The 54,191-nt window shown below is 61.6% G+C and carries 52 protein-coding genes and 1 other RNA gene; 14 read left to right on the top strand and 39 right to left on the bottom strand.

Annotated features, from left to right (window positions below):
• Positions 1 to 173 precede the first annotated feature (173 nt).
• From groL to ACQZ2L_RS23905, 5 genes are all read right to left on the bottom strand, one after another.
• Complete coding sequence (groL, locus tag ACQZ2L_RS23925) at positions 174 to 1,817, bottom strand: chaperonin GroEL (protein ID WP_430328133.1); 1,644 nt, start codon at positions 1,815 to 1,817, stop codon at positions 174 to 176.
• A 48-nt stretch (positions 1,818 to 1,865) separates the two neighbouring features.
• Positions 1,866 to 2,159, bottom strand: coding sequence for a co-chaperone GroES (locus tag ACQZ2L_RS23920; protein ID WP_053280666.1), 294 nt, complete (start codon positions 2,157 to 2,159; stop codon positions 1,866 to 1,868).
• Between the two features lie 263 nt (positions 2,160 to 2,422).
• The gene (locus ACQZ2L_RS23915) at positions 2,423 to 2,884 is read right to left on the bottom strand and encodes an FxsA family protein (RefSeq protein ID WP_430328132.1); all 462 of its coding nucleotides are present in this window, start codon (positions 2,882 to 2,884) and stop codon (positions 2,423 to 2,425) included.
• 65 nt (positions 2,885 to 2,949) lie between these two features.
• Positions 2,950 to 3,693, bottom strand: coding sequence for a HugZ family protein (locus ACQZ2L_RS23910; RefSeq protein ID WP_430328131.1), 744 nt, complete (start codon positions 3,691 to 3,693; stop codon positions 2,950 to 2,952).
• 89 nt (positions 3,694 to 3,782) lie between these two features.
• Positions 3,783 to 4,790: a DUF481 domain-containing protein gene (locus ACQZ2L_RS23905; protein WP_150570625.1), complete on the bottom strand. Its 1,008-nt coding sequence runs from the start codon at positions 4,788 to 4,790 to the stop codon at positions 3,783 to 3,785.
• Between the two features lie 153 nt (positions 4,791 to 4,943).
• Here ACQZ2L_RS23905 and ACQZ2L_RS23900 point away from each other — a divergent pair, with 153 nt between their 5' ends.
• Together ACQZ2L_RS23900 and ACQZ2L_RS23895 are read left to right on the top strand one after the other, a co-directional pair.
• Positions 4,944 to 5,297 (top strand): MGMT family protein, encoded by a 354-nt coding sequence (locus ACQZ2L_RS23900; RefSeq protein WP_430328130.1) that lies wholly within the window; start codon positions 4,944 to 4,946, stop codon positions 5,295 to 5,297.
• Positions 5,298 to 5,340: 43 nt separating this feature from the next.
• Positions 5,341 to 6,888: an AmpG family muropeptide MFS transporter gene (locus ACQZ2L_RS23895; RefSeq protein WP_430328129.1), complete on the top strand. Its 1,548-nt coding sequence runs from the start codon at positions 5,341 to 5,343 to the stop codon at positions 6,886 to 6,888.
• A 47-nt stretch (positions 6,889 to 6,935) separates the two neighbouring features.
• On the opposite strand, the gene ACQZ2L_RS23890 is transcribed toward ACQZ2L_RS23895, so the two are convergent.
• The 3 genes from ACQZ2L_RS23890 to ACQZ2L_RS23880 form a co-directional block, all read right to left on the bottom strand.
• Positions 6,936 to 8,180 (bottom strand): MFS transporter, encoded by a 1,245-nt coding sequence (locus ACQZ2L_RS23890; protein WP_430328128.1) that lies wholly within the window; start codon positions 8,178 to 8,180, stop codon positions 6,936 to 6,938.
• A 182-nt stretch (positions 8,181 to 8,362) separates the two neighbouring features.
• Entirely contained in the window at positions 8,363 to 9,205 is an 843-nt protein-coding gene (locus tag ACQZ2L_RS23885; protein WP_430328127.1) for a mechanosensitive ion channel family protein, read from the bottom strand.
• Between the two features lie 109 nt (positions 9,206 to 9,314).
• Positions 9,315 to 9,800 carry a YajQ family cyclic di-GMP-binding protein gene (locus tag ACQZ2L_RS23880; RefSeq protein WP_314876573.1) on the bottom strand — a complete coding sequence of 162 codons (486 nt, stop codon included), beginning with the start codon at positions 9,798 to 9,800 and terminating at the stop codon, positions 9,315 to 9,317.
• A 103-nt stretch (positions 9,801 to 9,903) separates the two neighbouring features.
• Between ACQZ2L_RS23880 and ACQZ2L_RS23875 the strand changes: the two genes are divergently transcribed.
• From ACQZ2L_RS23875 to ACQZ2L_RS23865, 3 genes are read left to right on the top strand one after another with little or no spacing between them, the layout of a single operon-like run.
• Positions 9,904 to 10,821, top strand: a complete 918-nt coding sequence (locus tag ACQZ2L_RS23875) for a putative 2-dehydropantoate 2-reductase (protein WP_430328126.1) — start codon at positions 9,904 to 9,906, stop codon at positions 10,819 to 10,821.
• A 39-nt stretch (positions 10,822 to 10,860) separates the two neighbouring features.
• On the top strand, positions 10,861 to 12,891 hold the full coding sequence (locus tag ACQZ2L_RS23870; RefSeq protein WP_430328125.1) for an ATP-binding protein: 2,031 nt from the start codon (positions 10,861 to 10,863) through the stop codon (positions 12,889 to 12,891).
• A 1-nt stretch (position 12,892) separates the two neighbouring features.
• Positions 12,893 to 13,459, top strand: a complete 567-nt coding sequence (locus ACQZ2L_RS23865) for a cob(I)yrinic acid a,c-diamide adenosyltransferase (RefSeq protein WP_430328124.1) — start codon at positions 12,893 to 12,895, stop codon at positions 13,457 to 13,459.
• A 50-nt stretch (positions 13,460 to 13,509) separates the two neighbouring features.
• Here ACQZ2L_RS23865 and ACQZ2L_RS23860 read toward each other — a convergent pair whose 3' ends face one another.
• The 3 genes from ACQZ2L_RS23860 to secA form a co-directional block, all read right to left on the bottom strand.
• Positions 13,510 to 14,454 carry a Nudix family hydrolase gene (locus ACQZ2L_RS23860; RefSeq protein ID WP_430328123.1) on the bottom strand — a complete coding sequence of 315 codons (945 nt, stop codon included), beginning with the start codon at positions 14,452 to 14,454 and terminating at the stop codon, positions 13,510 to 13,512.
• A gap of 65 nt (positions 14,455 to 14,519) precedes the next feature.
• Entirely contained in the window at positions 14,520 to 15,737 is a 1,218-nt protein-coding gene (gene argJ, locus ACQZ2L_RS23855) for a bifunctional glutamate N-acetyltransferase/amino-acid acetyltransferase ArgJ (protein ID WP_101321981.1), read from the bottom strand.
• Between the two features lie 148 nt (positions 15,738 to 15,885).
• Positions 15,886 to 18,621: a preprotein translocase subunit SecA gene (gene secA / locus ACQZ2L_RS23850; RefSeq protein WP_430328122.1), complete on the bottom strand. Its 2,736-nt coding sequence runs from the start codon at positions 18,619 to 18,621 to the stop codon at positions 15,886 to 15,888.
• Positions 18,622 to 18,982: 361 nt separating this feature from the next.
• Here secA and ACQZ2L_RS23845 point away from each other — a divergent pair, with 361 nt between their 5' ends.
• Positions 18,983 to 19,444, top strand: a complete 462-nt coding sequence (locus ACQZ2L_RS23845) for a DUF721 domain-containing protein (protein ID WP_430328121.1) — start codon at positions 18,983 to 18,985, stop codon at positions 19,442 to 19,444.
• A gap of 60 nt (positions 19,445 to 19,504) precedes the next feature.
• Here ACQZ2L_RS23845 and lpxC read toward each other — a convergent pair whose 3' ends face one another.
• The 18 genes from lpxC to rsmI form a co-directional block, all read right to left on the bottom strand.
• Entirely contained in the window at positions 19,505 to 20,416 is a 912-nt protein-coding gene (gene lpxC, locus ACQZ2L_RS23840; RefSeq protein WP_101321984.1) for a UDP-3-O-acyl-N-acetylglucosamine deacetylase, read from the bottom strand.
• 112 nt (positions 20,417 to 20,528) lie between these two features.
• The gene (gene ftsZ, locus ACQZ2L_RS23835) at positions 20,529 to 21,725 is read right to left on the bottom strand and encodes a cell division protein FtsZ (protein ID WP_101321985.1); all 1,197 of its coding nucleotides are present in this window, start codon (positions 21,723 to 21,725) and stop codon (positions 20,529 to 20,531) included.
• A 55-nt stretch (positions 21,726 to 21,780) separates the two neighbouring features.
• Complete coding sequence (gene ftsA, locus ACQZ2L_RS23830) at positions 21,781 to 23,040, bottom strand: cell division protein FtsA (protein WP_314876582.1); 1,260 nt, start codon at positions 23,038 to 23,040, stop codon at positions 21,781 to 21,783.
• Between the two features lie 14 nt (positions 23,041 to 23,054).
• Entirely contained in the window at positions 23,055 to 23,924 is an 870-nt protein-coding gene (locus tag ACQZ2L_RS23825; RefSeq protein WP_430328120.1) for a cell division protein FtsQ/DivIB, read from the bottom strand.
• A gap of 5 nt (positions 23,925 to 23,929) precedes the next feature.
• Complete coding sequence (locus tag ACQZ2L_RS23820) at positions 23,930 to 24,886, bottom strand: D-alanine--D-alanine ligase (RefSeq protein WP_430328119.1); 957 nt, start codon at positions 24,884 to 24,886, stop codon at positions 23,930 to 23,932.
• Positions 24,883 to 26,337 (bottom strand): UDP-N-acetylmuramate--L-alanine ligase, encoded by a 1,455-nt coding sequence (murC, locus tag ACQZ2L_RS23815; RefSeq protein WP_430328118.1) that lies wholly within the window; start codon positions 26,335 to 26,337, stop codon positions 24,883 to 24,885. Before murC ends, ACQZ2L_RS23820 begins: the two co-directional genes overlap by 4 nt.
• Positions 26,330 to 27,409 (bottom strand): undecaprenyldiphospho-muramoylpentapeptide beta-N-acetylglucosaminyltransferase, encoded by a 1,080-nt coding sequence (murG, locus tag ACQZ2L_RS23810; RefSeq protein WP_430328117.1) that lies wholly within the window; start codon positions 27,407 to 27,409, stop codon positions 26,330 to 26,332. The genes murC and murG overlap by 8 nt, the downstream gene beginning before the upstream one ends.
• Positions 27,399 to 28,616 (bottom strand): putative lipid II flippase FtsW, encoded by a 1,218-nt coding sequence (ftsW, locus tag ACQZ2L_RS23805; RefSeq protein WP_101321991.1) that lies wholly within the window; start codon positions 28,614 to 28,616, stop codon positions 27,399 to 27,401. The genes murG and ftsW overlap by 11 nt, the downstream gene beginning before the upstream one ends.
• Entirely contained in the window at positions 28,613 to 29,959 is a 1,347-nt protein-coding gene (gene murD / locus ACQZ2L_RS23800) for a UDP-N-acetylmuramoyl-L-alanine--D-glutamate ligase (protein WP_430328135.1), read from the bottom strand. Before murD ends, ftsW begins: the two co-directional genes overlap by 4 nt.
• A 6-nt stretch (positions 29,960 to 29,965) precedes the next feature.
• Positions 29,966 to 31,048 (bottom strand): phospho-N-acetylmuramoyl-pentapeptide-transferase, encoded by a 1,083-nt coding sequence (gene mraY, locus ACQZ2L_RS23795; protein WP_103438476.1) that lies wholly within the window; start codon positions 31,046 to 31,048, stop codon positions 29,966 to 29,968.
• A complete protein-coding gene (locus ACQZ2L_RS23790; protein ID WP_430328116.1) occupies positions 31,048 to 32,415 on the bottom strand; it encodes a UDP-N-acetylmuramoyl-tripeptide--D-alanyl-D-alanine ligase in 1,368 nt (455 codons plus the stop codon). The genes mraY and ACQZ2L_RS23790 overlap by 1 nt, the downstream gene beginning before the upstream one ends.
• Positions 32,408 to 33,895 carry a UDP-N-acetylmuramoyl-L-alanyl-D-glutamate--2,6-diaminopimelate ligase gene (locus ACQZ2L_RS23785; protein WP_430328115.1) on the bottom strand — a complete coding sequence of 496 codons (1,488 nt, stop codon included), beginning with the start codon at positions 33,893 to 33,895 and terminating at the stop codon, positions 32,408 to 32,410. The genes ACQZ2L_RS23790 and ACQZ2L_RS23785 overlap by 8 nt, the downstream gene beginning before the upstream one ends.
• The gene (locus tag ACQZ2L_RS23780; protein WP_181003854.1) at positions 33,895 to 35,643 is read right to left on the bottom strand and encodes a peptidoglycan D,D-transpeptidase FtsI family protein; all 1,749 of its coding nucleotides are present in this window, start codon (positions 35,641 to 35,643) and stop codon (positions 33,895 to 33,897) included. Before ACQZ2L_RS23780 ends, ACQZ2L_RS23785 begins: the two co-directional genes overlap by 1 nt.
• A complete protein-coding gene (gene ftsL, locus ACQZ2L_RS23775) occupies positions 35,643 to 35,936 on the bottom strand; it encodes a cell division protein FtsL (RefSeq protein WP_101321996.1) in 294 nt (97 codons plus the stop codon). Before ftsL ends, ACQZ2L_RS23780 begins: the two co-directional genes overlap by 1 nt.
• Positions 35,933 to 36,880, bottom strand: a complete 948-nt coding sequence (rsmH, locus tag ACQZ2L_RS23770; protein ID WP_101321997.1) for a 16S rRNA (cytosine(1402)-N(4))-methyltransferase RsmH — start codon at positions 36,878 to 36,880, stop codon at positions 35,933 to 35,935. Before rsmH ends, ftsL begins: the two co-directional genes overlap by 4 nt.
• Positions 36,877 to 37,332 carry a division/cell wall cluster transcriptional repressor MraZ gene (mraZ, locus tag ACQZ2L_RS23765; RefSeq protein ID WP_101321998.1) on the bottom strand — a complete coding sequence of 152 codons (456 nt, stop codon included), beginning with the start codon at positions 37,330 to 37,332 and terminating at the stop codon, positions 36,877 to 36,879. The genes rsmH and mraZ overlap by 4 nt, the downstream gene beginning before the upstream one ends.
• Before the next feature lie 309 nt (positions 37,333 to 37,641).
• Positions 37,642 to 38,001: RNase P RNA component class A (gene rnpB / locus ACQZ2L_RS23760), an RNA gene on the bottom strand.
• A gap of 67 nt (positions 38,002 to 38,068) precedes the next feature.
• Positions 38,069 to 38,944, bottom strand: coding sequence for a 16S rRNA (cytidine(1402)-2'-O)-methyltransferase (gene rsmI, locus ACQZ2L_RS23755; protein WP_430328114.1), 876 nt, complete (start codon positions 38,942 to 38,944; stop codon positions 38,069 to 38,071).
• A 187-nt stretch (positions 38,945 to 39,131) separates the two neighbouring features.
• Between rsmI and ACQZ2L_RS23750 the strand changes: the two genes are divergently transcribed.
• The 5 genes from ACQZ2L_RS23750 (at position 39,132) to ACQZ2L_RS23730 (ending at position 42,854) form a co-directional block, all read left to right on the top strand.
• A complete protein-coding gene (locus ACQZ2L_RS23750) occupies positions 39,132 to 40,946 on the top strand; it encodes a penicillin-binding protein activator (protein ID WP_430328113.1) in 1,815 nt (604 codons plus the stop codon).
• Positions 40,946 to 41,317 carry a YraN family protein gene (locus ACQZ2L_RS23745; RefSeq protein ID WP_430328112.1) on the top strand — a complete coding sequence of 124 codons (372 nt, stop codon included), beginning with the start codon at positions 40,946 to 40,948 and terminating at the stop codon, positions 41,315 to 41,317. The genes ACQZ2L_RS23750 and ACQZ2L_RS23745 overlap by 1 nt, the downstream gene beginning before the upstream one ends.
• 88 nt (positions 41,318 to 41,405) lie before the next feature.
• The gene (locus ACQZ2L_RS23740; protein WP_101322002.1) at positions 41,406 to 41,999 is read left to right on the top strand and encodes a phosphoheptose isomerase; all 594 of its coding nucleotides are present in this window, start codon (positions 41,406 to 41,408) and stop codon (positions 41,997 to 41,999) included.
• Complete coding sequence (locus tag ACQZ2L_RS23735) at positions 41,996 to 42,574, top strand: BON domain-containing protein (RefSeq protein WP_101322003.1); 579 nt, start codon at positions 41,996 to 41,998, stop codon at positions 42,572 to 42,574. The genes ACQZ2L_RS23740 and ACQZ2L_RS23735 overlap by 4 nt, the downstream gene beginning before the upstream one ends.
• A 61-nt stretch (positions 42,575 to 42,635) precedes the next feature.
• Positions 42,636 to 42,854 carry a YgdI/YgdR family lipoprotein gene (locus ACQZ2L_RS23730; RefSeq protein ID WP_101322004.1) on the top strand — a complete coding sequence of 73 codons (219 nt, stop codon included), beginning with the start codon at positions 42,636 to 42,638 and terminating at the stop codon, positions 42,852 to 42,854.
• A 52-nt stretch (positions 42,855 to 42,906) separates the two neighbouring features.
• On the opposite strand, the gene ACQZ2L_RS23725 is transcribed toward ACQZ2L_RS23730, so the two are convergent.
• The 7 genes from ACQZ2L_RS23725 to rplM form a co-directional block, all read right to left on the bottom strand.
• Positions 42,907 to 43,338: a ClpXP protease specificity-enhancing factor gene (locus ACQZ2L_RS23725; protein WP_181107751.1), complete on the bottom strand. Its 432-nt coding sequence runs from the start codon at positions 43,336 to 43,338 to the stop codon at positions 42,907 to 42,909.
• Positions 43,339 to 43,348: 10 nt separating this feature from the next.
• Positions 43,349 to 43,972 carry a glutathione S-transferase N-terminal domain-containing protein gene (locus ACQZ2L_RS23720; protein ID WP_430328111.1) on the bottom strand — a complete coding sequence of 208 codons (624 nt, stop codon included), beginning with the start codon at positions 43,970 to 43,972 and terminating at the stop codon, positions 43,349 to 43,351.
• Between the two features lie 118 nt (positions 43,973 to 44,090).
• Positions 44,091 to 44,870 (bottom strand): cytochrome c1, encoded by a 780-nt coding sequence (locus tag ACQZ2L_RS23715; RefSeq protein ID WP_101322007.1) that lies wholly within the window; start codon positions 44,868 to 44,870, stop codon positions 44,091 to 44,093.
• The gene (locus ACQZ2L_RS23710; protein ID WP_101322008.1) at positions 44,870 to 46,081 is read right to left on the bottom strand and encodes a cytochrome b; all 1,212 of its coding nucleotides are present in this window, start codon (positions 46,079 to 46,081) and stop codon (positions 44,870 to 44,872) included. The genes ACQZ2L_RS23715 and ACQZ2L_RS23710 overlap by 1 nt, the downstream gene beginning before the upstream one ends.
• Positions 46,081 to 46,674, bottom strand: coding sequence for a ubiquinol-cytochrome c reductase iron-sulfur subunit (gene petA / locus ACQZ2L_RS23705; protein ID WP_314876599.1), 594 nt, complete (start codon positions 46,672 to 46,674; stop codon positions 46,081 to 46,083). Before petA ends, ACQZ2L_RS23710 begins: the two co-directional genes overlap by 1 nt.
• A gap of 262 nt (positions 46,675 to 46,936) precedes the next feature.
• Positions 46,937 to 47,329, bottom strand: a complete 393-nt coding sequence (gene rpsI / locus ACQZ2L_RS23700) for a 30S ribosomal protein S9 (RefSeq protein ID WP_101322010.1) — start codon at positions 47,327 to 47,329, stop codon at positions 46,937 to 46,939.
• Positions 47,330 to 47,343: 14 nt separating this feature from the next.
• Entirely contained in the window at positions 47,344 to 47,772 is a 429-nt protein-coding gene (gene rplM / locus ACQZ2L_RS23695; protein ID WP_101322011.1) for a 50S ribosomal protein L13, read from the bottom strand.
• A gap of 261 nt (positions 47,773 to 48,033) precedes the next feature.
• Here rplM and ACQZ2L_RS23690 point away from each other — a divergent pair, with 261 nt between their 5' ends.
• Positions 48,034 to 49,074: an NADP(H)-dependent aldo-keto reductase gene (locus ACQZ2L_RS23690; RefSeq protein WP_430328110.1), complete on the top strand. Its 1,041-nt coding sequence runs from the start codon at positions 48,034 to 48,036 to the stop codon at positions 49,072 to 49,074.
• Positions 49,075 to 49,310: 236 nt separating this feature from the next.
• Positions 49,311 to 50,207 (top strand): GlxA family transcriptional regulator, encoded by an 897-nt coding sequence (locus tag ACQZ2L_RS23685; protein WP_430328134.1) that lies wholly within the window; start codon positions 49,311 to 49,313, stop codon positions 50,205 to 50,207.
• A gap of 140 nt (positions 50,208 to 50,347) precedes the next feature.
• Here ACQZ2L_RS23685 and zapE read toward each other — a convergent pair whose 3' ends face one another.
• From zapE to ACQZ2L_RS23670, 3 genes are all read right to left on the bottom strand, one after another.
• The gene (zapE, locus tag ACQZ2L_RS23680; protein WP_430328109.1) at positions 50,348 to 51,442 is read right to left on the bottom strand and encodes a cell division protein ZapE; all 1,095 of its coding nucleotides are present in this window, start codon (positions 51,440 to 51,442) and stop codon (positions 50,348 to 50,350) included.
• 83 nt (positions 51,443 to 51,525) lie between these two features.
• Positions 51,526 to 52,875, bottom strand: a complete 1,350-nt coding sequence (locus ACQZ2L_RS23675; RefSeq protein ID WP_430328108.1) for a tryptophan--tRNA ligase — start codon at positions 52,873 to 52,875, stop codon at positions 51,526 to 51,528.
• A 25-nt stretch (positions 52,876 to 52,900) separates the two neighbouring features.
• Positions 52,901 to 53,536 (bottom strand): alpha/beta hydrolase, encoded by a 636-nt coding sequence (locus ACQZ2L_RS23670; RefSeq protein ID WP_430328107.1) that lies wholly within the window; start codon positions 53,534 to 53,536, stop codon positions 52,901 to 52,903.
• Between the two features lie 139 nt (positions 53,537 to 53,675).
• Between ACQZ2L_RS23670 and ACQZ2L_RS23665 the strand changes: the two genes are divergently transcribed.
• A complete protein-coding gene (locus tag ACQZ2L_RS23665) occupies positions 53,676 to 54,113 on the top strand; it encodes a YhcB family protein (RefSeq protein WP_101322017.1) in 438 nt (145 codons plus the stop codon).
• The last annotated feature ends 78 nt before the right edge of the window (positions 54,114 to 54,191 follow it).

Genomic DNA, 54,191 nt, shown 5'->3' with positions numbered 1-54,191 from the left:
AGCGCGTAGCGTTCCCGGCGATCTTGTGGTGTTGCATATATCCTGGGGCCGCTACGCGACCCTTTCGCGACACAAGGCCGCTCCTACAGGAGTGATGAGTTCATCCTGGTGATGCCCATAAAAAAGCCCCGCACTAGGCGGGGCTCTTCGGTACAGCAGGCGCTAAGGCTGGCTTACATCATGCCGCCCATGCCACCCATGCCGCCCATGTCTGGCATACCGCCGCCAGCTGACTTGTCTTCCGGAGCATCAGCAATCATCGCTTCGGTAGTGATCATCAGACCACCGATCGAAGCAGCGGCTTGCAGTGCCGAACGGGTGACTTTGGCTGGGTCGAGGATACCCATTTCGATCATGTCGCCGTATTCACCGGAAGCAGCGTTGTAGCCGTAGTTGCCCGAACCCTGCTTGACCTTATCGGCCACGACGCTTGGCTCGTCACCGGCGTTGGCAACGATCTGACGCAGTGGCGATTCAACCGCACGACGCAGCAGAGCGATACCGACGTTCTGGTCTTCGTTGTCGCCTTTGAGGTCGATGATAGCGCTCAGAGCACGGACCAGGGCAACACCACCGCCAGGCACCACGCCTTCTTCAACGGCTGCACGGGTAGCGTGCAGGGCGTCTTCAACGCGGGCTTTCTTCTCTTTCATTTCAACTTCGGTGCCAGCACCGACCTTGATCACGGCAACACCGCCAGCCAGTTTGGCCAGACGCTCTTGCAGTTTCTCACGGTCGTAGTCGGACGAGGTTTCTTCGATTTGAGCGCGGATTTGCTTAACGCGAGCCTGGATGTCGTCTTCAACACCAGCGCCATCGATGATGGTGGTGTTTTCTTTCGACAGGATGACGCGCTTGGCGTTACCCAGGTTTTCCAGGGTAGCCGATTCCAGCGACAGGCCGATCTCTTCGGATATGACGGTACCGCCAGTCAGGACAGCGATGTCCTGCAGCATGGCCTTGCGGCGGTCGCCGAAGCCTGGTGCCTTGACCGCTGCAACCTTGACGATGCCGCGCATGTTGTTGACTACCAGAGTAGCCAGGGCTTCGCCTTCAACGTCTTCGGCAACGATCAGCAGTGGACGGCCGGCCTTGGCAACGGCTTCCAGAACTGGCAGCAGCTCACGGATGTTGGAGATCTTCTTGTCAACCAGCAGCAGCAGTGGGCCGTCGAGCTCGGCGACCATGGTGTCTGGCTTGTTGACGAAGTACGGCGACAGGTAGCCACGGTCGAACTGCATGCCTTCGACAACCGACAGTTCGTTTTCCAGGCCCGAGCCTTCTTCAACGGTGATGACGCCTTCTTTACCGACTTTTTCCATGGCTTCGGCGATGATTTCACCGATGGAGCTGTCGGAGTTGGCGGAGATGGTACCGACCTGAGCGATTGCCTTGGAATCGGAGCAAGGCTTGGACAGGTTTTTCAGTTCGGCAACGACGGCGATGGTGGCCTTGTCGATGCCGCGCTTCAGGTCCATTGGGTTCATGCCGGCAGCGACGGCTTTCAGGCCTTCGTTGACGATGGCTTGAGCCAGAACGGTCGCAGTGGTGGTGCCGTCACCGGCAGCGTCGTTGGCCTTGGAAGCAACTTCCTTGACCAGTTGAGCGCCCATGTTTTCGAAAGCGTCTTTCAGTTCGATTTCTTTGGCAACCGATACACCGTCTTTGGTGATGGTTGGCGCGCCGAAGCTCTTGGCCAAGACAACGTTACGGCCTTTCGGGCCGAGGGTGGCTTTGACAGCGTCAGCCAGAACGTTGACACCAACGAGCATTTTCTTGCGGGCGGAATCGCCGAATTTTACGTCTTTAGCAGCCATGATCGTTTAATCCTTGAAATTCTTTGGAGTAACGGGAAGTCGGAAAAATCAGCCTTCGACGACGGCGAGAATCTCGTTCTCAGCCATCACCAGCAGATCTTCGCCATCGACTTTCACGGTGTTGCTGCCCGAGTACGGGCCGAAGACCACTTTGTCACCCACTTTCACGGCCAGCGCGCGAACTTCGCCGTTGTCCAGGATGCGACCGGTACCGACGGCAACGATTTCACCGCGGTTTGGTTTTTCAGCGGCCGAACCTGGCAGAACGATACCGCCAGCGGTTTTCGATTCTTCTTCGCTGCGGCGGATTACGACGCGGTCATGCAGAGGACGAAGCTTCATTGTCGATCTCTCCCAATTAGTGGTTTTCATCGGCCGGTGTCGAGACCGGCGGGTTGATGCATTCCGGCGTTGCCGGTAGGGGCCCGCATTCGGCGAACCCCTTTGTCTTGTCTGGCGTTGCCACCAGAAACCTTGCGGTGACCACATAGATGAGGCCGAGCGAAACAATTACAAGGGCTTACCGGTGAAATTTTTTTCAACAGCTGCCCGCGCAAATGCAAACGGCCCCTTCCGGGGCCGCTTTGCTCACAAACCGCACAGGGTTACTGATCGCGACGCTGGTACTCGCCTTCGATCACGTTTGGCCGGTGGCCACCTTCGGGCGGCCGTGCTGCGAAGGGATCATCCTGGAATGCCCGCTGCCGCATTGCCTGCGCCTCGGCGCGCTGACGCAGCTTGCGCGCGGCAAAATGGCGGGTGAACGGCATCAGGCAGATCAGGCCGAGCACATCACTGATGAAGCCTGGAATCAGCAACAGTACGCCGGCCACTGCCAGCATCAAGCCCTGGAACATGTCCTCAGCAGGCAGCTCGCCTCGCTGCAGACTCTCACGGGCACGCAGTGCGGTGGCGATACCGGCCACCCGCATCACCAGCAAGCCCAACGCGGAGCCGCCGATGATCAGCAGCAACGCCGGAAAGAAACCGATCGCGGCGCTGACTTTGACGAACACGAACAGTTCGAGCACCGGAAACAGCAGCAACAACAATAAAAAAGCACGCATCAAGGGTTCCTCGACGGAAGACAACCTTCCACTAGGACAACACATGGATGCGCAAGGTCGCTATTTCAACCCTGCGTTTCATCCACAGCCGGCCATTTGTCGGCGCGGGCCAGCAATACCAGGGCTTCGCGCACTTGTGTCGGCGTATTGCAAGTCTTCGGGAATGGCAGCCAATAAACAGCCTGACCAATGCGCAGGTGCAGGCCTTCGCTGTCGATACCTGCCAATTCAGCGGCAGGCGTATCCGGCAGATCGCTCAGGGCGACATAGTGAGCGATGGCCGCTGCGTGGTCGCTGTTCATGTGTTCGACCATGCTGGCCTCAGCGGCGCCGGCAAACGGGTTGGCCAGTGTCACCTGATCGAGCCAGTGGATCGCACCAAAGCCGCCAATGTAGCGATGGCGCACCGGTCGCAGGCACCAGAAGTCGAAATCGTGTGCCTTGTGGTAGTTGGCGGCGTCCGGGAAGTAACGGTAGTAGCGAGCCGCTGCTGCCTCGATGGCACCCTCGTCGGTCAGCTTGTGCGCCTCGGCCATCACCGTCAGCCGGCCGACTGCCTGCACATCGAGGGCCTCGCGCTCGCCCACCAGCAACGAGCACTTGGGATCTTTCTGCAGATTGTGGGTGTGCTGGGCGATGCGGCTGATCAGGATCAGCGGCTGACCCTCGGCATCCAGGCAATACGGCACAACCGAGCCGAACGGGAAGCCGGGCATCGACTTGGAATGGGTCGAGAGGACGCCGCGGTATTCCTTGAGCAGAAGTTCGCGGGCGGGGCGAAGGGCGGTGTTGGTTACGACGTTACTCACAACAGAAGCTCCTGGCGGCAGGCGGGTCAGCTGACAAGATAAGCATTTATCAGCCGTGACCGCCACGCCAGAAGTGCAACAGCGCAGTTTTACCAGGCGACGCCAAAGCCTGCTGTGTAGCGGGTCTTGTCCAGGTCACTGTTGCTGGTGCCCTGGATCATTTCCTTCTCGGCCTTGAGGTTGAGCGAGGCCCACTCGGTGACCTTGTAGCGCAGGCCGACTTCGGCATCCAGGGAGTAATCGGCAACCCCACCCAGCGGTTTGCCCAGCTCACCATTGGTGAACAGCTGGACGTTCTTGCCGATCAGGTAGCGGGTGTAATCCCACTTCATGGCAGCCGAGTAGAAATTGTCCTTGCCGCCATCGCGGTACTGATAGTCGGTGCGGTTGAGCAGCGAGCCAAGCGAGAACGCCCCCAGCTCGTCGTCCCAGAACTGGTAGCCCGGGCCGGTACCGACCGTGCGCTGGCGGGCCAGGTCTTCAATATGATCACGCTTGTACTCGAGACGACCCTGCCAGAACCACTTGTCGGTGATGAAGCGGTCAAGCGCGTATTCACCACTCCAGTTGTTGGTGGTGGTGACGTCGTCCTTGCTCTCGCGGTTGTATTCGCCCTGAGCGTTGTGCCGCCAGCGGCCATGACGCGCAGAGGTCTTGAAGCCAACATCGTAATCGTCGGTGTCGTTTTCGGCGCGCTTGAAGTCCATGGCCAGGTCGACGTTGCCTTTCCAGACCAGATCCTCGACCACCGGCCGCGGCTTCATGATCTGCTCGATGCTGGCCAGTTCGACGGTTTTCGGCGCCTCGCCATTGGCCAGGGTCACCTTGCCCGGCTCGGCCGCCTGCAGCGACTTGGCCTTTTCGCCGGTATAGGCATCCTGTTTGACCAGCAGCTCCTGATCGCTTTCGAGGGTTTGTACCTGTTTCCAGTCCAGCGCGATGGAGCCACCATAGGGCGTTTCCAGCAGCAGCTTGCCGCCATCGAAGACTTTGATCTTGCCACTGAGCTTGTCACCGTTCTTCATCCAGACGGTGTCGGCGAACGCTGGGGTACACAGGGAAGCGGCGAGAAGGCAGAGCAAGGTTCTAGAATACATAAGCTGACTACGGGCTCGGTTTGCGGAAAAAAGCCGGGCATTATCCAGATACGCGCGACCAGAGCAAGGACAGACCAAACCGATGCCAATGAGTTCAACTCTCATTTATAAGCCACTTCGCCGGCAATCTCGCCGATCGCCGGGCTACGCCTGATGTCTGGCGCTGCACGCCTTTCGGCAGAGGATGCCGAAGCCCGACGAACGGCACTCTATACCGCCCTCGGCCAAGTGCCCGTGGGTAAGGTCGTCAGTTATGGCCAGTTGGCGGATTTGGCTGGTCTTGGCCGGGCTGCACGCTGGGTCGGGCGCACGCTGGGCCAACTGCCGCAGGGCAGCCGTCTGCCCTGGCACCGGGTGATCGGCGCGAGTGGCCGGTTGAGCCTGCAGCCGGGCACACCTTCAGGCGACGAACAACGCGCTCGACTACGCGCCGAAGGCGTCAATGTAGCCAATAATCGTGTGGATATGTTGCGCCATGGCTGGCGCCCGATGGAGCACAGCGGTTAGAGTGCGCGCTTTGTTTTCGTAACCTTGAGGCAGATGTTGGCCCATGCCCCGTAAAACCTGGCGCGCTGCGCTCGCTGCCTATGCCAGCCCGTCAACTCTGGTGCTGTTGCTGCTGGGCTTCGCTGCCGGCCTGCCCTACATGCTGGTGTTTTCAACCCTTTCAGTGTGGCTGCGCGAGGCCGGTGTGGCCCGCGAGACGATCGGCTATGCCAGCCTGATCGGGCTGGCCTATGCCTTCAAGTGGGTCTGGTCGCCACTGCTCGACCAATGGCGCCTGCCGCTGCTCGGCGGGCTGGGCCGACGCCGTTCATGGCTGCTGTTGTCGCAAATATTGGTGGTCGTCGGACTGGTCGGCATGGGCCTGTGCGACCCACAAAAACACCTGTCCTGGCTGATCGCCCTTGCCGTGCTGGTGGCCTTCGCCTCGGCGACCCAGGACATCGCCGTCGACGCCTATCGCCTGGAAATCGCCGATGACCAGCGCCAGGCTGCGCTAGCCGCCAGCTACATGGCCGGCTACCGGGTTGCAGCCCTGCTGGCCACGGCCGGCGCGCTGTTCTTCGCTGAATGGTTCGGCTCCACTGGCTTCAGTTATCTGCACCAGGCCTGGACCGGCACCTATGTGCTGTTCGGCGTGATCATGCTGCCGGCCGTATTCACCACACTGATCATGCGTGAACCGCCAGTGCCACTGCGCACTCAGCTGTCGGCTGCTCGCTATGGCTTGAGCCATCAGCTGGCATCGGTGTTCGTGCTGATCATTCTGCTGGTGTCGGTACCGGCCAGCTTCACCCAGTTGTACAACACCGACTGGGCCAGTGTGGTGTTTGGCGACTCAACCGTGGTGCAACTGGTGCTGGAAGACCGCGCCTTCATGCGCCTGGTCCTCTATGCGCTGTTGACCTGGGCCTGCCTGTCATCGCTCGGCCGTCGCGGCCTGGCGCCGGTGCTGACACCGGTAAACGACTTCATTGCCCGCTATCGCTGGCAGGCGTTACTGCTGCTTGGGCTGATCGCTACTTATCGCATGTCCGACACGGTCATGGGCGTGATGGCCAACGTGTTCTACATCGACATGGGCTTCACCAAGGACCAGATCGCCAGCGTCAGCAAGATCTTTGGCCTGATCATGACCCTGCTTGGCGCCGGCGCCGGCGGTTTGCTGATCGTGCGTTTCGGCATCATGCCGATCCTGTTCATCGGCGGCGTGGCCTCGGCCAGCACCAACATCCTGTTCCTGATGCTGGCCGACATGGGGCCGAACGTGGAGATGCTGGTGGTCACCATCTCGCTGGACAACTTCAGCTCAGGGATGGCCACTTCGGCGTTCGTTGCCTACCTGTCGAGCCTGACCAACCTGAAGTTCTCGGCTACCCAATACGCCCTGCTGAGCTCGATCATGCTGCTGTTGCCGCGGCTGATCGGTGGGTATTCGGGGGTGATGGTGGAGAAGTTCGGCTACCACGACTTCTTCCTGATCACCGCGCTGCTGGGCGTGCCAACGTTGATCCTGATTCTCCTGCAGTGGCGCCAGGAGACTCGACGCGGCAAGCTGGAGCCGGTGCCCGGCCCGACCCCAGACCAGCCTTAGTCGAACGTTGCGCCGCTGTCGCCTGTACAGGCACAGCGGCGCTCGTTTCACTGCGCGACGGTCGCGCCAGCGCCCTTGCCACCCACCACAAACCACAGCGGCACCAGCGCCAGCGCTCCGGCTATACCGGCGAGGACGGCGAAGTGCAGCAAGCTGGCGCCCGCGCCAATCATCGCCAGCAGCGCGCCACCCAGCCCCAATACGGCAATGGTGATCATGCCGAGCATGGCTGAGACCAGGCCCTTGCTCTGCTCGCTGGCGAACAAGGTCATGCGGTACAGCACGGCATTGGCTACGCCCAACCCCAGCGCATACAGGGTCATGCCCGCAACCACGCTGGTAACCGACGGCCACAGCCAGGTAGCCAGCATCATCAAGCCCAACCCCGCCAGATACGGCCACAGTGCGCCGCGCACCAGCGCAGCCAATGGGTAGCGCTCAGCAATACTGTTGATGATCAGGTTGCCCGCGATCAAGCCACCGAATACCGGCAGTTGCCACAAGGCGTAAGCCATCTTGCTCAGGCCCTCGTCGTGAATCAGCAGTACCGGCGACAGGCCAATCCAGCCGATCAGCGGCAAGCCGACCAGGCCCAGCGCAGCGCTGCCGGCGACGAAGCGGCGATTGCTCAGCAACTGACCATAGCCCGATAGCAGCGGCAGCAGGTGAATCGGCGTGAATGGTAGGCGGGTACCGTCGCGGCGCTCGACGCCGAGGGTTTCCGGCATGAAGCGGTATAGCAGTCCCAGTGTCAGCAGGGCACCCACGGCAAAAGCCACGAACAACCAGCGCCAATCCAGCCACTGCAGCATCAACGTGCCTACCAGCGGCCCGAGCAAGGGCGAGAGCAAGGCGATATTGGCCAGCAAGGCCATCATGCGTACGGCATCGGCCTCGCTGAAGGCCTCGTTCAATGCCGGGTAGCTGACGGTGACGACAAAGCCCAAGCCGATCCCTTGCAACAGGCGCAGCAGGTTGAACAGGCCGATGTCATGCACCCAGAAAGTCGCCAGGCACGCCACACCAAAGATCACGCAGCCACCGATCAGCAGTGGCCTCCGGCCGTAGCGATCGGCCAAAGGGCCGATCAACCATTGCAGGACCACCCCGCCCAGCAGGTACAGGTTCAACGCGTGCGGGATGTATTCCGCGCTGGCGTTCATCTCGCCGACCACATCCGGCATCGCCGGCATGACCGCATCGCTGGCCAGATAGGTGAGCAGCTCGAACAGGGCCAGAGTCAGGCCAAACAGCAAGGCGCGGGCCGGGGTGATAAACAGCAGTGGTTTCATGGCAGACATCAATGGGTACGAAAGGGGTCAGGTTATATGCCAGAAATGGCACGTCCTGGCTGTGAACAAGTGTAATCAGGGACAAAACAAAACGCGGGCTTGCCCGCGAGTGCCCAGCGCCAGCAACATCGTTGCGGCGGTACACCCGCGGAACAAGCCCGCGCATTTACAGCGAACGCGGTTTACTGTGCGGCAGTCTCCTGCACCACGCGGATCACCCGTTGCGGGAACGGGATATCGATCCCTTCTGCCTTGAGCCGGTCGCGAGTGCGCTCGTTGAGCATGAACATCACGTCCCAGTAGTCGGCCGTTTTCGTCCACAGGCGCAGGGACACCGTGATCGAGCTGTCGCCCAGGGTCGAGATCACCGCCTGCGGCGCCGGGTCCGGCAGCACGCGTGGGTCGTTGGCCAGCTCCAGCAGCACGTTGCGCGCCTTCTGCAGGTCAGCTTCGTAATCAACGCCCACATCGAACACCACCTTGCGCGTCGGCTGACGGTTGGTGTTGGTGATGATGCCGTTGGACAAGCTGCCGTTGGGCATGATCACGGTCTTGTTGTCACCGGTGCGCAGCACGGTGTGGAAGATCTGGATGCTGTCGACAGTACCGCTGACGCCTTGCGCCTCGATCCAGTCGCCGATGCGGAACGGGCGGAACAGCAGGATCAGCACCCCACCGGCGAAGTTGGCCAGGCTGCCCTGCAACGCCAGGCCAATGGCCAGGCCGGCAGCACCGATGGCCGCGACGAACGAGGTCGTTTCGATACCGATCATCGAAGCAACGCTGACCAGCAGCAATATCTTCAGGATGATATTGGCCAGGGTGCTGATGAAGCCCTGCAAGGCCAGGTCGGCATTGCGCAGCCCTACCAGCTTGCCCAGGCGGGCACTGAGCTTGTTGGTAATCCACCAGCCGATCGCCAGGGTCAGCAGCGCCAGCAGCAGGCGGCTGCTGTATTGCATGATCAAGGGCAGCCAGGTTTGCGATTGGCGAACCAGTTGATCGACCTCATTGGTCAAATCCATAACTTTCTCCTGATGCCAAACGGCATGTACACAGTGAAGCAGGCCGCAGACAGGCCGCAGCGAGGATCCCCATGGACCTCAGTGTGGCAATGGGGTTCCTGCGCCCAGGTCAATCGCGGAAGTTGTTGAACTGCAGCGGCATGTCGAATTCCTTGGCGCGCAGTGCGGCGATCGCTTCTTGCAGGTCGTCACGCTTCTTGCCGGTGACGCGTACCTGCTCGCCCTGGATGGCGGCCTGGACCTTGAGCTTGGCGTCTTTGATGTGGGCGACGATCTTCTTCGCCAACTCCTTGTCGATGCCTTCGCGGAAGGTCGCTTCCTGTTTCATTTCCTTGCCCGAGGCGTAGGCGTCCTTGACCTCGAGGCACTTCACTTCGATCTTGCGCTTGACCAGTGCGCCACGCAGGATCTCGACCATCGCCTCGAGCTGGAACTCGGCCTCGGCGGTCATCAGCACGGTCTGGTCCTTTTCCTTGAATTCGAAGCTACCCTTACCTTTGAGGTCGTAGCGGCGGTCCAGCTCCTTGATGGCGTTGTCGACTGCGTTCTGCACTTCGTGCTTGTCCAGTTCCGATACCACGTCGAACGAAGGCATGGTTGTTCTCCAATATGAAAGCGCCGCGCTCAGCGTGAAGATGGAGCGCGCAGGGTTTGATGGTTAAAATGCGGAACACATTATAACGGGTTGCGAAACGTAGATGAGCAGCACCTGGCATATTCTCGGCGCCGGCAGCCTGGGCAGCCTCTGGGCCTGCCGGCTGGCCCGTGCGGGCAAGGCGGTCCGTTTGATCTTGCGCGACCCGCAGCGCCTGGCGGCGTACCAGGCCGTTGGCGGCCTGACCTTGATCGAGCAAGGGCACAGCAGCTTTTTTGCCATCCCCGCCGAGGCCGACGAAGCGCACGCGCCGATTCATCGCCTGCTGGTGGCCTGTAAAGCCTACGACGCCGCCCCTGCCCTTGCTCGGCTGGCCCCGCGCCTGGCTGCGGGCGCCGAGCTGATTCTGTTGCAGAACGGCCTTGGCAGCCAGGACGAGGTAGCCGATCAAGTGCCCCATGCTCGCTGTATCTTTGCCTCCAGTACCGAAGGCGCGTTTCGTCCGGCGGACTGGCAGGTGCAATTTGCCGGGCACGGCTTTAACTGGCTGGGCGACCCGCTCAACCCCGCCCCGCCCGAGTGGTTCAGTGACCTCGAGGAGGCCGGCATCCCGGCCCAGTGGACGGTGGATATTCTCAGCCGGCTGTGGCGCAAGCTGGCCCTGAACTGCGCGATCAACCCGCTGACCGTACTGCACGACTGCCAGAACGGTGGCCTGCTCGAGCACTTGAGTGAGGTGGATGCGCTGTGCGCCGAGCTGGCGCAACTGCTGCACTGCTGCGGCCAACCGCAAGCGGCCGAGGGCCTGAACGAAGAAGTGCAGCGGGTGATTCTGGCGACCGCAGCCAATTATTCTTCCATGTATCAAGACGTGCGCCATGGCCGCCGCACCGAGCTGCACTACCTGCTCGGCTACGCCTGCCGCGCTGCCCACCGCCATGGCCTGGCCCTGGTGAAGCTGGAACACCTGCGTCAGCGATTGGTCGATAACCTGCAGGCACGCGGCCTGCCCAGTGACTGATCGCTGCCCTTTGACCCGGATACGGACACTGCCTTGCCCATGAAACTGCGCCAACGCCTGGATAACCTCCCGGTCGGGCAGAAACTGCTTGCGGCCCTGCTGGTATTGCTGATCACCATCCTGCTGGTGGCCAACCTGGCCTTTATCAGCGCGGCCTACTGGATCACCCAGGAAAGCATGGCGCCACAGGCGCTGCAAACCATCGGCAGGCTGGTCGCCAACCCGCAGCTGTCGGCCCGCGCCGGTGATTCCAGCGACAACGCCAACGCCTTGCTCAAGGAACTCGACAGCTACACCCCATTGCGCGCCGCAGCGGTCTACGGCAGCGACGGGCGCATGCTCGCGCAACTGCAACACGGCGAACCGCTAGCCCTGCCCAAGCGCTATCGCAACATAGACGGTTGGCGCCTGATGGAGTTTCGCAGCACCCAACTGATTCGCCTGCCGCGTCCGGGCAACCCGCCGGCGTTTCTTCTGCTGGTGGCCAGCAGCGAGCTGCCGACTGCGTTCTACACCGGCACGCTGACCGCCAGCTTGGCGATTCTGGTGTTCAGCATCCTGCTCTGGCTGGTGATCGCCCGGCAGATCAAACGCCTGATCACCCAGCCGATCAATCAGCTGGAAGAGCTCAGCCGCCAGGTCACCCGTGAAGAGAGCTATGCCCTGCGTGCGCAGCGCGGCAACGACGATGAAATCGGCAGCCTGGCCAACGCCTTCAATACCATGCTGTCGCGCATCGAGGCCCGCGAGCAACAGCTCAAGCGCACCCGCGACGAATTCCAGACTGCCTACGACCAGGCCCAGGGCCTGGCTGAAGAAACCCGCAATACCAACCGCAAGCTGGAGCTGGAAGTTCAGGTCCGCAGCAAGATCGAAAAGAAGCTCACGGGTTTCCAGAATTACCTCAACAGCATCATCGACTCGATGCCATCGGCGTTGATAGCACTCGATGAGCAGTTGTACGTGACCCAATGGAACCAGGAAGCCAGCGCCCTCTCGGGCACGCGCCTGGATGAGGCGCTGAACCAGCCGATCTTCATCGCCTTCGAACCGCTCAAGCCATTTTTGCCGCAGCTCAAGGACACCGTCGAAAAGCACCGGGTGACCAAGATCGAGCGGGTCACCTGGCCCAAAGGTGACGACGCCCGCCATTATGCGCTGACTTTCTACCCACTGACCGGTGGTGGCGGGCGCGGCGTGGTGATCCGGATCGATGACATCACCCAGCGCCTGTCGCTGGAAGAGATGATGGTGCAGTCAGAGAAGATGCTCTCGGTGGGCGGCCTCGCCGCCGGCATGGCCCACGAGATCAACAACCCACTCGGGGCGATCCTGCACAACGTACAGAACATCCGCCGGCGCTTGTCGCCCGACCTGCCGCGCAACCAGGAGCAGGCCGCCGAGCTCGGCCTGGACCTGCCCGAGATCAACCGCTACCTGCACAGCCGCGAGGTGCCGCAGTTGCTCGACGGCATCCAGCAAGCGGGCGCCCGTGCGGCCAAGATCGTCACCCATATGCTCAGCTTCAGCCGCCTCAGCAATCGCCAACTGGCCCCCTGCAGCCTGCCCGCGCTAATCGACCAGGCGGTGGAAATTGCCGGCAACGACTTCGACCTGGCGATTGGTTTCGACTTCAAGGGCCAGGCCATCGTCCGCCAGTTCGACCCACAGCTGGGGCCGGTGCCATGCACCGCCAACGAGCTTGAACAAGTACTGCTCAACCTGTTGAAAAACGCTGCTCAAGCGATCCATTTGCGCCCGCATCCGAGCGAGCCCGGGCGCATCATCCTGCGCACCCGGCTCAATCCGCCGTGGGCAGAAATCCAGGTCGAGGACAACGGCATCGGCATGCCCGAAGCCGTGCGCAAGCGTACCTTCGAGCCGTTCTTCACCACCAAGGAGATCGGCCAGGGCACAGGCTTGGGCCTGTCGGTTTCGTACTTCATCATCACCAACAACCACAAGGGGCAGATGGAGGTGCAGTCCTCGCCCGGCCAGGGCACCTGCTTCACCCTGCGCCTGCCCCTCGGCTCGCCCGTGCCTGCGGCACCGGCCCCAACGGAGACATGACATGGGCTTTCGCCTGTCGAAAATCTACACCCGCACCGGCGACAAAGGCGAAACCGGCCTCGGCGACGGCCGCCGGGTGCCCAAGGACCACCCACGGATCGAAGCGATCGGCGAGGTCGACACCCTCAACAGCCAGCTAGGTGTACTTCTGGCGGGCTTGAGTGACGCCGGGCTGGCTGAGTTGAGCGAGGTCCTTGCACCTTGCCAGCACCGCTTGTTCGACCTCGGAGGCGAGCTGGCGATGCCCAGTTATCAGGCGCTGAGCCTGGCGGAAGTCGAGCGCCTGGAAGCGGCCATCGACCGCTGGAACGAGGAGCTGGGGCCGCTGGAAAATTTCATCCTGCCCAGCGGCTCGGCGTTGGTCGCGCAAGCCCATGTGTGCCGCAGCCAGGCACGCACCGCGGAGCGCCGCTGCCAGGCGCTGAATGCGCTGGAGCCACTGGAAGGGGTTGGTTTGGCGTATATCAATCGGGTGTCGGATTTGCTGTTTGTTGCAGCGCGTATCATTGGCCGCCGACAGGGGGTTGCTGAAGTGTTGTGGCAGGCGGCGAAAAAGCCTGAGGTTTGATCCTGCTACCCAGCCGCTGATTTGGGGCCGCTCTGCGGCCCCGTCCATACTTATAGCTCAGGCCAGAACGCGCGGATACCCGCCACACCCTGCGCACCTGCCTGCCAGGCCCGCTCACGGTCGGCAGCACTGACGCCGCCCAGCAAAAACACCGGAAAGCTGACGCTATCAATCAACGCCGCAGCCTGCTCCCAACCCAGTGGCTGTGCATCGGGGTGGGTCTGAGTCGCCTGCACTGGCGACAGGGTGACGAAGTCGACCCCCATCTGCGCCGCCAGGGCCAACTCTTCAGCATTGTGGCAAGACGCTGCCAACCAACGGTGCTCCGGGAACGGTCGGCCCTTGGCCGCGTACTTGCGCAGTTGCGCGGCGGTCAGGTGCCAGCCGGCCGAGGGGAAGTCGCCCAGCCATTCCAACGGACCTTTGAGCATCAGTTGCGCTTTGCCCGCACACAGTCCAGCCGCATCTACCGCAACGTCACGGTATTTGGGGTCGTACATGTCCGGCGCGCGCAGCTGGACCAGCTTGATGCCATTGGCCACAGCCTTCTGGATACCGCGCAACATCGGCGGCACTTGGAGGCCGTCAGGGGTGAACAGGTACTGATCCGGCAAGCGTGCAGCGGCGACGATGGGCTTGTTCGCCGCAGAGAACTCGTACTGGTGCAAGTCACGCGGCGCGACCCACTCCAGCGGCTGACCTTCGGCGCCATGCGGCTCGCCGCTGAATGCGTCAACCTCACGCACGTCGAGCAGGATCTGCTTGTCCGGGTAGTCATGGCTGATCTTGATCAGCGGCCGTGAACGGCTGACCTCGATGCCGAGTTCTTCGCGCAGCTCACGGGCCAGCGCTGCTTCGACGCTTTCGCCGGCCTCGACCTTGCCCCCGGGAAACTCCCACAGGCCGCCCTGATGCTGGCTATCGGCGCGACGAGCGATGAGGATCCGCCCATCGCCACCGCGGATAACTGCCGCTACTACATGAATCCGCTGCACCTTGTACCCTCCGTTGCTGCGTCAGGCGCCCCGGCCAGTGGCCGGACCAGGGCGCAGGCCAATGATCAGGTCCGGTATTCGGCGTTGATCTTGACGTATTCGTGGGACAGGTCGGTGGTCCAGATGGTCTCGCTGCACTGGCCGCGACCCAGTTCGATACGGATGGTGATCTCTTCTTCGGCCATCACCTTGGAGCCTTGCTCTTCGGTGTAGCTTGGGCTGCGCCCGCCTTTGCTGGCGATGCACACGTCACCGAGGAAAACATCGATCAGGCTGACGTCCAGCTCAGGCACGCCGGCACGGCCGACGGCAGCGAGGATACGGCCCCAGTTCGGATCAGAGGCGAACAGCGCGGTCTTGATCAGTGGCGAATGCGCTACGGCATAACCGACGTCGAGGCATTCCTGATGATTGCCGCCACCGTTGACCTGCACAGTGACGAACTTGGTCGCGCCTTCGCCATCACGCACGATCGCCTGGGCGACTTCCATGCAAACTTCGAACACGGCCTGCTTCAAGGCGTCGAACAGCTCGCCCTTGGCTTCGGTCACTTCAGCGACCTTGGCCTGGCCGGTAGCAATCAGCATGCAGCAGTCGTTGGTCGAGGTGTCGCCATCGATGGTGATGCGGTTGAACGACTTGTTGGCGCCGTCGAGGATCAGGTCCTTGAGCACCGCCGGAGCGACCTTGGCGTCGGTAGCGATGTAGCCAAGCATGGTCGCCATGTTCGGGCGAATCATGCCGGCGCCTTTGCTGATGCCGGTGACGGTGATGGTCTGGCCATCGAACTGGAACTGACGGCTGGCACCCTTGGGCAGGGTGTCGGTGGTCATGATGCCGGTAGCGGCTTCGGCCCAGTGGTTTTCCGACAGATTGTCCAGTGCCGCCTGCAGCGCGGCTTCGATCTTCTCGACCGGCAGCGGCTCACCGATCACACCGGTGGAGAACGGCAGCACCGCCTGAGCGTCGACGCCGGTCAGCTCAGCGAGCTTGGCACAGGTGCGCTCGGCAGCGGCCAGGCCTGGTGCGCCGGTGCCGGCGTTGGCATTGCCGGTATTGGTCAGCAGGTAACGCACGGTGCCCTGAACGCGCTGCTTGGCGAGGATCACCGGCGCCGCGCAGAACGCGTTGAGGGTGAACACGCCAGCCACGCTGGAGCCTTCGGCGCAGCGCATTACCACGACGTCCTTGCGCCCAGGACGCTTGATGCCCGCCGAAGCGATGCCAAGTTCAAAACCGGGAACCGGGTGCAGGGTAGGCAAAGGACCAAGACCAACAGCCATTAGAGCGCTCCTAGGATAAAAACAGATAGGTTCCATGAAACAAAGCCGCCCCAACTGACACCTTTACGGTGCCTGTAGGAGCGGCCTTGTGTCGCGATGGGCTGCACAGCAGCCCCAAAATCTCAAGCCAGCAACAAGAAGCCTCGGATCACTCAATGGTGCCGTGACAATGCTTGAACTTCTTGCCCGAACCACACCAGCACGGCTCGTTACGGCCCAGCTTCTGGTCATTACGAACCGGCGCAGCGGCAACGGCGACTTCAACGCCCTCTTCGCTCAGCTGCTCGCTTTCCAGGCCTGGCGCCGGAGCATGCTCGAACTGCATGCGCTGGGCCAGTTCTTCGGCGTCGCGACGCAGACGGGCCTCTTCTTCGATCGGGTCTTCGCGGCGAACCTGTACGTGTGACAAGACACGGATGGCATCGCGCTTGATCGAATCGAGCAGTTCCTGGAACAGCGTGAACGACTCGCGCTTGTACTCCTGCTTCGGGTTCTTCTGCGCATAACCACGCAGGTGAATACCGTGACGCAGATGGTCCATGGTCGACAGGTGGTCTTTCCACAGGTCGTCCAGCACGCGCAGCAGGATCTGCTTCTCGAAGGTGCGCAGAGCCTCTTCGCCGGCCTGATCTTCCTTCTCGGTGTAGGCGCTGGTGATTTCGCTCAGGAGCTTCTCACGCAGGGTCTCTTCGTACAGATGATCGTCTTCATCCAGCCATTGCTGGATCGGCAGCTTGATCGCGAAGTCGCTGGCCAGCGCCGCTTCGAGTCCGGCCACATCCCACTGCTCAGGCAGCGATTGCGGCGGAATGTGCTGGCTGATGGTGGTGTCGAGGACTTCCTTGCGGAACTCTTCGATGGTGCCGCCCAGGTCCTGCGCAGCCAGCAGGCTGTTGCGCATGTGGTAGATCACCTTGCGCTGTTCGTTGGCCACGTCATCGTATTCGAGCAGTTGCTTACGAATATCGAAGTTGCGCCCTTCGACCTTGCGCTGAGCTTTTTCGATGGCGTTGGTGACCATGCGGTGTTCGATGGCTTCACCGGACTGCATGCCCAGGGCCTTCATGAAGTTCTTCACCCGGTCAGAGGCGAAGATGCGCATCAGGCTGTCTTCCAGCGACAGGTAGAAGCGGCTCGAACCCGGGTCACCCTGACGACCGGAACGGCCACGCAGCTGGTTGTCGATACGGCGCGACTCGTGGCGCTCGGAGGCGATCACGTGCAGGCCACCGGCCTCGATCACTTGCTGATGGCGCTTCTGCCAGTCAGCCTTGATGTGCGCGATCTGCTCGGCGGTGGGGTTTTCGAGTGCCGCGACTTCCGACTCCCAGTTGCCGCCCAGGAGGATATCGGTACCACGGCCGGCCATGTTGGTGGCGATGGTCAAGGCACCTGGCGCACCGGCCTGGGCAATGATCTCGGCTTCTTTTTCGTGGTACTTGGCGTTGAGCACCTTGTGCTCGATGCCTTCCTTGTTGAGCAAGGCCGACATGTGCTCGGAGGTCTCGATGGTCGCCGTACCGACCAGCACCGGACGCCCGCTGGACATGCTTTCCTTGATGTCGGCAATGATCGCCAGGTACTTCTCTTCGGCGGTCAGGTACACCAGGTCGTTGAAGTCTTTACGCGCCAACGGCTTGTTCGGCGGGATGACCATCACGTTGAGGTTGTAGATCTGGGCGAATTCGAACGCTTCGGTGTCTGCGGTACCGGTCATGCCGGACAGCTTGTTGTAGAGACGGAAGTAGTTCTGGAAGGTGGTCGAAGCCAGGGTCTGGCTTTCGGCCTGGATGTTCAGGTTTTCTTTGGCTTCGATAGCCTGGTGCAGGCCTTCGGAAAGACGACGACCCGGCATGGTCCGACCGGTGTGCTCGTCGATCAGCAGCACCTGACCGTCCTGGACGATGTACTCGACGTTGCGGTGGAACAGCTTGTGCGCGCGCAGGCCGGCATAGACGTGGGTCAACAGGCCCAGGTTGTGCGCGGAATAGAGGCTCTCGCCTTCAGCCAGCAAGCCGGCCTGGGTGAGCATCTCTTCGATGTACTGGTGGCCGGCTTCGTTGAGCTCGACCTGACGGCTCTTCTCGTCGATCGAGAAGTGACCTTCCTGGGTGACCTGGCCTTCGACTTCTTCGATGTGCTGGGTCAGCTGCGGGATCAGGCGGTTGATTTCGATGTACAGCTTGGAGCTGTCTTCGGCCTGGCCGGAGATGATCAGCGGGGTCCGCGCTTCGTCGATCAGGATCGAGTCGACTTCGTCGATCACGGCGAAGTTCAGCTCACGCTGGAACTTCTCGTCGACACTGAAGGCCATGTTGTCGCGCAGGTAATCGAAACCGAATTCGTTGTTGGTGCCGTAGGTGATATCGGCAGCATAGGCGGCGCGCTTGTCTTCCGGCGGCTGGAAGGCCGAGACGATGCCAACCGACAGGCCGAGGAATTCATACAGCGGGCGCATCCAGTTGGCGTCGCGGCGGGCCAGATAGTCGTTGACCGTGACCACGTGCACGCCCTTGCCGGACAATGCGTTGAGGTACACCGCCAAGGTACCGACCAAGGTCTTGCCTTCACCGGTACGCATCTCTGCGATCATGCCTTCATGCAAGGTCATGCCGCCGATCAGCTGGACGTCGAAGTGGCGCATACCCATCACACGCTTGCCGGCCTCGCGGGCTACAGCAAAGGCTTCCGGCAGCAGTTGGTCGAGGGTTTCGCCTTTGGCCAGACGCTCTTTGAACTCGGCGGTCTTGCCGCGCAGTTGCTCATCGGAGAGGGCCAACATTTTCTCTTCGAAGGCATTGACGGTGTTCACCGTCTTGAGCAGGCGTTTGATCTCGCGCTCGTTCTTGCTTCCAAAAAGTTTCTTTAACAAAGGCGCAAACATATCGGCAGGATCTTCCACACTTAGGGATGGAGGGCGGCCCCATGAGTCGCCCGAGCAGCCCTTGGGCCGCATGCGAACGAGCATTCTACCCGGAAACGATGGTGAGGAAAGTGGTGGATTGCCACGATGCTGGCACAGCGCTAGGGTGGGGACGGTTCTTAGATGAGGGTGATTATTACAAGTTCAAGGTTTGCTGAAGATGAAAGCTGCCGAGAATCACTATTATCCTGCGTAACATGCCTGCACCCGGGCCATGGCGTGCTGATCCAGGGCAACTGCATCACCTGCGCCCAGCGGCAATCACTCAGCGCGACGCACGCAGATGCTAAGATGGCCATTCTGTAACTTCCTGCGTACCGTCATGGCTTACAAACCCTCGCCCGCCCGGCTGCCGGCCGCGCTCCTGCGTGAAGTTCGGCCGCTACGGCTGCTGCTCAATCAGGCTGAACGCCTGGTGCATCTGCAGCGTTTAGTCGAAAGTCAGCTGCAACCGGCGGCCCGAGAGCACTGCCACGTAGCCTCCTGGCGCGACGGTGTGTTGCTGCTGGTGGTCACTGATGGCCATTGGGCCACGCGTCTGCGCTATCAGCAAAAACGCCTGCAACGGCAACTGCTCGAACTGGAAGTGTTCGCCAACCTGCGGCGGATCCTGTTCAAAGTGCAGCCACCGGTGATCCCGGCCAAACGCGGCGGGCATCCGACCCAGCTCTCCGGCGATGCCGCGCAGAGCCTTCGCGAAACCGCCGCGGGCATTGACGACCCCAAGCTCAAGGCCGCTCTGGAGCGCCTGGCCAGTCATGCCCAGAACAAGGATCAGCGCTGAATCAGGCGCAATAAAAAGGCCACCCGAAGGTGGCCTCAACGAACTAGAGAGTGTTCGAACTTACACAGCCGCAACAGGGCGCATGTAGGAGATCGGTGCCGTACTGGCATCTTCGAAGGTGACCACTTCCCAGGCATCTTTTTCTGCAATCAGCTTGCGCAGCAGCTGGTTGTTCAGCGCGTGTCCGGACTTGTAGCCCTTGAACTCGCCGATCAGGCTGTTGCCGAGCAGATACAGATCGCCGATGGCATCGAGAATCTTGTGCTTGACGAACTCGTCTTCGGAGCGAAGGCCGTCTTCGTTGAGCACGCCGGTCTCATCGACAACGATGGCGTTATCGACGCTGCCACCCAGTGCCAGATTCTGCTCGCGCAGGTACTCGATGTCGCGCATGAACCCGAAGGTTCGTGCACGGCTGACTTCTTTCACGAACGAGGTGCTGGAGAAGTCGACGCTGGCACTTTGGGTCTGGTCCTTGAGGACCGGGTGATCGAAGTCGATCTCGAAGCTCACCTTGAACCCTTCGAAAGGCAGGAAGGTTGCGCGCTTGTCGCCGTCCTCCACTGACACTTCCCGCAGGATGCGGATGAACTTCTTGGCTGCGTCCTGCTCTTCCAGGCCGGCAGACTGAATCAGGAATACAAAGGGACCGGCGCTGCCATCCATGATCGGCACTTCCGAGGCGGAGAGCTCGACGTAGGCGTTATCGATGCCCAGACCCGCCATGGCGGAGAGCAAGTGCTCGACCGTATCGACCTTGACGTCACCGTTGACCAACGTCGTCGACATGGTTGTCTCGCCAACGTTGGCCGCACGAGCCGGAATCTCGACCACAGGATCGAGGTCGGCGCGGCGGAAGACGATGCCGGTATCCACAGGCGCAGGCTTGAGGGTCAGGTAGACCTTCTCACCGGAGTGCAGACCGACACCTGTGGCACGGATAATGTTCTTCAGGGTGCGTTGTTTAATCATGGCATTGGCCGCTTCAGCGCAAATTGCGAATTGGTATCAACAAAGGCTGAGGATGATAACAGACCCGTCCTTTGCTGAATACCAATCACCTTTATAGCCCTGATAAATTCCATCAATCAGCCTGACGACGCAGGAAGGCTGGGATATCCAGGTAATCCAAGTCATCTTGCGGGTTGAGTTTAGCGGCTGCGGCGGCACCTGCATGGGCCTGGTTACGCATCACGGTTGGTCGCTCCAGGTCACGGTAGTTGACCGCTGGCTGCTCCTGACGAGCTGGAGCCGGGTTCGACGCCTCGTAGGCCGCTTGAGCGGTCTGCAGAGTATTGTCGACAACCTTGACTGGCTTCTCGATGCGCGCACCCAGGCCAGTGGCCACGACGGTTACGTGCAGCTCGTCGCGCATGTCCGGGTCGATCACGGTACCAACCTTGACCATCGCGTGGTCGGAGGCGAAGGCTTCGATGATGCTACCGACGTCGGAGTACTCGCCCAGCGACAGGTCAGGGCCTGCGGTGATATTCACCAGGATACCGCGGGCACCCTGCAGGTTGACGTCTTCGAGCAGCGGGTTGCGAATGGCCGCTTCGGTGGCCTCGCGCGCACGGTTCGGACCGCTGGCGCAGCCAGTGCCCATCATCGCCATGCCCATCTCGCCCATCACGGTACGCACGTCGGCAAAGTCGACGTTGATCATGCCGGGACGCTTGATGATGTCGGAGATACCGCGCACGGCACCGGCGAGCACGTCGTCCGCCTTGGCAAAGGCCGACAGCAGGCTGGCGTCCTTGCCGAGAATGGTCAGCAGCTTCTCGTTGGGGATGGTGATCAGCGAGTCGACGCTTTCAGCCAGCATGCGGATGCCTTCGTCGGCGATCTGCATACGCTTGCGGCCTTCGAACGGGAACGGACGGGTCACCACCGCAACGGTGAGGATGCCCATTTCCTTGGCCACTTCGGCGATGATCGGCGCTGCACCGGTACCGGTACCGCCACCCATGCCAGTGGTGATGAAGACCATGTTGGTGCCTTGCAGCACTTCGGCAATGCGCTCACGGTCTTCCAGCGCGGCCTGACGACCGACTTCCGGATTGGCACCGGCACCAAGACCCTTGGTGACGCCGGTACCCAGTTGCAGGATGGTCCGGGCGCCAATGCTTTTCAGCGCCTGGGCATCAGTGTTGGCGCAGATGAACTCGACGCCTTCAATGCTGCTTTTGACCATGTGATTGACGGCGTTGCCACCACCACCACCGACGCCGATCACCTTGATGACCGGGCTTTGCGGGACGTTGTCTACGAGCTCGAACATTTTCCCTCTCCTTACAGTTCTCTAGTTGTTTCGCCTACCACTACTGCTTTGAAACTTAGAAGTTGCCCTGGACCCAGCGCTTGAGACGCTCAAGCACTGGAGCCTTCGGTTCCTCGCCATAGCTGTTGTTGCTGTTGCTATTGCCGGTCAGGGTCAGGTCCTCGGACTGCTTGAGCAGACCGTAGGTGAGCAGGCCCACACCGGTGGAGTAAATCGGGTTGCGTACCACGTCGCTGAGGCCACGCACGCTGTGCGGGACACCGAGGCGAACGGGCATGTGGAAAATCTCTTCGGCAAGCTCCACAGCGCCTTCCATCTTCGCCGTGCCGCCGGTGAGGACGATGCCGGCTGGGACCAGGTCTTCGTAGCCGCTGCGACGCAGCTCAGCCTGGATCAGGGTGAACAGCTCGTCGTAACGCGGCTCGACCACCTCGGCCAGGGCCTGACGCGACAGTTCGCGAGGCGGCCGGTCACCAACGCTTGGCACCTTGATGGTTTCGCCGGCACCGGCCAGCTTGGCCAGGGCGCAGGCGTAGCGAATCTTGATTTCTTCGGCGTACTGAGTCGGTGTACGCAGGGCCATGGCGATGTCGTTGGTGACCTGGTCGCCGGCAATCGGGATCACTGCGGTGTGGCGGATCGCGCCTTCGGTGAAGATGGCGATATCGGTAGTGCCGCCGCCGATGTCGACCAGGCACACGCCGAGCTCTTTCTCGTCATCGGTCAGCACCGAGTAGGCCGAGGCCAGTTGCTCGAGGATGATGTCGTCGATTTCCAGGCCGCAGCGGCGTACGCACTTCTCGATGTTCTGCGCCGCGTTGACCGCGCAGGTGACCACGTGCACCTTGGCTTCCAGACGCACGCCCGACATACCCAGCGGCTCGCGCACGCCTTCCTGGTTGTCGATCACGTAGTCCTGCGGCAGGGTGTGCAGCACGCGCTGGTCAGCCGGAATCGCCACTGCCTGGGCAGCGTCGAGCACGCGCTCGAGGTCGGCGGTGCTGACTTCGCGGTCGCGAATCGCGACGATGCCGTGCGAGTTGAGGCTGCGAATGTGATTGCCGGCCACACCGACAAAAGCCGAGTGAATGCGGCAGCCCGCCATCAACTGGGCTTCTTCGACGGCGCGCTGGATCGACTGCACGGTCGACTCGATGTTCACCACCACGCCCTTCTTCAGGCCGCGGGAGGGATGAGTGCCGATGCCGACAATCTCCAGGGTGCCGTCTTCGCCGACCTCACCGACCAGCGCCACCACCTTGGAGGTGCCAATGTCCAGCCCGACGATCATTTTGCCGCTATGCGCGTTTGCCATGGTCCTGCCTCTCTCTAATTCTTCGCAACGGCGGGTTGGGCCGTCGTCGGTGCAATCGGTTCCCGCCAGCCAACAGCCAGGCCGTTGGCGTAGCGCAGATCAATGCGGGCGATATTGGTGATCTGCTCTTTGAGTGTCTTGTCGTATATGGCAATGAAACGGCGCATCTTTTCGACCAGATGGTCGCGCCCGAGCAGCAGTTCGATACCTGGGCCGGCACTGCCGGCACCGGTGGTCAGGAACCAGCTGCCACGTTCACGCAGCTCCAGCCGCGCAATCGAGAAGCCCATCGGGCGCAGCATCTGGCTCAACACCTGATACTGCTGCATGACTTGTTGCTGAGCACGCTGGGGCCCAAACAGCTGCGGCAGGTGCTCGTAGTTGGCCAGCTCGCGCGGGGTGAACGCTTCGCCCTGGTTGTTGAGCAACGCCTGATCGCCCCAGCGCGCTACGGGCAGTTGTTCTTCCAGGCGAATGACCACTTCGTCCGGCCAGACCCGGCGCACTTCGGCATGGGCAATCCACGGCATCTGTTCAAGCTCGGCACGCATGGCGCCGAGGTCGACGCTGAAGAAGCTGGCCGCCACGAACGGTGCGATACGTTGCTGCACCGCCTGCTGGCTGATGTAGCTGAGGTCACCCTGCACGGCGATCTTGGTGATCGGCCGGTCAGCGTAAGGCATCAACCGCACAGCGCCTTCGTAGGCAGCAAAGCCCGCAGCCACCAGCAGCACCGGCCACAGCAGGCGCTTGAGCGCGCTGAAGTTGGCCTTGGGCAGGCGCGCAGACATCGGCTCCTGGGCCACCATTCGGCTGGCACCGCGCGGCACCGGCTTGTTACGGCCGGGTGCGGGAGGCTGCTGACGAAGCATCGCGCCTTGCATGCTGATTAACCTCGCGTCTCGACGCTGGCAGCCAGGATCGCCAGCACCAACTGCTGGAAGTCCAGGCCGGCCGCGCGGGCCGCCATGGGCACCAGGCTATGATCAGTCATGCCTGGCGCGGTGTTTACTTCGAGCAGCCAGAAGCGGCCCTGCTCGTCCTGCATTACATCCAGCCGGCCCCAGCCTTCGATGCCGATGGCATCACAGGCGCGCGCGGTCAGATCGATCAGCTCTTGTTCCTTGACACTGTCCAGCCCGCACGGAATGCGGTACTGGGTGTCATTGGCGATGTATTTGGCGTCGTAGTCGTAGAACACATGCGGCGTACCGAGGGCGATCGGCGGCAGCACCTGGCCACGCAATACGGCGATGGTGAACTCCGGGCCGTGGATCCATTGCTCGACCAGGACTTGCGAATCGTAGTTGGCGGCGTCTTGCCAGGCGGCGACCAGCTCTTGCGTGCTGTTCACCTTGGCCATGCCGATACTGGAGCCTTCATGGGCCGGTTTGACGATCAATGGGAAGCCCAGTTCCGTGCCGGCTGCAATACAGTCCTGTTCGCTGGCCAATACCGCGTGACGCGGGGTTGGAATATCCAGGCTTTGCCACACCTGCTTGGTGCGCAACTTGTCCATGGCCAGCGCCGAAGCGAGGATGCCGCTGCCGGTGTAGGGGATGCCCAGACACTCGAGCAGGCCCTGCATGCTGCCGTCTTCACCGCCACGGCCGTGCAGAATGATGAAGGCTCGATCGATCTTCTCGTGCTGCAGACGCTCGAGCAGATCATCACCAACATCGATGGCGACGACGTCGACACCCGCGCTTTGCAGCGCGCCGATTACCGCCTCACCGGATTTGAGCGAGACTTCGCGCTCGGCGCTCTTGCCACCGTACAGCACCGCTACCCGGCCAAAGGCGGTGACGTCGAGCGTCGAGTGCAGTTGGGCGTAAGTGGCGGTCATTGCGACTTCTCCTGCTTGGCGACGGCACCGGCAAACAGCGGGCTTTTCATCAGTTGTGGGGCGAGGCCACCAATGTCACCCGCGCCCTGGCACAGCAGGATGTCGCCGGCACGCAGCAGGGGCTTGACCAACGGCGCCAGCTCGACGCCGCGTTCGATGTAGATAGGGTCGAGCTGACCACGCTGGCGGATGCTGTGGCACAGCTGACGGCTGTCGGCGCCCGGGATTGGCTCTTCACCGGCTGGGTAGACTTCCATCAGCAGCAGCACGTTGGCGTCGGCCAGGACCTGAACGAAATCGTCATACAGGTCACGGGTGCGGCTGTAACGGTGCGGCTGATAGACCATCACCAGGCGCCGGCTCGGCCAGCCGCCGCGCACGGCCTTGATCACGGCAGCCACTTCGGTCGGGTGGTGACCGTAGTCGTCGACCAGCATCACTTCGCCGCCTTCGACCGGCAGTTCGCCATACACCTGGAAGCGTCGACCTACACCCTGGAAACCCGACAGGCCCTGAACGATGGCCGCATCGCTGATGCCTTCGTCAGTGGCGATGGCGATGGTCGCCAGCGCGTTGAGCACGTTGTGGTTGCCAGGCATGTTGACCGACACATCGAGCGGCTCGCAGTCGCGACGCAGCACGGTGAAGTGGGTCTGCATGCCCTGCTGGCGCACATTGATGGCGCGGATGTCCGCCTCATCGCTGAAGCCGTAGGTCACGGTCGGACGTTTCACCAGCGGCAGAATCTCGCGCACCACCGGGTCATCCAGGCACATCACTGCCAACCCGTAGAACGGCAGGTTGTGCAGAAACTCGACAAAGGTCTTCTTCAGTTTGTTGAAGTCGCCTTCGTAGGTAGCCATGTGGTCGGCGTCGATATTGGTGACCACGGCAACCATCGGCTGCAGGTGCAGGAAGCTGGCATCGCTTTCATCGGCTTCGGCAATCAGGTAACGGCTGGCACCGAGCTGGGCATTGGTGCCCGCAGCGGTCAGGCGACCACCGATGACGAAGGTCGGATCCAGCCCACCGGCGGCGAACACCGAGGCCAGCAAGCTGGTGGTGGTGGTCTTGCCATGGGTACCGGCCACGGCAATGCCATGGCGATAGCGCATCAGCTCGGAGAGCATCTCCGCACGCGGTACTACCGGGATGCGACGCTCCAGCGCAGTGGCGACTTCCGGGTTGGCCGGGTTGATCGCACTGGACACCACCAGCACATCGGCATTGGCGGCGTTTTCGGCACGGTGGCCGACAAAGATCTGTGCGCCGAACGACTGCAGGCGTTGGGTGACCGGCGACTCTTTGAGGTCGGAGCCAGACACTTCATAACCCAGGTTGAGCAGGACTTCGGCAATGCCGCACATGCCCACGCCGCCGATACCGACGAAGTGGATACGGCGAATACGGCCCATCTTTGGTTGTGGCATGGCTTTTTGTGCTTCAACCATGGGCCACCTCCAGGCAGATATCGACTACGGTGCTGGTTGCAGCAGGCTTGGCCAGGCGCCGTGCGGTGCCGGCCATGGTGTTGAGTTTCTCGGGTTGCATCAGCACCTCGTTCAGGCGGTCAGCGAGTTGCGCTGCGCCAGTTGTCGCTTGTGGCAGCAGGAAGGCAGCGCCTTCCCGGGCCAGATAATGGGCATTGTGGGTCTGGTGGTCGTCGATGGCGTGCGGCAACGGCACCAGCATCGAAGGCAGGCCTGCCGCCGCGAGTTCGCTGACGGTCAGGGCGCCGGCGCGACACACGACCAGATCGGCCCAGCCGTAGACATGGGCCATGTCCTTGATGAACGGCTCGACCTGCGCTTCGACGCCAGCCTCGCGATAACGCTCGGCGGTGATCGGCGCGTGTTGCTTGCCAGCCTGGTGGAACACCTCCGGACGCAGCTCAGGGGCTACTTCCGACAGGGCCTTAGGCAGCAATTTGTTCAATGGTTCCGCACCCAGGCTACCGCCCAGCACCAACAGCCGTGCCCGGCGCTCGCCGAGAGGGGCGCGCTGGGCCTCGAGGAACAGCTCCGGACGTACCGGATTACCCGTGGTACGGCGCTTGTCGCTGGTGGCAAAGGTGTCCGGGAAGGCCTCGCAGACTCGCGCAGCCAGTGGTACCAACAGACGGTTGGCAGTGCCGGCGCGGGCGTTCTGCTCGTGAATCACCAGCGGCACGCCGCACAGCTTGGCAGCGACGCCGCCGGGCCCGGTGACATAGCCACCGAAGCCGATCACGCACACTGGCTTGAGTTGGGCGATGATCTTGCGCGCCTGCAGCACCGCCTTGATCAGGGTGAACGGCGCCTTGAGCAGCGACAGCTTGCTCTTGCCACGCAGGCCGCTGACCTGAATCAGGTGCAGCGGCAGACCCGCCTGCGGCACCAGCTCGTTTTCGATACCGCGCGGGGTACCCAGCCAGTGCACGCTGTAGCCGCGTGCCTGGAATTCGCGGGCACAGGCCAGCGCCGGGAACACATGGCCACCGGTGCCGCCGGCCATGATCAATACGTTTTTACCGTCAGCGGCCATGATTGCTGGTCTCCTCGGCAAAATCGCTTTCGTTGAATTCATGCTCTTCGCTGCCCAGGTGGGTACGACTCTCCCACTCGATGCGCAACAACAAGCCGACGCAGGCGCAACAGATCACCAGCGAGCTGCCGCCGTAACTGAGGAACGGCAGGGTCAGGCCCTTGGTCGGCAGCAGGCCGACGTTCACGCCGATGTTGATCAGGAACTGACCAATCCACAGGAATGCCAGGCCGAACGCCATATAAGCAGCGAAGTACTGCTTGGCCTTTTCGGCCCACAGGCCGATGTACAAGGCACGCACGGTAACGAACACGAACAGCGCCACGGTGCACAGGGTGCCGACCACGCCGAGTTCTTCAGCCAGTACCGAGAAGACGAAGTCGGTATGCGCTTCGGGCAGGTAGAACTGCTTCTGTACGCTGTTGCCCAGGCCAACCCCCAACCACTCACCGCGACCAAAGGCGATCAGCGCCTGGGTCAACTGGTAGCCGGAACCGAACTGATCGGACCACGGGTCGGTAAAGGTGATCAGCCGCGCCATTCGATAAGGCTGGGCCTGCACCAGGACGAACACGGCCACCACCGCCAGCACCACCATCAGCGAGAAGCGGAACAACCCCACCCCGCCGAGGAACAGCATCGCGGCAGCGGCGCCCATCATCACCACAGTGGCGCCGAAGTCCGGTTCCATCAGCAGCAGCCCGGCCATCGGCAACAGCACGATGAACGGCTTGAAGAAGCCCATCCAGCTTTCACGCACTTCCTGCTGACGGCGTACCAGGTAGCCAGCCAGATAGATCACCACGAAGACCTTGGCGATCTCCGACGGCTGCACGTTGAAGAAGCTGAAACCAATCCAGCGCATCGAACCGTTCACTTCACGGCCAATACCCGGCACCAATACCAGCACCAGCAAGCCAAAGGCGCCGATCAGCATCATGAAGCCCATGCGCTGCCAGGTGGCGATCGGCACCAGCATGGTCACGCCGCCGGCGGCCAGGCCGATGGCCACGTACACCAGGTGGCGGTACATGTGATAGAGCGGGTTGCCTGACTGCGCTGCAGCCACTTCCGACGAGGCCGAGGTGATCATCACCAGGCCCAGGCCGAGCAATGCCAGGCAGCCGGCAAGGAAGGCGAAATCAAGGTCGATGCCACGGCCACTGATCAGTGGCGACGGGTACGGTTTGAGGATGCCGAAAATCATGCCAGGCCCTCCACCGCTTGCGCGAACAGTTGCCCGCGCTGCTCGAAGTTCTTGAACATGTCGAGGCTGGCACAGGCTGGCGAGAGCAGCACGGCATCGCCGGGCTGCGCCAGCGCAGCGCACTGCAGCACAGCTTCATCAAGCGTGTTGACGTAAATCTGCGGTACTTGCTCGGCCAAGGCCTGACCCAGACGCTGAGCATCACGGCCCAGCAACACTACTGCGCGGCAGTAGCGTGCGACGGGTTCGCGCAAGGCGGCAAAGTCAGCGCCTTTGCCGTCGCCGCCGGCGATCAGCACCAGCTTGCCGTCGATGTCGGCGCCCAGCCCTTCGATGGCGGCCAGGGCCGCACCGACGTTGGTCGCCTTGGAGTCGTCGTACCAGCTGACGGCGTTGTGCTCGCGAACCCACTGGCAGCGGTGCGCCAGGCCGGCGAATTCGCGCAGCGCGGCGAGCATCGGCTCGAACGGCAGGCCTGCGGCATGCCCCAGGGCCAGTGCGGCCAGCGCATTGCTTTGGTTATGTGCACCACGAATCTTCAACTCACGCACCGGCATCAAATTCTGGAATTCGAAGGCCAGGTATTTTTCGCCATCGACTTCGCGCAGGCCAAAGGCCTTGAAGTCCGGCGTGTTCAAACCAAAGCTGAAGCATGGCCGGCCCTCGACCGGCAGTGGCCGGCTCAGGGCGTCCTGACGGTTGACCACAACCTGATTGGCACCGCGGAAAATCCGGTGCTTGGCCAGGTGATAGGCCGGCAGGCCGCTGTAGCGGTCCATGTGGTCTTCGCTGATATTGAGCACGGTGGCGACTTCGGCGTTGAGCTGGTCAGTGGTTTCCAGCTGGAAGCTGGACAGCTCCATCACGTACAGCTCGATGCTGTCGTCAAGCAGGTCCAGCGCCGGCGTGCCGAGGTTGCCGCCAACCGCCACACGCTTGCCGGCCTTGGCCGCCATCTCGCCGACCAAGGTGGTCACCGTACTTTTCGCATTGGAGCCACTGATGGCGATAATCGGCGCCTTGGCGTTACGCGCAAACAGCTCGATATCACCAGACAGCTTGACCCCGCGCGCGGCGGCAGCCTGCAAGGCAGGCGTCGCCAGTGCCAGGCCCGGGCTGACGTACAGCTCGTTGGCGCGGCAGAGGAACTCGACGTCCAATTCACCACAGCGCACTTCCACCTGCGGGTAATCCCGGCGCAAGGTGTCCAGTTCCGGCGGTTGCTCGCGCGTGTCGGCGACCGCAAAGGCAATGCCCCGGCTCGCCAGGAAGCGAACCAGGGACATGCCGCTCTTGCCGAGGCCGACAACGATGCGGAATTGGTCGGAAGCGATCAATGACACGCTCATCTACCTCAGCTTCAGGGTGGCAAGGCCGACCAGCACGAGAATCACGGTGATGATCCAAAAGCGGACAATCACCCGTGGCTCGGGCCAACCCTTGAGTTCAAAGTGGTGGTGAATCGGCGCCATGCGAAACACGCGCTTGCCGGTCAGCTTGAAGGAGGCGACCTGGATCACCACCGACAGGGTTTCCATGACGAACACACCGCCCATGATGAACAGGACGATTTCCTGCCGAACGATGACGGCGATGGTGCCCAGGGCAGCGCCCAGCGCCAGTGCGCCGACGTCGCCCATGAACACCTGAGCCGGATAGGTGTTGAACCAGAGAAAGCCCAGGCCGGCACCGATCAGCGCGCCGCAGAACACGATCAGTTCGCCAGCGCCTGGCACATAAGGGATCAACAGGTATTCGGCGAACTTCACGTTACCCGACAGGTAGCAGAAGATCCCCAGCGCGCCGCCGACCATGACCGTTGGCATGATCGCCAGGCCGTCGAGGCCGTCAGTCAGGTTGACCGCGTTGCTCGAGCCGACGATGACGAAATAGGTCAGCACCACGAAACCGATGCCCAGGGCGATGGTGACGTCCTTGGCGAACGGCACGATCAGGGTGGTTTCGACGCTGGTCGGCGCGGTCATGTAGAGGAACACCGCCGCGCCCAGACCGAACACCGACTGCCAGAAGTACTTCCAGCGGCTTGGCAGGCCACGCGAGTTTTTCTCGATGACCTTGCGGTAGTCGTCGACCCAGCCAATCGCGCCGAACAACAGAGTGACGATCATCACAACCCACACATAGCGGTTGCTCAGGTCAGCCCAAAGCAAGGTACTGATGGTGATTGCAGACAGGATCAACGCGCCGCCCATGGTCGGGGTGCCCGACTTGGACAGGTGCGATTGCGGACCGTCGTTGCGCACTGCCTGGCCGATCTGACGGATCTGCAAGGTGCGAATCATCCAGGGGCCCAGCCACAGCGACAGCGACAAAGCAGTCAGAACACCCAGAATCCCGCGCAGGGACAGGTACTGGAAGACCGCAAAGCCTTTATGGAACTGCTGTAGATACTCAGCCAACAGCAAAAGCATTAATGTTTCTCCCCGCTGACACCGCACAGTGCAGCCACGACGTTTTCCATCGCAGCGCTGCGCGAGCCCTTGATCAAGATTGTGGTGTCGCTGGCGGTTTCGCTGCTAACAGCGTCGATCAGCTCAGCCTGAGTTGCGAAATGTCGGCCCTCGGCGCCAAACGCCCGGACCGCATGAGTCATGTTGCTACCTACCGCGTACAAGGCATCGACCTTGCCGCGTGCGTAGTCGCCCACCAGCTGGTGGCCTTCCTGCGCCCATTGACCCAGTTCGCCGATATCCCCGAGCACCAGAACGGTGCGCCCGGAAAAGCCGGCGAGTATATCAATGGCCGCACACATCGAGGTGGGATTTGCGTTGTAACTGTCGTCGATCACGCGCACGCCATTGGCAGTGATCTGCGCGACCGTACGGCCCTTGACCGGCTGCACCGCGTTCAGGCCAGCGGCAATACCGGGCAAGCTCACGCCCAGAGCATAAGCCGCAGCCGCCGCAGCCAGGGCGTTGCTGACGTTGTGGATGCCAAGCAGGTTCAACTGCACCGTCACCGAACCGGCGGCACTGTGCAAGGTGAACGCCGGGCAGCCACGGGCATCGCGACCGATATCGCTGGCGTAAAAATCCGCCTGCGGGTTATTCAGGGCGAAGCTCAGCACGCGTTTATCGCCAGCGCGCTGATGCCAGATGGCAAACGCCTTGTCGTCCAGGTTGAGCACCGCGGTGCCGCCCTCGCCCAGGCCTTCAAGGATTTCGCCCTTGGCTTCGACGATTTTTTCCGGGCCGCCAAACTCGCCAACGTGGGCGGTGCCGGCGTTGTTGAGGATGACGACTTGCGGCTGGGTCAGGCCAACGGTGTAACGAATCTCGCCCAGGCGCGAGGCACCCAGTTCGATCACCGCCGCGCTGTGCTCACTGGCGATTTCCAGCAGGGTCAGCGGTGCACCCAGATCATTGTTGAGGTTGCCACGGGTCGCCAGCACTGGGCCACGGGTGCGCAGGATGCAGGCAAGCATCTCTTTCACAGTGGTCTTGCCACTGGAGCCGGTGATGGCTGCTACTGGCTTGTCGAACCCGGCACGGTTGAGCGCGCCCAGTTGACCCAGCGCCACACGGCAATCAGCGACAACCAGTTGCGGCAGATCGACGCCTTCGACCTCACGTTCGACCAATGCCGCGACGGCACCCTTGGCCTGGACGTCGGCCAGGTAATCATGGCCATCGAAACGTGGGCCGGTGAGAGCAATGAACAGTTGGCCGGTGCCGACGCTACGGCTGTCGATGCTGACACCATCAAAGCTGACATCGGTGCCGACCAGGCGCGCCTGCAGCGGCGCGGTCAATTGACTCAGGCTCAGGGGCTTAAGCATGCGGATTCCCCCAGGTTGCCAGCGCTTTCTCAGCTTCGATCAGATCGGAGAACGCATGGCGCTCGCCGTGAATTTCCTGATAGTCCTCGTGGCCTTTGCCGGCCAGCACGATCACGTCGTCGGCCGCAGCAGAGGCGATCAACTGCGCGATCGCGGCGCCGCGGCCAGCTACGAAGCTGACTTCTGTCGGTTTGGCAAAGCCCGGGCGAATATCGTCGAAGATGGCCGCTGGCTCTTCAGTGCGCGGATTGTCGTCAGTGACCAACACGCGATCAGCCAGCCGCTCGGCGACTTCTGCCATCAACGGGCGCTTGCCGCGGTCACGATCACCGCCGCAACCAAACAGGCACAGCAGCTTGCCGTGGGCGTGTGGACGCAGGGCTTCGAGCACTTTTTCGAGGGCATCCGGGGTGTGCGCATAGTCGACCACCACCAACGGCTTGTCACCGCCACCCAGACGCTGCATGCGGCCGACCGGCCCTTGCAGGGTTGGCACGACCTTGAGAATTTCGTCCAGCGAATAATCCAGCGACATCAGCGCGGCAATCGCGGCGAGCACGTTGCTCAGGTTGAAGCGACCGAGCAGCTGGCTGCGCAGGATGCTTTCGCCCTGCGCTGTCACCAGCACCGCACGCACGCCGTCGTCGTCGAATCTGGCTTCGCGGCAGTACAGCGAAGCTTCTGGATTTTCCAGGCTGTAGCTGAGCAGGCGGGTTTCGACGTGATCGGCGATCGGCTTGCGGGCAAAGTCCTCGGCCAGACGCCGACCGAATTCATCATCCAGATTGACCACCTGGCTACGCAGGTTCGGCCAGGCAAACAGCTTGGCCTTGGCTGCTTCATACGCCTGCATGCTGCCGTGGTAATCAAGGTGATCACGCGACAGGTTGGTCATCACGGCAATGTCGAACGCCAGGGCTGCAACGCGGCCTTGTTCCAGAGCATGCGACGACACTTCCATGGCCACGGCTTTGGCGCCGGCTTTTTTCAGGTCGTACAGGGTTGCCTGTACTGCAATCGGGTCAGGCGTGGTCAAGCGGCCGCTCTGCAGCGCGCCGGAGAAACCGGTGCCCAAGGTGCCGATCAGGCCGCAGCGTTGGCCGAGGGCGTCCAGCGCCTGTGCCAACAGCTGGGTCACGCTGGTCTTGCCATTGGTGCCGGTGACGCCGATCAGGTTGAGCTGACGGCTCGGCTCACCGTAGAAACGCCCGGCGATCTCCGACAGCTGCGCGATCAGGCCCTTGACCGGAATCAGTGCAACGTCGGTCAGCGGCAGCACCGTGGCGCCCTGTTCTTCATAAGCGACGGCAGCCGCGCCGCGCTGCAAGGCGTCGGCGATATGGTCACGTCCATCGACCAGCGCACCTGGCACGGCCAGGAACAGATCACCCGGGCGCACGGCCCGGCTGTCCAGGGTCAACTCGCGGATCATCGGATCGCGGCTGGCATGGGCAAACAGCTTGCTCAATGGCATCGTCATCAACCACGCCCTCCTTTGGCTACGGCGGCATTCACTTGCGCTGGCACGGCAGGCGCAACAGGTGCAGGCGGTGGCAGGTTATCTGGTGGTACGTTCATCAACCGCAGGGTCCCGGACATGACTTTGCTGAATACCGGTGCCGAGACCAGGCCACCGAAGTAGCCGCCTTTGCTTGGCTCATCGATGACCACGACGATGGCGTACCGCGGATCGCTCATCGGGCCGAAACCTGCGAACAGCGAGCGGTAGGCGTTTTCGGTGTAGCCCTTGGAGCCGACGGTAGCCTTACGCGCCGTACCGGACTTGCCACCAACGTGATAGAACGGCACCTGCGCGCGGTACACACCGCGCGGGGCTTCGATCACCTGCTGGAGCATGCCCTGGATGGTCTCGGCAGTTTCCTTGGGCACCACTTGGGTGAAGTCAGGGGTCTTGTCGACCTTGACGATACTCAACGGCACCATCTTGCCGTCGTTGGCCAGTGCCGCGTAGGCGTGTACCAACTGCAGGGCGGTCACGGACAGGCCGTAGCCATACGACAGGGTCGCAGTCTCGGCCTTGCGCCATTCGCGGTGGTTAGGCAGGTTACCGACGCGCTCGCCAGGGAAGCCCAGGCCGGTGTACTGGCCCAGACCCAGCTGCGACATCACCCGGTAGATGGCTTCGCCGCCGATATCGAAGGCGATCTTGCTCATGCCAACGTTACTGGAGTTGATCAGGATGCCGGTCAGGTCGAGCACCGGGCCCTCGCTGCGCGAAACGTCCTTGATCGTGTAGCGACCGATCTGCAGGCTGCCCGGATACACTTCGACCTTGTCGGTCGGTTTCCAGCGGCCACTCTGCAGGGCGGCGCTCATCGACAGCGGCTTGACCGTCGAGCCGGGCTCGAAGACATCGATGATGGCCCGGTTGCGCATCGCGGCCGGGACCATGCTGCGGCGGTTGTTCGGGTTGTAGGTAGGCTGGTTGACCATCGCCAGCACTTCGCCAGTCTTGACGTCCATGATCACCAGGCTGCCGGCCTTGGCTTCCTGCTCGGCAATCGCATTGCGCAGTTCGCGCGTAGCCAGATACTGCAGGCGCAGGTCGATCGACAACGCCAAGGTCGAACCGGCCTTGGCGTTTTTGGTGACCTGAATATCCTTGATCAAGCGGCCACGCCGGTCCTTGATCACCTGGCGCTTGCCAGGCACGCCGGCGAGCCATTCGTCATAGGCCAGCTCGACCCCTTCACGACCGTGGTCGTCAAGGTCGGTAAAGCCAACCATGTGTGCGGTGACATCCCCGGCAGGATAGAAGCGGCGGAATTCTTCCAGCCCGTACACACCCGGTACTTTCAGGTCGAGAACCTGCTGGCCTTGCTCAGGGGTGAGTCCGCGCACCAGATAGATGAATTCTTTGTTGGCCTGCTGGGTGAGGCGCTCGGTCAGTTGCTGCGGATTTTGCCCAAGCACAGCCGCCAGTTGCGCCCAGCGCTCCTTGTAAGGCTGCATTTCCTTGGGGTTGGCCCACAGGGTGGTCACTGGGGTACTGACCGCCAATGGCTCGCCGTTACGGTCAGTGATCAGCCCGCGGTGTGCCGGAATCTGAATGTGGCGCAGGCTGCGCGCGTCGCCCTGGCCCTTGAGGAAGGCGCGGTCGACGACCTGCAGGTCGATGATGCGCCAGCAGATGGCACCGACCATCAGCGCCAGCAGGCCGATCACGACGCGGAAGCGCCAAGGGTAGAGTGCGCCTTCGAGTTTCATCATGGCGCCACCATCCGCACTTCGTCGGCGGCAGGTACGCGCATTTTCAACTGCTCGCTGGCCAGGCTTTCGATGCGGCTGTGGGCAGTCCAGGTGCTCTGCTCAAGGATCAGCCGGCCCCATTCGGCCTGCGCCTTGTCGCGCTCGTTCAGTTCGCCGAACAAGGTGTTGAGCAACTGCCGGTTCCAGTGCGCGCTGTAGGACACCGCCACCGCTGAAACCAGCACAGCGATGAACAGCAGCAGCATCAGCGAGCTGCCGCCGGGCAATGGCTTGGCGAAGAGCTTGCTCAACGGAGCTTCTCCGCAACACGCATGACTGCGCTGCGTGAGCGGGGGTTGGCCTTGAGCTCGGCTTCGGAGGCGAACTGCGCCTTGCCGATCAAGCGCACTTTTGGCTCGAAGACGGTGTGCTGCACGGGCAGGTTGCGTGGCAGGTTGTCCGCCTCGCCCTTGACCAGCTTGCGCATGAACAGCTTGACGATGCGGTCTTCCAGCGAGTGGAAGCTGATCACCACCAGGCGGCCTCCGATCTCCAGTGCATCCAGCGCAGCCTCCAGGCCCGCCTCCAGGTCACCAAGCTCGTTGTTGACGTGGATGCGCAGGCCCTGGAAGGCGCGGGTCGCGGGGTTCTTGCCCTTTTCCCAGGCCGGGTTGGCGACCTTGAGCACTTCGGCCAGGTCAGCAGTACGGGTGAACGGCTGCTTTTCGCGGCGTTCGACCACTGCCCGGGCCATGCGCCCGGAGAAGCGCTCTTCACCGTACTGCTTGAAGACGCGGGCGATTTCTTCGGCTGGGGCGGTGGCGATGAACTCGGCGGCACTGATGCCTTGCGCAGGGTTCATGCGCATGTCCAGCGGGCCGTCGTTGAGGAAGCTGAAGCCGCGTTCAGGGTCATCGAGCTGCGGCGAAGACACACCCAGGTCCAGCAGCACCCCGCTGACCTTGCCGGCCAGGCCGCGCTCGGCTACTTCTTCGCCCAGCTCGGCAAAGCTGCGCTGCACAATGACGAAGCGGCCGTCTTCGGCCGCCAGCGCTTGCCCCGTGGCAATCGCTTGTGGGTCTTTGTCGAACCCGAGTAGCCGCCCCTGCGGCCCCAGCTTGCTGAGGATCAGGCGGCTGTGGCCACCGCGGCCGAAGGTACCATCGAGGTAGCAGCCATCGGCGCGCAGGGCCAGTGCCTCGACAGCTTCGTCGAGCAGCACGGTGATGTGGTTGAAGCCGCTATCTATGGTCACAGGATCAGGTCACGCAATTCGTCAGGCAAAGCGCCCGGTTGTTGAATAGCTGCAAGATCGTCTGCCGAAACCGCGTTCCAGGCATCCTCATCCCACAGCTGAAATTTGTTCAGCTGCCCCACCAACATCGCCTTCTTGTCCAGATTGGCGTACTCACGCAGGCGCGGCGGTACCAGAAAACGACCACTGCCATCTAGCTCCAGGTCCACCGCATTGCCGATCAGCAAACGCTGCAGGCGGCGGTTTTCCTCACGCAACGACGGCAAGGCACGCAATTTGGCTTCTATCTGTTCCCACTCATCGAGGGGATATACACATAAGCAGCGATCGACCGCATCGATGGTCACGATCAGCTGGCTCTGGCAACGCGAATCCAACTCGTCACGGTACCGACTCGGCATGGCGAGTCTTCCCTTTGCATCAAGGCTGACGGCATTGGCTCCGCGGAACACGGCTGCGATTCCCCACAATGTTATCGTTTTTGTGCCAGAAAACCCACTTCAACCCACTTTCTGCCACTTGCGCACACTATAGGAATCCGCCCGGCACACCGTCAAGGCGCGCTCGCAGGGAAATCCCTTACAGGGCGGCGATTTAGCTCAACAAAGAGATGAAAGAAGATGAAGAAAAAGAAAAATGACGGGCAAAAAACGTACGAACTCAGTCAGATAGCGACCGAAGTTAAAGTGATTTATTAAGAGTAAGATTTTTTCGGTATTACCAAGGTGCTTTCTGCTGTCGATTACAGCAGGGAGGGAGAGGTGGAGAGTCGATCTATAAGCCGGGTTTTGTCGAGGACAGTCATTCCTCTACGACGGCCATCACTGGACGCCTCTAGCAACCTACCCGGTTCCGACGCGGGCCACGCCTAATGGAACCCTATTTGGTCTTGCTCCGAGTGGGGTTTACCTAGCCACGAACTGTTGCCAGTCGCGCGGTGCGCTCTTACCGCACCTTTTCACCCTTACCGGCACCGAAGTGCTTAGGCGGTTATTTTCTGTGGCACTTTCCGTAGGCTCACGCCTCCCAGGGGTTACCTGGCACTCTGCCCTATGGAGCCCGGACTTTCCTCCCCCCTCTTTTGCGGAACAAAAGAAGGCAGCGACTGTCCAATCGACTCTCCGCCGACAAGGGTAACGTCAGGCGCGCTCAAGAACAAGCTTTAGAGCAACAGGATGTCAGGATTGCTCAATCGGCTTTCTGTTTTTCCAGAGCTGCCTGATACAGCAGGTTCTTGCGCACCCCGGTAATTTCCGCAGCCAGTGCCGCCGCGCGCTTGAGCGGCAATTCAGCCAGCAGCAGGTCCAGCACGCGCTGCGCTTCGGTACTGATCGCCTGCTCGTCCTCGGGCGCACTCCAGCCACCCACCAACACCACGCATTCGCCGCGCTGCTGATTACTGTCGGCGGCAACAAACGCGTGCAACTCGCCCAGCGGCAAGCCCTTGAGTGTTTCGAACGCCTTGGTCAGCTCACGCCCGAGCAGCGCCGGGCGGTCCGCGCCGAACACCGCCCGCATGTCATCGAGGCATTCCAGAATGCGGTGCGGGGCCTCATAGAAGATCAGCGTGCGCGGCTCTTTCTTGACCTGCTCCAGGCGAGCACGCCGCCCGGCGGTCTTGGCAGGCAAAAAACCTTCGAAGATAAACCGGTCAGACGGCAGGCCTGCGGCCGACAGCGCAGCGATCAGCGCGCAAGCGCCGGGCACGGGCACCACTTTCACGCCGGCAGCGCGAGCCTGGCGCACCAGGTGATAACCGGGGTCGGAAATCAGCGGCGTACCGGCGTCAGACACCAGCGCAATATTGTCGCCCGCCAGCAAGCGGGTCAGAAAACGCCCGCCTTCGTCGCGCTCGTTGTGCTCATGGCAGGCAGCCAGCGGCGTGTTGATACCGAAGTGCTGCATCAGGCGCATTGAATGGCGTGTGTCTTCGGCAGCGATCAAGGCTACGTCCGCCAGCACCTTGAGCGCGCGGGCACTCATGTCGTCGAGGTTGCCGATCGGCGTGGCCACCACGTACAGCGTGCCCGTGGTGGATTTGGAAGCCCCTGCTACATCTGTCACTGCGCGCACCTGTCTTTCGGATCAAAGGCGCCATTGTAGCCCGAGCACCGGTAACAGGGCGCAAACATCTTCGCCGGCGGTGCGCTTCGAGCGACCTATAGTGAAGGTTGCACGTCAGCGACATCGCGCCCCGGCCAGTGGTTGGGTACAATCGTCGGCCAACCAGATCGAGTAACAGGACTTTTACATGATCGCTTGTCTGCGGCTGCTCACAGCCCTCTGCCTCGCTGCCTTGCTGGCAGCTTGCGCAAGCTCGCCCTCATCCAGCCTGGGCGAACTCCCGCGCACCCCGGACGCCAGTATCGAGCAACTGCTCGACAAGGCAGCCACCAGCAAGTCGCCCGAGGACGCAGCCCTGCTGCGCCTGAGCGCTGCCGACCTGGCCTACAAGCAAAAAGACTATCCACGCGCAGCGCGGATTCTCGAGCAGGTGCCACTGGATTCGCTCAAGCCTGCGCAGCAGGTGTTCGCCAGCACCTTGAGCGCTGAGCTGGCAATGAGCCGTAACCAGCCCAAGGCAGCCCTGACCGCCCTCGCCCATCCGAGCCTGCAACGTCTGGGCGAGATGCCGACCGAGCTGCAAGCGCGCACCTACAGCGTGCATGCCGCCGCCCTCGAAGCCGACGGCCAGACCCTGGCCGCAGCGCAGCAGCGCGTGCAACTGGCGCCTCTGCTCAGCGGCCAGGCTGCCAGCGCCAACAACGACGCGATCTGGGCACTGGTCGCGGCCTTGCCTGCCGAGCAGCTGCAATCGACTGGCAACGACACCCTGGCCGGCTGGACCAGCCTGGCCCTGGCGGTAAAAAGCGCCGGCACCCTGGAGCAACAACAGGCTGCCATCGACGCCTGGCGCAACCAGCATCCAGAGCACCCCGCCGCCAAGCAACTGCCGAGCGCGCTGACCAAGCTCAAGGAACTGGCCAGCCAGCCCCTGACCAAGATCGCCCTGCTGCTGCCTCAGGAAGGCTCGCTGGCCGGCGTCGCCCGCGCCCTGCGTGACGGCTTCATGGCCGCACACTTCCAGGCCCAGCAGGCCGGTCAACAGGCCCCTGCGATCCAGGTCTATGACAGCTCGCGGATCAGCTCGCTGGACGACTTCTACCGCCAGGCTCAGGCCGATGGCGTGCAACTGGTAGTCGGCCCGCTGGAGAAACCGCTGGTGAAAAAACTCGCCGCGTACCCGCAACTGCCACTGCCCACCCTGGCCCTGAACTACGCCGAAGCCGGCCAGAGCGCACCGCCGCAGCTGTTCCAGTTTGGCCTTGCCGCAGAAGACGAAGCTCGTGAAGTGTCGCGCCGTGCGCGCGCCGACGGCCTGGTCCGCGCTGTTGCGCTGGTGCCGAGCGGCGAATGGGGCGACCGCGTGTTGGCTGCCTTCCGCAAGGACTGGGAAAGCAACGGCGGCACCCTGCTGGCAGCCGAGCGTATCGCTCAGCCAGTCGCCCTCGCCCAGCAAATCGCCGAACTGTTCCAGCTACGCCAGAGCGAAGGCCGCGCCAAGAGCCTGCAAAGCACGGTCGGTGGCAATGTTGCCGCCCAGCCGTCACGCCGCCAGGACATTGACTTCATCTTCCTCGCCGCGACCCCGCAGCAGGCGCAACAGATCAAGCCGACGCTGAACTTCCAGTACGCAGGGGATGTGCCGGTATACGCCACCTCCAACCTGTACAGCGCCAGCGGTGACGTCAACCAGTACAACGACATGACCGGCATCCGCTTCTGCGAAACGCCGTGGCTGCTCGACTCCAGCAACAGCCTGCGCCAGCAAGTCGTGCAGCAGTGGCCGCAAGCCGCTGGCAGCCTCGGCAGGCTCTATGCGATGGGCGTCGATGCCTACAGCCTGGCCCCGCGCTTGGGCCAGTTGAAGGCGCTGCCTGACAACCGCGTACAGGGCCTGTCCGGCAGCTTGAGCATGAATCCAAGCCAGCGCATCGAGCGTCAACTGCCATGGGCAGAGTTCGCCGGCGGCCAGGTCAAGCGCCTGCCGGATACGCCGCGCTGATGCAGGCGGCATCGCCTGGTCGCGCCGGCCTGGATGCTGAGGACTACGCCCTGGAGTATCTTCTCGGGCAGGGTCTGCAGCTGCTGGCGCGCAACTGGCGATGCAAGGGAGGCGAGCTTGATCTGGTCATGCTCGACGCCGATACAGTAGTATTCGTCGAAGTCCGCTATCGGCTGCACGCAGACTTCGGCGGTGCCCTCGGCAGTATCGATGGGCGCAAGCAGCAACGCCTGGCGCTGGCCGCCACCACGTTTCTGCACAAGGAGTTCCGCTGGGCCAATCACCCCTGCCGCTTCGATGTCATCGCTCTACAAGGCAGCGGCCATGCAGGGCAACCGCTGCAATGGCTGAAAAACGCCTTCGAATGCTGAACCCACTGCGAATTTTTTGCTCTATGTTTCGCGGGCTGGTCCCTGTTGCGCGTCGCGCGGGCCACCGCCCCTCTTAAGGTCACACCAGATGGACATGCAATCCCGAATTCGCCGGCTGTTTCAGGCCAGCATCGACACCAAGCAACAGGCAATGGACATGTTGGCGCCGCATATCGAGCAGGCCAGCCTGGTCATGGTCAATGCCATGCTCAATGAGGGCAAGATGCTCGCCTGCGGCAACGGCGGCTCAGCCGGCGATGCTCAGCATTTCTCGTCCGAGCTGCTCAACCGTTTCGAGCGTGAGCGGCCAAGCTTGCCGGCGATCGCACTGACCACCGACAGCTCGACGATCACCTCGATTGCCAACGACTACAGCTACAACGAAGTGTTCTCCAAGCAGATCCGCGCCCTCGGCCAGCCCGGCGACGTGCTGCTGGCGATCTCAACCAGCGGTAACTCGGCGAACGTGATTCAAGCGATCCAGGCGGCACATGATCGTGAAATGATTGTCGTAGCAATGACCGGGCGCGACGGCGGTGGCATGGCCTCGCTGCTGCTGCCCGAAGATGTCGAGATTCGCGTCCCGTCGAACGTGACCGCGCGCATCCAGGAAGTCCACCTGCTGGCGATCCATTGCCTGTGTGATCTGATCGACAGCCAACTGTTCGGGAGTGAAGAATGATCCCCAAGCGTTTTGGCCTGATGGCCCTGACTCTGTGCCTGAGCCTCTCCGGCTGCAGTTCGGTATTGACCTCTACCCGCGACAATCCTATCGAGGATGATCGCGGCACCCGCACCATCGGCAGCAAGATTGACGATTCGCTGATCGAAACCAAGGTTTCGGTCAACATCGCCAAGGCCAACCCTGACCTGGACAAAGGCTCGCACATCGTTGTCAGCAGCTACAACGGCGTTGTCCTGCTGGCCGGGCAAACCCCGCGCGCCGACCTCAAGAGCCTCGCCGAGCAAACTGCCGGCCAGGTGCAACGGGTCAAGAAGGTGCACAACGAAATCCAGGTGATGCAGCCGTCTTCGATTCTGGCGCGCAACAACGACGCCTGGCTGACCACCAAGATCAAGGCGCAGATGCTTGGCGACGCCAATGTGCCTGGCTCGCGCATCAAGGTCATCACCGAAAACGGTATCGTCTACCTGCTCGGCCTGGTTACCCAGGGCGAAGCCAACGCTGCAACCAGCGTGGTGCAAAGCGTTTCCGGCGTGCAGAAGATCGTCAAACTGTTCGAATACATCGACTGAGTCACACCCGGCGGGAGGGCTGCGTCCTCCCGCCCTCCTCACCTGATCCAGGAAATACTCCATGACCAAGTTTCTGCTGCCCGCGCTGCTGATCGGCGCCTGCGCATCCCTGGCTGGCTGCTCCAGCCCGAGCATCATCACCCTCAATGATGGCCGTGAACTGCAGGCGTTGGACCAGCCCCACTTCGATCGCGCTTCTGGCTTCTATGAATTCGAACAGCTGGACGGCAAGCGCACGCGCATCAACAAGGATCAGGTTCGTACCATTACCGACCTGTAATTGCCGATACCGCACATACAAAAAAGGCGATCCTCCCGGATCGCCTTTTTCGTTACTTGACCACCTTCAGACTCGGTCGGCCGCTAGGACGCGGCGGCTGGCCACCCCCTTCAGGCGGACCGTCGTTGTCCGGCTCGTCCACTTCATCCTCAAGCTCTTCGTCATCCAGCAGCGAAGGCTCGAGCTCAAACACCATACCCTGGCCGTTTTCGCGGGCGTAGATGCCCAGGATCGCGCCGGTGGGCACGAACAGCGAATGCGCGACGCCGCCGAAGCGGCCTTCAAAGCTCACTGCGTCGTTATCCATGTGCAGGTTGCGCACCGCACTGGGCGACACGTTCAGGACAATCTGACCATCACTGGCGAAGCCCTGGGGCACCTGGACAGCCGGGAACTCGGCATTGACCAGCATATGGGGCGTGCAATCGTTGTCGACGATCCACTCGTACAGTGCTCTAACCAGATAGGGGCGACTGGAGTTCATCAACGGCTCCTTAAAGCTTGCGCATTTCACGTTCAGCAGCAGACAGGCTCGCCTGGAATGGCTCGCGGGCGAACTGTCGCTCCATATAATCAAGCAGCGGCTTGGCTTGCCGCGGCAGTTCGATACCCATCACCGGCAAACGCCAGAGTATGGGCAGTAGACAACAATCGACCAGGCTTTGCTCATCACTCATGAAGCAGGCCATTTCGGCGAACAATGGCGCAACCCCGGTCAAGCTCTCGCGCAGCTCCTTGCGCGCCTTTACCTGCGCAGCCTCGGAGCTGCGCTTGTCGAGCAGCACATCAGCCAGCGAGCACCAGTCGCGCTGGATGCGATGCACCAGCAGGCGGCTGTTGCCGCGTGCGACCGGGTACACCGGCAGCAGTGGCGGGTGCGGATAGCGCTCATCGAGGTATTCCATGACCACGGTCGACTCGTACAGCGCCAGATCGCGATCGACCAAGGTTGGCACGCTGGCGTAGGGGTTCACTTCAACCAGCTTGGGTGGCACACGCCCAGGATCGACGTCGATGATCTGCACGCTGACGCCCTTTTCGGCGAGCACCAGGCGGACCCGGTGCGAGTAATGATCAGCGGGATCGGAATAGCAGGCTAACCTGTTGGTTACGCCCATGCAGCGCCTCCTCGTGGGGATGCTTGTAAAACACAAATGCAAACGCGCCCTGAGAGGCCCAATGCAGTTGCACGGGGCGCCTCAGGGCGCGTTCAACTAACCAGAAACTACTGCGTGATCAGTGCACGTCCTTCCAGTATTCGCGCTTGAGCAAGTAGGCGAACACGAAGAAGAAAGCCAGGTACAGCAACACATAGGTACCGATGCGCTGGCTCTCCAGTTTGACCGGGTTGGCCGAATAGGCCAGGAAGGTCACCAGGTTCTTGACCTTCTCGTCGAACTGCTCGGGCGTCAGGGTACCGGATTTCGGCTCGATGGTCAGCTGATCACATGCTTCATGGGTCAATGGGCTGCCCGTCAACGGGTCATATTGCTTCTTGCCATCGACGACGCTCTGCACCTGCTTGCAGCCAATCACCTGATTGCCCTGCAGGCCAACCAGCACGTTAGGCATGCCGACATTGGGGAAGACCTTGTTGTTGACCCCGTATGGCCGCGACTTGTCCTCATAGAAGCTGCGCAGGTACGAGTACAGCCAATCGGTACCACGCACCCTTGCAACCAGGGTAAGGTCTGGCGGCGCAGCGCCGAACCAGGTCTTGGCATCAGCAGGCTGCATGCCGATCTGCATGTGGTCGCCAATCTTGGCACCGGTGAACACCAGGTTTTCCAGCATCAGCTCATGGGGTATACCCAAGTCATCCGCGACCCGCTCATAGCGCTGAAACTTCGCGCTGTGGCAGCCCATGCAATAGTTGGCAAAGGTCCGCGCACCGTCCTGCATGGCGGCTTTGTCGCTCAGGTCGATATCGACCTTGTCCAGCTCCAGGCCGTGTTCCGCGGCAAAGGACAAGGCAGGCATCACTGCCAGGAACAGTACTGCAATAAGCTTTTTCATCAGCCAGTCACCCTTTCCGGAACCGCTTTGGTCTTCTCCAGCCTTGTGTAGAACGGCATCAGCAGGAAGTAGGCGAAATACAGCACGGTACAGACCTGCGACAGCAGGGTCCGCCCCGGCGTAGGCGCCAACACACCCAGCACACCGAGAATCACGAAGCTGACGCAGAACACCAGCAGCCAGATCTTGCTCAGCCAGCCCTTGTAGCGCATGGAACGTACCGGGCTGCGGTCAAGCCAGGGCAACACGAACAACACAGCAATGGCGGCGCCCATGGCGATCACGCCGAACAGCTTGTCGGGCACCGCGCGCAGGATCGCGTAGAACGGTGTGAAGTACCACACAGGAGCAATGTGCTCGGGTGTCTTGAACGCGTTGGCTTGCTCAAAGTTTGGTTTTTCGAGGAAGTAGCCGCCCATTTCCGGGAAGAAGAACACCACCGAGCAGAACACGAAGAGGAACACCACTACGCCGACGATATCCTTGACGGTGTAGTACGGGTGGAACGGGATACCGTCGAGGGGGATGCCGTTTTCGTCCTTGTGCTTCTTGATGTCGACGCCGTCAGGGTTGTTCGAGCCGACTTCGTGCAGCGCCAGGATATGCAGCACCACCAGGCCAAGAATGACGATCGGCAAAGCCACCACATGCAAGGCGAAGAAGCGGTTCAGGGTGATCCCCGAGATCAGGTAGTCGCCGCGAATCCACTGGGTCAGGTCATCGCCGATCACCGGGATGGCGCCAAACAGCGAAATGATCACCTGCGCACCCCAATAGGACATCTGGCCCCAAGGCAGCAGATAGCCCATGAACGCTTCAGCCATCAGCGCCAGATAGATCAGCATGCCGAACAGCCAGACCAGCTCACGCGGCTTCTGATAAGAGCCGTAGAGCAGCCCGCGGAACATGTGCAGGTAGACCACGATGAAGAACGCCGAGGCGCCGGTGGAGTGCAGGTAGCGCAGGATCCAGCCGTACTCGACATCGCGCATGATGTACTCGACCGAGGCGAATGCCTCTTCGGCCGAGGGGGTAAAACTCATGGTCAGCCAGACGCCGGTAACGATCTGGTTGACCAGCACCAGCAACGCCAGCGAACCGAAGAAGTACAGGAAGTTGAAGTTCTTCGGCGCGTAATATTTGCTCAGATGCTCTTCCCACATCTTGGTCGCGGGGAAGCGCGCATCGATCCAGTCCATGAACTTGCTCATCATGCGTTCTCCTGATCGACGCCGATGACGATGATGTCGTCCGTCTCGTATGAGTGCGGAGGCACTGGCAGGTTGAGAGGTGCCGGCTGGGACTTGTAGACGCGGCCAGCGAGGTCGTAGTGAGAGCCGTGGCAGGGGCAGAAATAGCCGCCTACCCACTTGGGCCCCAGATCGACCGGCGCCACTTCAGGACGGAAGGTCGGCGAGCAGCCGAGGTGGGTGCACAGACCAACCAGCAGGAGGATTTCCGGCTTGATCGAGCGCACTTCGGGGTCGACGTAAGTCGGCTGCACCGAGGCCTGCGATTCTGGATCAGCGAGCTCGCCGACGATTTTCTTGAGATTGCCGAGGATCTCTTCTGTGCGTCGCACGATGAATACTGGCTGCCCGCGCCACTCAGCAACCATCTGCTGGCCGGGTTCAACCTTGGCAATATTGACCTTCACCGGTGCACCGGCGGCTTTCGCCTTGGCACTGGGAAACCATGACCCCACGAACGGTACCGCAGCCCCCACAGCCCCCGCTGCACCCACCACGGACGTGGCGGCTACGAGGAAGCGGCGCCGGCCTGCGTTGACGCCGTCATTACTCATTCAGTCCTCTCCCATCAGCTGCTCTGGCCTGTTGAACCAGGCCTGTATTTTGTGAATGTCTGTGGCACTAAATTTTGGTCGCCATGGTAAGAAACAAATCCACACACTGACAAGATGATTAGCCCCGGCCGGGCTACAACCCTCGCTTTGCTTGATCTGCGTCTATAAGGCGACTCGCCGCGGACATGCTGACAGGTTAGTTCAAGGCAAAAAAAAAGCCCGGTTCCAAGGAACCGGGCTTTTTTCGACTGCCGAAGCGAAATTAACGCTTGGAGTACTGAGGACGCTTACGTGCTTTACGCAGACCCACTTTCTTACGCTCGACTTCACGAGCATCGCGGGTTACGTAGCCAGCGCGACGCAGAGCAGGGCGCAGGGCTTCGTCGTAGGCCATCAGAGCGCGGGTGATACCATGACGGATCGCACCGGCTTGACCGCTGACACCACCACCGGAAACGGTGACGTAGATGTCGAACTTGGCAACGTTCTCGGTCAGCTCGAGCGGTTGACGAACAACCATACGAGCGGTCTCACGACCGAAGAAAGTGTCCAGAGGACGGTTGTTGATGGAGATGTTACCGGTACCTGGACGCAGGAAAACGCGAGCGGTTGCGGTCTTGCGACGGCCAGTGCCGTAATTTTGAGTCGCCGACATAATGAACTATCCCGTTAGATCTTCAGTTCTTGAGGCTGCTGAGCAGTGTGTGGGTGAACAGCGCCCGCGTACACTTTCAGCTTGCGGTACATGTCGCGACCCAGCGGGTTCTTAGGCAGCATGCCCTTGACCGCGGTCTCGATGATACGCTCAGGGGCTTTGGCGATCAGCTTGTCGAAGCTGATTTCCTTGATACCACCTGGGAAGCCGGAGTGGGAGTAGTACATTTTGTCAGTAGTTTTAGCACCAGTGACACGAACCTGCTCGGCGTTGATGACGACGATGTAGTCGCCGGTGTCAACGTGAGGGGTGTATTCAGCTTTGTGCTTGCCACGCAGACGAAGAGCGATTTCGGTAGCCAGACGACCCAGGGTCTGACCAGCGGCGTCGACGACGAACCAGTCGCGCGTAACTGTTTCTGGTTTAGCAGTAAAAGTTTTCATTATCTCTAAAGCCTCAGAGGCCGCCCAAGCAATAAAAAATAGACGGCGAATCTTACTGGATAGTGCGCAACTTGACAAGCAAGCACGCAGCCGAATACGGACGCTATTGGGGGCTCGGGTCGGGCACGTCCAATATCCGGCGGGTTTCTCTCGTAATGCAGTGCATCACTTCCGCAAAACGGAGAGGGGCAGGATTATCCAGATTGCAGAAAAAAATTCAACCTGCTTTTATGGTCTTTTTCGCCAGAGAGAAGCTTCCAGATGGAATACCGCAAGCTCGGCCGTACCGACCTCAACGTCAGCGCCCTGTGCCTGGGCACCATGACCTGGGGCGAGCAGAACGATCAGGACCAGGCTTTTGCCCAGATCGCACGGGCCAAGGCCGGCGGCATCAACTTTATCGATACCGCCGAAATGTACCCGGTGCCGCCGCGCCCGGAGACCTACGCCGCCACTGAACGAATCATCGGCAACTGGTTCAAGGCCAACGGTGATCGCGACCAATGGACGCTGGCGAGCAAGGTGGCCGGCCCAGGCAATGGCATCAGCCACATCCGCGACGGCCAGCTCAAGCACAACCGCCAGCACATCGTTGCCGCGCTGGATGCAAGCCTTGAGCGCCTGCAAAGCGACCACATCGACCTGTATCAGCTGCATTGGCCAGAGCGCAGCACCAACTTCTTCGGCAAGCTTGGCTACCAGCACCTGCCGCAGGACCATTTCACGCCTCTGGAAGAAACCCTCGAAGTACTCGATGAGCAGGTCCGTGCCGGCAAGATCCGTCACATTGGCCTGTCCAATGAAACGCCATGGGGCACGATGAAGTTTCTGCAGTTGGCCGAGAGCCGCGGCTGGCCGCGGGCGGTATCGATCCAGAACCCTTACAACCTGCTCAACCGCAGCTTCGAGATCGGCCTGGCCGAAGTGGCGATCCGCGAGCAATGCGGGTTGCTGGCCTATTCGCCGCTGGCCTTTGGCATGCTTGCCGGCAAGTACGAAAACGGCGCCAAACCTGAAGGCGCGCGGTTGACGCTGTTCAACCGCTTCGCCCGCTACTCCAACCCGCAGACCGTGGCCGCCTGCAGCCGTTATGTGCAGATCGCCCGCGAGCATGGCCTGGACCCGGCACAGATGGCCCTGGCCTTCGTCACCCGTCAGCCGTTCGTGACCAGCAACATCATCGGCGCAACCAGCCTTGAACAACTGGAAAGCAACCTCGCCAGCGCCGACCTGAGCTTGAGCGATGAGTTGCTGGCGGCCATTGAAGCGGTGCACCAGGATCAGCCAAACCCGGCACCGTGATGCACCCGTAGCAAAGCGGCAGCGGGTCAGCTCGCTGCCGCTGCCAGCCGGATCGGGACGGGGTAGACACAATCGCCAAAAAATAAGACGATCCAGCCGGTGATTGACCACTCTACCCTATAAGAACAATGACAATGATCTTTACCCAACCCACCGCTTCACTGCGGCGCGTCAGCATTCTGGCCGTCGATAATGTGTTCGCCTCGACCCTGATGCAGGCCAAGGATTTCTTCCACCTGGCCAGCCTGCGCTACGGCAAGCAGATGGGCCTGGGCCTGCAACCGATGTTCGAAATCTGCCTGGTCAGCCCCGACGCTGCACCGGTGGACAGCTTCAGCAACGTGCAGGTGCCGGTAGACGGCGGCCTGGGCGATGCCGATGTGATCATCCTGCCGGCGTTCTGGGATGACTTCGACAACCTTCAGCAGCGTTATCCGCAGGTCTTGCCATGGCTACGCGAGCAGCATGCGCGTGGCGCGGTGCTCTGCGGCGAAGCCAGCGGCGTCTACTGGCTGGCCGAAGCGGGCCTGCTCGATGGCAAGGAAGCGACCACCTACTGGCGCTTCTTCACTGACTTCGCCGAGCGCTTCCCGACTGTGCGGCTGAACCAGGACAAGCACCTGACTGATGCCGACAACCTGTACTGCGCGGGCGGCACCACCTCGGCCTGCGACCTGTACATCTACCTGATCGAGCGCTTCTGCGGTGCCAATGTCGCCCGTGCGGTGGCCCGTGACATCCTTTATGAAGTGCAACGCAACTACACCCCGGGGCGCATGGGGTTTGGTGGGCAAAAGCTGCACCAGGACCTGATAATCCTGCAGATTCAGCACTGGCTCGAAGAGCACTTCGCCGACAAATTCCGTTTTGAAGACGTTGCCCGCAACCATGGCATGAGCATTCGCAATTTCATGCGCAGGTTTCAGACGGCTACCGGCGACAAGCCCCTGCACTATCTGCAACGGCTGCGCATCGAGACTGCAAAAGGCTTGCTGTCGAGCACCCGCAAGAGCATCAAGACCATCAGTTATGAGGTGGGGTATGACGATGCGAGCTTCTTTGCCCGCCTGTTCCGCCAGCATACCGAGTTGTCGCCGAATCAGTATCGTCAGCAGTTCATGCAGGAAGCGTGAGCCGCAATGGGGCTGCCTTGCAGCCCTTTCGCGACACAAGGCCGCTCCTACACCGACCGCGTACCGTCCAGACGACGCGGTCCCTGTAGGAGCGGCCTTGTGTCGCGATAGGGCCGCAAAGCGGCCCCAGTTAAGCCGGCCTAAGGCTTATGCGCCCGAGCCAGGAATTCGTGCGACTGCATCTCGAGCAAACGACTCAACGTGCGCTGGAACTCGAAGCTCAACCGCCCGCCGGTGTACAGATCCTTCAACTCAACCTCAGCCGAAATGATCAGCTTGACGTTGCGGTCGTAAAACTCATCGACCATGTTGATGAAGCGCCGGGCGATATCGTCGGTAGCCACACCCATCTGCTCGACATTGCTCAGCAGCACGGCATGGAAGATCTTGCCCAGCTCGATATAGTCGTTCTGGCTGCGCGGCCCGTCGCACAAGGCGCGGAAGTCGAACCAGGCGACATCGTCACAGGTACGCAGGGCGTGAATCTCGCGATTCTCGATCATCAGCACGTCGTTCTCGACCGCCTGCGTGCACTCCGGAGTCAGCGCTTTGAAGCTCTGGCGCAGGCTCTCGTGCGCAGCGGCATCGAGCGGGAAGTGGAACAGTTCGGCCTGCTCGAGGTGGCGTAGACGATAATCGACGCCGCTGTCGACGTTCACCACATCGGTATACTGCTTGATCATGGCGATGGCTGGCAGGAAGCGCGCACGCTGCAAGCCATCCTTGTACAGGCCGTCAGGCACGATGTTGGAGGTCGCGACCAGTGATACGCCGTTCTTGAACAGCTCTTCCATCAAGGTGCCGAGGATCATCGCGTCGGTGATGTCAGAGACGAAGAACTCATCGAAGCAGATCACCCTGGCTTCGTTGGAGAAGCGCTTGGCGATCACCGTCAGCGGGTTCTTCTCACCCTTGAGCGTGCGCATTTCTTCGTGCACGCGCTTCATGAAGCGGTGGAAGTGCGTGCGCATCTTCTGCTCGAACGGCAGCGCCTCATAGAAGGTGTCGACCAGATAGGTCTTGCCGCGCCCTACCCCACCCCAGAAGTACAAGCCCTTGACCGGGGCCTGGTCTTTCTTGCCGAACAGCTTGCCGAACACGCCGGGTTTGTTGTTCTGCGCCGCGACCAGGTCGTCGTAGAGACGCTGCAGATGACGCACCGCTGTTTCCTGCGCCGCATCATGGAAGAAATCGGGACGTTTGAGATCTGCTTGATATCGTTCTAAAGGCGTCATAATTCGCTGGCGAGGTAACAAAAGCGGGCCGTCACTGTAGCGACGGGCCCGCATAATGGCAATCAGACTTGCGGCGAAATGCCTCAGTCAGCTTGTGGTTGAAGCGCTACATGCAGAGCTTGCACGGCAGCATCGCGTGCTTGTGCATCGGCAAACTGCGGGCCGTCGGCGACCTGCTCACCGTTCAGCCACAGGGCAAAGCTCAGGCCGTCGACACGCACATCAGCCTCACCACCCTGCTGCAACTGCTTGCTCACTGCACCGGCGCTCTTGCCGTCGGCGAAGCTGCGCGAAAGCAACAACTGCTCGCCATCAGCGGCCAGCAGGCGGAAGCGGAAGCTGCCGTCTTCATCACGGAAGCTGACAAAACGGGCGCTCTTGGCAGCCTTTTTCTTCACCTCGGTGCTGACCTGAACACTGCTGCGGAACGAGCGCAGGCCGACCGCTTCACGCAGTTGCTCAAGGAACGGCGTCGCGCTCTTGCGCGCCTTGGCCGCGCCGGCCAGAAGGATGTCTTCAAGGTCGGCAGGACGTGCGATCAGCTGATGGTAATGCTCGCGCGGCGCGGCCAGTTGACCGTCCAGCAGCTGGAACAGACGCTGTTTGGCCTCACCCCAGCCCAGCCCTTGCAGCAGCGCTTCATGCAGCTCTGCCGATTGCGCCGGGGTGGCGAAGGCCTGGTACAGGGTGAACAGGTGCGAGCTGTCCGGGTCTTTCGCTTCGCCAGGGGCACGGGAGTCGGTGACGATGCGCGAAATAGCGTCTTTCATGTCCTTGGCGCTGGCGAACAACGGGATGGTGTTGTCGTAGCTTTTGGACATCTTGCGCCCATCCAGGCCCGGCAGGGTCGCCACGCTCTCTTCGATCACCGCCTCGGGCATGGCGAAGAATTCTTTGCCCTGGCCGAACAGGTGGTTGAAGCGCTGGCCAATGTCGCGGGCCATTTCCACGTGCTGAATCTGGTCACGGCCGACCGGCACCTTGTGCGCGTTGAACATGAGAATGTCCGCCGCCATCAACACCGGGTAGCTGAACAGGCCCATGGTCACGCCGGCATCCGGGTCTTCGCCGTTTTCCAGGTTCTTGTCCACCGACGCCTTGTAGGCGTGGGCGCGGTTGAGCAGGCCCTTGCCGGCGACGCAGGTCAGCAGCCAGGTCAGCTCAGGGATCTCGGGGATGTCGGACTGACGGTAGAAGGTGACCTTGTCCGGGTCGAGCCCGCCCGCCAGCCAGGTGGCGGCGATCTCCAGGCGCGAACGCTGGATGCGCAACGGGTCATCGCACTTGATCAGCGCGTGATAGTCGGCCAGGAAGTAGAACGAGTCGGCACCGGGCTGCTGGCTGGCAAGGATGGCCGGGCGAATGGCGCCGGCGTAGTTGCCCAGGTGCGGGGTGCCGGTGGTGGTGATACCGGTAAGAATGCGCGTAGTCATGGGTAATCGCTTGATCAGGCTTGGCTCAGTTCGAGAGGCGCGGCAGCACCAGATCCTTCAGATCGGTCAGCTTGCCATGGAAAAAGTGTCCGCATTCTGCCACTTTCAGCAGCTCATGGGGGCGCGACAGGCTGTCGGACCATTCGTAAACCAGCTGCGGATCGACGACTTCGTCGGTGTCCGGCTGGATGACGGTCAACGGGCAAACCTGCGGCAGCGGGAAGTCGTCATTCAAACGCATCACTGCAGGTGCGATCATGAACAGCTGTTGCAGCGTTGCGCCCTGGCTTTCCAGGCGCCCGGCAAGGCTCGCGGCAACGAAACCGCCAAACGAGAAGCCCATCAGCACCAGCGGCAGCTCGGTGTAGTTGGTCCGCACCCAGGCGGCGACAGCCTCGGCATCCGCCACTTCACCTGCGCCCATGTCATGACTGCCAGCGCTTTGGCCGACGCCGCGGTAGTTGAAGCGCAGCGTGTTGTAGCCAGCATCGCGAGCCGTGCGTTGCAGGGTCGAGACCACCTTGTTGAGCATGGTGCCGCCCTGCACCGGATTAGGGTGGCAGATCAGCACGACGCCGCGCGGCTCGGCCACTTCCAGCTGCAAGGCTTCCAGTTGGCCGCATGGGCCATCGATGAACAAGGGGGTTTCGCGGATAAGCAAAGCACTACTCCGTGACCTCGGAAGGGGTCGACTCGTCTAGCTGATGAATTCTGTTCTGAAATATTTGCGATCGTTCGCGGTATACAGCGCAGGTCTGAGCCGTTAACGTAAAGCAAAGCCGTTTATAGAGGAAGGACTCGTGGAACTCTCGCTCCTTGTTTGGTTGTTGCCGACCCTGGCCCTGGTCGTCGGCGTAGTCGTCGGCTTCGTCGTGGCCCGCCTGCTGCCCAACGCAGCGCCCAGCAGCACACAGCGTCAGCTGGATGATATCCAGCAACGTTTCGACAGTTATCAAAGTGAAGTGGTCACCCACTTCAACAGCACCGCAGCCCTGGTTCAACGCCTGACCCAGAGCTACCAGGACGTGCAGGATCACCTGGCCGACGGTGCCAACCGCCTGGCCCTGGACGAGCTGACCCGTCAGCGCCTGCTGGCAGCGTTGCACTCGGAGGCTGCGCAAAGCCATCGCGATCGCCTGACGCCGCCAAAAGACACCGCCGAAGTGCCGCGTGACTACGCGCCCAAGACGCCCAACTCGCCGGGCATGCTCGACGAGAGCTACGGCCTCAAGCGCTGATTCGAGCTGCTAGTACCGGTTCTTCAAGGTTTTATTGCTGATGTTGGGGCTGCTTTGCAGCCCTTCGCGGCGGTCCGG

This window comes from Pseudomonas shirazensis (assembly GCF_050496565.1).
Taxonomy (GTDB): Bacteria; Pseudomonadota; Gammaproteobacteria; order Pseudomonadales; family Pseudomonadaceae; genus Aquipseudomonas; species Aquipseudomonas shirazensis_A.
The sequence above is the reverse complement of the archived record's forward strand: the minus strand, read 5'-3'. Positions and strand labels throughout refer to the sequence as shown.

Bases quoted from the DNA above. Each gene is read 5' to 3' on its own strand.
- ACQZ2L_RS23875 (WP_430328126.1), top strand. From the start codon at position 9,904: ATGAGCAGCACCTGGCATATTCTCGGCGCCGGCAGCCTGGGCAGCCTC.
- ACQZ2L_RS23780 (WP_181003854.1), bottom strand. From the start codon at position 35,643: ATGAAACTCGAAGGCGCACTCTACCCTTGGCGCTTCCGCGTCGTGATC.
- ACQZ2L_RS23870 (WP_430328125.1), top strand. From the start codon at position 10,861: ATGAAACTGCGCCAACGCCTGGATAACCTCCCGGTCGGGCAGAAACTG.
- ACQZ2L_RS23675 (WP_430328108.1), bottom strand. From the start codon at position 52,875: ATGACTACGCGCATTCTTACCGGTATCACCACCACCGGCACCCCGCAC.
- ACQZ2L_RS23895 (WP_430328129.1), top strand. From the start codon at position 5,341: ATGCCCCGTAAAACCTGGCGCGCTGCGCTCGCTGCCTATGCCAGCCCG.
- murC (WP_430328118.1), bottom strand. From the start codon at position 26,337: ATGGTTGAAGCACAAAAAGCCATGCCACAACCAAAGATGGGCCGTATT.
- ftsZ (WP_101321985.1), bottom strand. From the start codon at position 21,725: ATGTTCGAGCTCGTAGACAACGTCCCGCAAAGCCCGGTCATCAAGGTG.
- ACQZ2L_RS23690 (WP_430328110.1), top strand. From the start codon at position 48,034: ATGGAATACCGCAAGCTCGGCCGTACCGACCTCAACGTCAGCGCCCTG.
- ACQZ2L_RS23885 (WP_430328127.1), bottom strand. From the start codon at position 9,205: ATGGATTTGACCAATGAGGTCGATCAACTGGTTCGCCAATCGCAAACC.
- argJ (WP_101321981.1), bottom strand. From the start codon at position 15,737: ATGGCTGTTGGTCTTGGTCCTTTGCCTACCCTGCACCCGGTTCCCGGT.
- ACQZ2L_RS23865 (WP_430328124.1), top strand. From the start codon at position 12,893: ATGGGCTTTCGCCTGTCGAAAATCTACACCCGCACCGGCGACAAAGGC.
- murG (WP_430328117.1), bottom strand. From the start codon at position 27,409: ATGGCCGCTGACGGTAAAAACGTATTGATCATGGCCGGCGGCACCGGT.
- ACQZ2L_RS23715 (WP_101322007.1), bottom strand. From the start codon at position 44,870: ATGAAAAAGCTTATTGCAGTACTGTTCCTGGCAGTGATGCCTGCCTTG.
- ACQZ2L_RS23720 (WP_430328111.1), bottom strand. From the start codon at position 43,972: ATGGGCGTAACCAACAGGTTAGCCTGCTATTCCGATCCCGCTGATCAT.
- ACQZ2L_RS23785 (WP_430328115.1), bottom strand. From the start codon at position 33,895: ATGACGATGCCATTGAGCAAGCTGTTTGCCCATGCCAGCCGCGATCCG.
- ftsA (WP_314876582.1), bottom strand. From the start codon at position 23,040: ATGGCAAACGCGCATAGCGGCAAAATGATCGTCGGGCTGGACATTGGC.
- ACQZ2L_RS23915 (WP_430328132.1), bottom strand. From the start codon at position 2,884: ATGCGTGCTTTTTTATTGTTGTTGCTGCTGTTTCCGGTGCTCGAACTG.
- ACQZ2L_RS23825 (WP_430328120.1), bottom strand. From the start codon at position 23,924: ATGCAAGGCGCGATGCTTCGTCAGCAGCCTCCCGCACCCGGCCGTAAC.
- ACQZ2L_RS23900 (WP_430328130.1), top strand. From the start codon at position 4,944: ATGTCTGGCGCTGCACGCCTTTCGGCAGAGGATGCCGAAGCCCGACGA.
- ACQZ2L_RS23740 (WP_101322002.1), top strand. From the start codon at position 41,406: ATGGACATGCAATCCCGAATTCGCCGGCTGTTTCAGGCCAGCATCGAC.
- ACQZ2L_RS23745 (WP_430328112.1), top strand. From the start codon at position 40,946: ATGCAGGCGGCATCGCCTGGTCGCGCCGGCCTGGATGCTGAGGACTAC.
- ACQZ2L_RS23710 (WP_101322008.1), bottom strand. From the start codon at position 46,081: ATGAGCAAGTTCATGGACTGGATCGATGCGCGCTTCCCCGCGACCAAG.
- ACQZ2L_RS23905 (WP_150570625.1), bottom strand. From the start codon at position 4,790: ATGTATTCTAGAACCTTGCTCTGCCTTCTCGCCGCTTCCCTGTGTACC.
- ACQZ2L_RS23735 (WP_101322003.1), top strand. From the start codon at position 41,996: ATGATCCCCAAGCGTTTTGGCCTGATGGCCCTGACTCTGTGCCTGAGC.
- ACQZ2L_RS23820 (WP_430328119.1), bottom strand. From the start codon at position 24,886: ATGACCGCCACTTACGCCCAACTGCACTCGACGCTCGACGTCACCGCC.
- zapE (WP_430328109.1), bottom strand. From the start codon at position 51,442: ATGACGCCTTTAGAACGATATCAAGCAGATCTCAAACGTCCCGATTTC.
- petA (WP_314876599.1), bottom strand. From the start codon at position 46,674: ATGAGTAATGACGGCGTCAACGCAGGCCGGCGCCGCTTCCTCGTAGCC.
- ACQZ2L_RS23845 (WP_430328121.1), top strand. From the start codon at position 18,983: ATGGCTTACAAACCCTCGCCCGCCCGGCTGCCGGCCGCGCTCCTGCGT.
- secA (WP_430328122.1), bottom strand. From the start codon at position 18,621: ATGTTTGCGCCTTTGTTAAAGAAACTTTTTGGAAGCAAGAACGAGCGC.
- ACQZ2L_RS23890 (WP_430328128.1), bottom strand. From the start codon at position 8,180: ATGAAACCACTGCTGTTTATCACCCCGGCCCGCGCCTTGCTGTTTGGC.
- groL (WP_430328133.1), bottom strand. From the start codon at position 1,817: ATGGCTGCTAAAGACGTAAAATTCGGCGATTCCGCCCGCAAGAAAATG.
- ACQZ2L_RS23730 (WP_101322004.1), top strand. From the start codon at position 42,636: ATGACCAAGTTTCTGCTGCCCGCGCTGCTGATCGGCGCCTGCGCATCC.
- ftsW (WP_101321991.1), bottom strand. From the start codon at position 28,616: ATGATTTTCGGCATCCTCAAACCGTACCCGTCGCCACTGATCAGTGGC.
- ACQZ2L_RS23880 (WP_314876573.1), bottom strand. From the start codon at position 9,800: ATGCCTTCGTTCGACGTGGTATCGGAACTGGACAAGCACGAAGTGCAG.
- ACQZ2L_RS23920 (WP_053280666.1), bottom strand. From the start codon at position 2,159: ATGAAGCTTCGTCCTCTGCATGACCGCGTCGTAATCCGCCGCAGCGAA.
- lpxC (WP_101321984.1), bottom strand. From the start codon at position 20,416: ATGATTAAACAACGCACCCTGAAGAACATTATCCGTGCCACAGGTGTC.
- ACQZ2L_RS23750 (WP_430328113.1), top strand. From the start codon at position 39,132: ATGATCGCTTGTCTGCGGCTGCTCACAGCCCTCTGCCTCGCTGCCTTG.
- rplM (WP_101322011.1), bottom strand. From the start codon at position 47,772: ATGAAAACTTTTACTGCTAAACCAGAAACAGTTACGCGCGACTGGTTC.
- rpsI (WP_101322010.1), bottom strand. From the start codon at position 47,329: ATGTCGGCGACTCAAAATTACGGCACTGGCCGTCGCAAGACCGCAACC.
- ACQZ2L_RS23725 (WP_181107751.1), bottom strand. From the start codon at position 43,338: ATGAACTCCAGTCGCCCCTATCTGGTTAGAGCACTGTACGAGTGGATC.
- ACQZ2L_RS23790 (WP_430328116.1), bottom strand. From the start codon at position 32,415: ATGCTTAAGCCCCTGAGCCTGAGTCAATTGACCGCGCCGCTGCAGGCG.
- mraY (WP_103438476.1), bottom strand. From the start codon at position 31,048: ATGCTTTTGCTGTTGGCTGAGTATCTACAGCAGTTCCATAAAGGCTTT.